Raw genomic sequence first — 42,700 nt, forward strand, 5'->3', positions numbered from 1 at the left:
CTTATAGTATCTTTGGGAAAAGTATATTTATAATTTGCATATTAATATGTTATAATTTAATTTCTAAAACTACCAAAAAAGGACTGCCAGTAATGGTGGTCTTTTTTATACTGGTGAGATTGTACTAGGTTGAGCAAAAAAATGGAACTGAAAAAGTTATTTCTAATGAGGATAGCCCTCTTATGATGAAGTTTAATTCAGTGAATCTGCAAGCAAACATAAAAGAAGGAAAAAATTACGATTTTACTTTACGTGGATATAGAATACCTATACTTTCATGGTTTCCAAATTTAGATGGTGCCGAACCACAAAATTAGCACTATTCTTTAATAAAAAATCCGACTCATTTTTTAATGAGTCGGATTTTTTATTAAAGAGCTATTTCGTATTAATTTGTGCCATCATTTAATATGCTATTTTTAAATGATTTCCAAATTTGATAACTAATTATCTAAATTTCTAAATTCTATACCGCACTATCAATTAAACAATTATTAGATATATCTTCTATCTAAAACATCGTATTATCATTAGCTGCTTCACTTGGAATCTCTTGAATTACATCCCAGTGTTCGACAATCTTTCCATCCTTGTTACGAAATATATCGACTATAGCAACTTCCCTTATCTTGAGAATTAGTACGAGAATGTACATGAAGAGCAACTGTATCCCCTTCAGCTACTACACGTTTAATCTCTGCAGAGGAATTAGGATTTTTAACAAAATCCTCCTTAAAGAAATCCATGAAGGCTTTTCGTCCATCAGCAACAAAAGGATTATGTTGCTTATAATCTTCGCTAACATATTTAGGGATAATATCGATATTATGTTTGTTAAAAACTTCATTATAGAAATCAACTACCATCTTTTTATTCTTTTCATTTTCTTTCACTTCTTTTGATACAGAAGCAACATTCTCGCTCTTTATTGCGTTCCCTTTGTTATTACCGGTGGAAGCTTGATATACCAAAGTCGAAACTACTCCTAAAATAAATACAGAAATAATTGTTATGATTAAACTTTTCTCTAATTTCATATATACCTACCTCTTCTACTTAAATAAGTTTTCTTCTATAAAAAGTTTGAAGAAGGAGAAACCTTCCCCAAAATGTAATGTCAGGGGTAATGTTAGGAATTTCATTTATCCTAGCCCCCCTATACAAGACATATTAGAAACGATTAGCTCTAACTTAATACCTCATTAACAGTTGCACTGTCCACAATTTGAATAAACTTCTTAACCTTATCGTTCTCATCAAACTTATAAAGATGACAAAAATCTGCTACAAATGACTTCCCTGTAGCTTTATATGTTCCACTATATTTTCCATACACAATAACAGTATTGTTATTAAAAGTATAAATTTCATCTTTAGCGCTATAGTCATCCCATTCCGTGCCAAGACGTTCATGTACGTTTTTCACTACTTCATCTGGACCTATATAAGTACCTGCATATGGAAACCCAGCAGCTTCTGTCCAAGATACATTTTCACTTAAATACGTTTTGAACGCATCCAATTTCCCTTCGCCAGTTAACACATACGTTTCATGTAATAGTTTTTGATATTTATTCATATCATTAACCCCAAGGCATTTCTTTTGTTACAACTTTTGCACTTAATTCTAATACACCTTTATTTGCATAGTCTGGATATGCTGCTTCAAGTTTTGCCACAAAATCTTTTGAAGTTCCACTTTCCTCAGAAGCTTGAACCGCAGTTCTTAGATAATCCATTGTCGCAGTAAGTGCTTGATTATTTAGAGATTTTTCGATTGATCCATGGCTTGGTACAATTATGTCAGCATGTAATGCTTGTAACACTTTCAAGTTCTCAATCCACGCCTCCATCGCCGCTTTTGAGCTAGTATCCGCTAAGAATACATGTATTTCGTTAAATACATCAATACCACCAATTAATACTTTCAGCTCTTTATTAAATAAGCTAGTTCTGTAATGATCTAAGCCTACTAGTTCAAATGTTAACCCCTGAAAGTCAATCGCTTTTTCTTTAAACACTTGAGGTAATACCACGTTACTTGGCGCATTTTCTCCAAGGGCGTCTTTCCAAACTTTTAATTTCCCTAAGACAGAATGAACGATATGTTCAACAGTAGACTCCGTAGCATACGCTATAGCTTCTGGGTAAACGGCTTTAATGCTCTCTAATCCAAAGTAGTAGTCTGGATCCCCATGAATAATAAAGATTTTATCTAGAGATAAGTTGTTTTTTTTCAAATACTCTACAATTTCTTTCGAATCAGATTGAGTAAATTTTGAGTTTATTAAAAATGCATGTCCTGCTTTCTCAACTAATGTTGCTGTGACCATAAAGCTTTTTTCGTCCGAACTAAACACCGTTAATTTCACATCTTTTTGATTTGTATCGATTGTTTTAAACATAGTATGTTATTCTCCTTTTGTTAAAGTTATTAACTAATTATCATATTTTTATCTTGTTTCGATAAAATCTCCCACTCCCATTCATCTGAAAGTGTAATAGTACTGGCGAATATTCCGGAGATGAATGTCAGGTGTCCTAAGATAACATGTTTGCTACTATATCCTAAATTTTCTTAATATAAATTTTTAAAACGCGCTTCAATTTTATCCGGCGTCATTACGCCACCACCAATAGGAATAATTTGATTATCCTTTTGTAAAAGTAAGGAAGGATAGCTATTAACACCAAGCTGTCGAACTTTATTGAAATCATTTTGGACATCTATTATTGTTTCTTGAGCGTTTAAACGTTCTAATACTTGTTCAGGGTCCAAACCATGCTCGATTGCAATTTTGCGATATGTTTCAGGATCACTCAGACTTTGGCCCTCATAATAAAACGCTTTTTGCATAGCCGAAGTGAATTCTAATAAACGGTCTGGCGCTAATGAGCGTAAAGCTGAAAAACCAATTGCAGCATCTTTCGAATTCATTTTAAAAGTCCCTTCCTCCACCAATTTTTGATATGAAGGACCAAATTCAGCACCTGTAAGTTGATTAATTCTTTTATTTCCTTCTTCTATATATGAGAAGTTTTTCATTGGTAAATTATCTAAAAATAACCCTCCACATAAAACCGTTAATGGCACTTCAGTGTGGTTTTTGTAAAATCCTTTAATACTTTCTGAAAAACCATAGCACCATCCACAATATGCATCCCATACATAAATAAGGTTATCTTGTTTCGTCTCCATTTAAATCTCCTACCTTTTTTTTATTATCCAGCTCAACTAAATTTTTGGTTTATATAAGTACATCTTTTTATACCTTGTTCTTTTTTAGATACCTTACTATATTTCCCCAAAACTAATATTTCCAAAGAAAGATCCACCAAGGTTTTTAACAAAAGATAACGTTGCACCTTATTGCCCCGTAACAGAAAATACTAAAGCTTAGAATATGCATTGATTTGAATGTGTTAGTAACTTTCTACACCGGGTGGCAACGTATGGACCACCATCCTTAATTAAATATATAAATCATATTTTTAGCAGATATTAGTTGTAACTAAATTGATTACATCTTTATGTAACTATTTTAGTTACAACTAATATAGAAGTCAATTCTTTTTTTCGAAAACATTAAATTTCTACATTAATCTACAACCAATCCCACTCTTTAAAAAAATATATCAACGATTATTCGATTATATCGATCGTAACTCCGAATATATCAACGTTTCGACACAACATATCGATTTACCGACAAATTTCGAGCGCGTTATCTCCTAAACTAACAACCAATCCCACATCACATTCACCTACAAAGAAAAAAAGCACCAGGTCCCCCTAGTGCTCTCCCTCTAAAACAAATGACAAGCCACCTGATGCCCCTTCGCAATCTCAACCATCTTCGGTACTTCCTGTGCGCATTTTTCAGTGGCGAATTTGCAGCGCGTTCTGAATTTGCAGCCGGATGGTGAGTTTAGTGGGCTTGGTACTTCTCCCTCTAGGATTATTCTTTCTTTCCCAGTGTTTGTTGGATCTGGTTCTGGCATAGATGAGAGTAGTGCTTGTGTGTATGGATGTGCCGGTTTTGTGTATAGGTCTTCGCTGTCGGCAATTTCTACTATGTTTCCTAAATACATGACTCCGATTCTATCTGAGATGTGCCTTACCATCGATAGGTCATGTGCGATGAATAAGTATGTGACTCCTGTTTCTTCTTGAATGTCTTGCAGCATGTTTACGACTTGTGCTTGGACTGAGACATCGAGTGCTGAGATTGGTTCGTCACATAGGATAAAGTCAGGTTTTACAGATAGTGCGCGCGCGATGCTAATGCGCTGGCGCTGGCCTCCACTAAATTCGTGCGGGTAGCGATATAAATGTTCTTCTTTTAAGCCTACCTTTTTCAGAAGGTCTAAAATGATTTCTTTTTGTTCTTCTTTTTCGTAGGAACCGTGAATGTTCATCGGTTCGCTAATAATTTGGAATACGTTCATTGCCGGGTTTAATGATGCGTATGGATCTTGGAAAATAATTTGCATTCGTTTTCTATATTCTTTTAGTTCACTTTCTTTTAAACTTGCGATATCTTTTCCGTCGAATAAAACGTTACCTGAAGTGACATCGTGTAAACGAATGATGCTTCTTCCTGTCGTTGATTTTCCGCAACCTGATTCTCCTACTAAACCGAATGTTTCACCTTTTTTAATGGTGAAGCTAAGGTCATCGACTGCTTTTAATTGCTCTGTTTTCCTGCCAAATAGTCCTTTTTTAATAGGAAAATACTTTTTTAAGTTCCGAACTTCAATTAAGTTTTCTTCATGCATGTGAATCACCTACTGTCTTATCGTTTAACCAGCACATGGAACGTCTTTCGTTTCCGATTTCAAAATATGGCGGACGTTCTTTTTCACAAATGTCCATCGCATGCGGGCAACGCTCTGCGAATGGGCAACCTTGTGGCGGGTTTAATAAGTTTGGTGTTACACCTTGAATAGGAGCGAGTCTTTCTTTTACACCGTTCGATATTTTTGGCAGAGAGTTTAATAGCCCTTTCGTATATGGATGATTCGGCGATTGGAAAATATCAAGTACAGGTCCTTCTTCCATAATAAGCCCGCCATACATAACGATGACGCGCGTACAGTTTTGCGCGACAATTCCTAAGTCATGCGTAATAAGAAGTAACGCCATATTCGTTTCGTTCTTTAAGTTTTTCATTAAATCTAGTATTTGTGCTTGTATCGTTACATCAAGTGCAGTCGTCGGCTCGTCCGCAATAAGAAGGTCAGGGTTGCAAGACATCGCCATTGCGATCATAACCCGCTGCTTCATACCACCGCTTAGTTCATGCGGATATTGTTTTACCCTTTCTTCTGGCGACGAAAGGCCGACTTGTTTTAACAAGTTAATCGCGATTTGCTCTGCTTCTTTCTTTTTCACTTTTTGATGACGTATAATTACTTCCGTCATTTGTTTCCCAATTTTCACGACTGGATTTAGCGCTGACATTGGGTCTTGAGAGATAAGTGAAATTTGATTTCCTCTAATAGAACGTAATTCTTTTTCAGATTTAGAAAGTATGTTTTCATTATGAAAAAGGATTTCCCCTTCTTTCACTTTTCCTGGTGACGTAACGAGAGACATAACAGACTTCGCCATTACACTCTTTCCGCTTCCAGATTCCCCAACGATACCGACTACTTCTCCTTTATTTAAGCGAAATGTAACGCCGCGAACCGCTTCAACTTCGCCACTTTCTATGAAAAAAGAAGTTTTTAAATTTTTCACTTCTAGTAGTTTTTCAGACACGCTTCTCACTCCTTTCACTTAACACTTTAGTTTTCATGTCCGGCTCCTTTTGGTGCGAAAGCTTTCTTCAACGCTTCACCAATTACGTTAAAACTAAGTACCGTTAAAAGGATAAGGAATCCTGGGAAGAGCGTTAAATACCAAGCTTCACCAATATATCCTTGCGCATTGTTTAGCATGCTGCCCCAAGAAGAATCTGGTTCTCTAATACCTAAACCTAAGAAACTAAGTGATGATTCCATTAAAATCGATGTCGCAATCGTTAATGTCGCGGCGATAATAATGGTTGATAAAATGTTAGGAATGATATGTCTTACAATAATCATAAGTGATTTTTGTCCTGATACTTTTGCGTATAAAACGTACTCACGCTCTTTTACAGATAACGTTTCTGCCCTTACAATGCGCGCGGTGTCCATCCATGTTAGTAATCCGATAATAAGAACTAACGTCGTAATTCCTGGTTTTAAATACGCATTTAATAGTAGCATTAAAAAGAATGATGGAATTGACATAAGTACTTCAACAACTCGCATTAAAAAGTTGTCTAACTTTCCTCCAAAATATCCGCTAATTGTTCCGACTGCGGTCCCGATTGTAATAGAAACAACCATCGCAAGGAAACCGACCGCAAGTGAAACTCGTCCGCCATATAACGCTCTCGTTAAGTAATCCCTTCCGTAATCATCCGTTCCGAAAGGATGACTCATACTTGGTTCTTGTAAGCGATCTGGAATTGACATTTTACTAGGATCGTACGGCGATACGAATGCGAAAATTGATGCGACCGTTAAAACCGCAAGTATAATAACTCCCATTGCAACAAACTTATTTTTCGTAAAGCTATGTTTTATCGTTTGAAATCTCCTATTATTCATTCCAAATCACCCCCTCATTCGAATGCGCGGATCTACTACGCCATATAAAATATCAGCAATTAAGTTACCGAGAATTAACATGAATGATGATAGTAATGTAATTGCCATGATAATCGGATAATCAAATCTAAAAATAGCATTTACCCCAAGTGAACCAAGACCCGGCCATGAGAATACTGTTTCCGTAATAAACGCTCCGCCTACTAAACTTGGAATCGATAATCCGAAAATTGTAATAATCGGTATTAATACATTTCGAAGTACGTGATTAAATAACACCGTTTTCTTTGAAGCGCCGTACGCATATTGAATTTGTACATATTCTTCTTCTAATTGCTGAATCGTACTTGAACGAATATATCTCATATAAACAGATACGTTTTGGAACGCTAACACCATGCAAGGTAAAATGCCGTGTTGCACAATATCCCAGACAGAATCTTTACCTACGGTGCGCATACCCATACTCGGAAGTAGGTTCAATTTTAAAGAGAATAAGTAGACTAATAGTAGTGCAAACCAGAAAACCGGCATAGAAATACCAACGTATGAAATAAAGTTTACAATGCGGTCAAAGAACGAATTCTTTTTCACACCTGTAAATAGTCCAAGTGGTATTGCGATTACGAATGAGACGAGTAAAGATGATCCCATTAATCCAATTGTTGCAGGTAATCTTTCTGTGATAAGTTCCAAAACAGGACGATGATTTTGAAGTGAGTAACCAAAGTTTCCTGTTAAAATATTTTTTAACCATAAAAAATACTGCACGTAAATTGGTTGATCTAGTCCTAAACTTTTACGAATACGCTCAACATCAATTGGACTCATGTTTGGCGTAACAAAGTTTCGAACCGGATCCCCCGGCGCTAGTTTTATTAATAGAAAAGAAATAATAGAAATAACAAATAAAAGCGGAATTGCATTTAAAAGCCTCTTCGCAATTACTTTATACACAAACTTCCCCCCTCAAGCTAAAGAAGCTGATTTCCACCAGCTTCTTTATTGTTTCTTATTTCACTTCATAAATCTTAGATAGATCTTCAAACATTGTGACAGGAATTGCTTTCGCTTCTTTTAATCCATCAAACTTTTTATCTACTGCAATAACTGCTTTCGGATACGCGATTGGTAGATAAGGTACGTCTTCTCTAGCTGTCTCTTGAATTTTATGGTATAGCTCTGCGCGTTTTGTTTTATCTGTTTCAACTGCAGCTTCTTCCCATAACTTATCGAAATCAGCGTTTTTATATCGTGCATAATTGTATTCAGCATTACTTAAGAATAAGCTCTTATATGAATCTGGCTCAGGTCCCATTATGTAACCACCAAATGTAATATCATATTCTTTATTCTCTTTATCTAAGCCTTTTTCACTTGCCGCACTAGCATCTAATGCATTTAGTTCAACTTCTAAGCCAACTTCTTTTAATTTTTGTTGTGTATATAACGCTAAGCTTTCCATAATTTTATTATTCGTTACATACATCACACGTACTTTTTCCTTATCTTTCACGCCAGCTTTTGCTAATAAATCTTTCGCTTCTTTTTTATCATACTTATAGTCTTTAATATCTTTCGCATAATACATAGCGTCTGGCGTTAAGATTGAATTTGCTGGTTCTGCAAATTCACCTGAAACGAATGCTGAGTTAATCATTTCTTTCTTATCTAACGCATGCGCAATTGCTTGGCGCACTTCTTTTTTCTTCATAAGATCAGTATTCATGTTATAAGATAAGTAGAATAGTCTACCTTCAGGGAATGTCACCATTGAGAAGTTCCCAGTGCTATCTAATTTCTTAAAGTCTTGCGGCTCAATCATCTTCATGTTGATTTGACCATTTTGCAGTGAAACATTTGCTGTATTACGGTCTTTTACAACTCGGTATACGATAGAGTCTAATTTAGCTTTCCCACCTACATAATCATCGAATCGATCTAATTCAACGTACTCATCTGATTTATATTCTTTAAACTTAAACGGACCTGACCCTACAGGTTGTAAGTTTTTCTTACTCTTCGCTAAATCTGCTTCCCCTTCAAATACATGTTTCGGAATTGGGAAGAAATCATTCATCACACCTTCGAAAGATGCGCTTACTTGTGGTAAAACGAATTGAGTTGTTAACTCATCTACCTTTTTCACCTCAAGCGGCTTTCCTTTAAAAATAAAGTTTTCACGACTTGAGCTATTTTGCTTCTCATCTAAAATAGATTGGAATGTAAATGCTATATCGTCTGATGTAATTTTCTTACCATCATGCCATTTCAAATTATCTTTTAACTTCAGTGTCCAAGTTAATTGATCTTCTGAAGGCGTAAAGCTCTCAGCAAGAACAAACTTTTTCTTACCGTCTTCCATATGATATAGCGGCGCATATAAAGCTTGCTGCACAGTTAATGACACACGATCATTCGCATAAAGCGGATTCATCGTATCTGGATTATCGCTAACACCAATCGTTAACGCCCCTCCGTCTTTCGGAGTCCCTGATTTACTAGTGCTCGCTTGCTTCGAATCTTTTTCCCCTGAACAAGCAGCTAATGCAATAAATAATAGTAGGACAAATGGTAATACAAACAACTTCTTCTTCATATTTCGACCCCTCTCGACTATTTACACCTATAAGAAAACTCGGAATTAATACCGAGTTTTCTTATAGGTTTTAAATTACCACTACCGGTATGTATTGTCAAACTTTTTCGCAAAGGTAGAAAGTTTGTAATCTATTAATGCATTCTTGCGATAAACTATATTTATGCGGAGGAGAAAATAAAAAGACCACGAATAAGTAGCCTCATAAAATGAGTTAAAAAACTATCAACTTACAGAAAATCCCTCTAAAATGATTGCTTTATATGATCGAAAATGTAGAATGAAATTAAAGACAAAAAACACATTTAGGAGGTTATCATGACATTTGATGAATTGAAAAAAAACAAACCAACAACCTCATGGGTTGAGTATGATGAAGATGGGGAATTTTTTACTGAAGAAAATATAAGTGCAACAAATACAGTTCTTGACACTTACATTAACAATTTACAGCGATTAGGAGAGAATCCAACCGAAGTCGAAGTAATGCAAGTTGTTAAAGAGGTAGTTATTAAATTAAATGAATTAAATATCGAACATGACCATTTTATCGAAACAATGGAAAGAGAAGATCTCTATGAATTTATCGATACAGCAGCACGAATAGCTGGCTTAGAATCCGAGGAAGATATAACAGAAGAATGGCGTGAATGGTAAAAAGTTGCATCTCTAATAATTAGAGGTGCAACTTTTTCATATACCAATTGAATGAATGATTTGATGTCCGCGCAGAATTCATATATTTCAACATAATATTAAAAGGCTTCAATTATAAATACTAGCACACCCATCCCAACAAAAAAGACCACCAAAAGGCAGTCTCAAAACTGAATCTTATTCCCTACTCCTTGCTCCACCGCTTTCTCATACAAATACTTCGCAACGATAATATCTACTACCGCTAAACCAACTGATTTGAAAATAGTAATCTCTTCATCATTTTCGCGGCCAGCTTTTTCTCCGCTTATAATTTGACCAAGTTCAGCGTGAATGGCGTTTGCTTTGAATAGACCTTCTTTTATCGGAACTTGAAGGTCTCCTGTTTCGTCTAGTGCTGCTTCTTTTGATTCGACTACTACTTTGTTTGCTTTAGCTATGGCATGTGAGGGTAGTTCTTGCATGCTCGGTCTGAATGAGCCGACGGCGTTTACGTGGACGCCTTTTTGTAGTGTTTCTGAGAAGACTGGTGTGGTTGCGTTCGTAGTTGTGACGATGATGTCTGCTTCATTTGGATCCCTGTAAACGTAAGCTGGTTTTCCAAATTTCTCTTGTATATGTTGCGCAAATGCATACGCTTTTTCTTCTGTTCGATTGTATAAAATGACTTTTTCGATATCTCTAACCGCAAATATTGCTTCGGCAATTCCTTTCGCTTGTTCGCCCGTGCCAATAATGCATAAAGTTTTTGCGTTATGACGAGCTAAATATTTTGTCGCTACTCCTGATAAGGCGCCCGTTCGGATCATCGTTAAGTACGATCCTTCTAGAAGTGCGAGCGGTTCTCCCGTTTGAAAGTCTGATAGCATCACAATCCCGTTGATCGTTTTCTTTCCTACCTGTTTATTTTGCGGGACTACCGTTACTATTTTTACTCCAAGTGCCTCAAGCCCTTCCGCTACTGAAGGCATAATTAATGCCGTATTTTTCTCGTTCCCAAATGGTAACGAACCTCTTATTGGTGTAATCGTTCTTTCTGCGGAAAATTCATTTAAAGCAAGCGCCGCGTATTCAATAACTTCATTCATATTTACTAAGTTTCTTTGTTCGTTCGCGCTTATAACTAGCATATCTTTCCACCCCCTCCCCTTATCCTAACAAAAATCCTCGATTCAAATCATCTCTCGGATCTACAACGAACTGATGAAATCCTGTAATAAAGGCATTCCCCGTTACTTTTGGAACGACAGCTTCATATGTATCTACTGCGGTTACGGATAATACTTCTCCCTGGAATTTCCCATCAGTAATGCATTCATGGATGAATACTTCTCCTTTTTGCAAGGTAGCTTTTTCAAAAAGAGTTGCGATTCTCGCGGAAGTTCCTGTACCGCAAGGAGAACGGTCTACTTGCCCATCAGCAAAAATCGTTACATTTCGTAGCGTAGCACCTTTGTCTTTCGGTTCATCTGAAAAGATAACGCCGTATATTCCTTTCAATCCTTCTTCAAGTGGATGTTTCACTTCCATTTTGCTCTCTATATAATGTTTAATTTTACCGCCCCACATTTGAATAGCAGATAAATCTTTGAAATCAACTTTCAAACCAAATTCTTTACAGTCTACAACAGCGTAAAATGCTCCTCCAAACGCGATATCTACTTGAAATTCATAGTTATCTATTTTAATAGGAACGTCCTTTTTGTATACAAAGGAAGGGACATTTTCAAATGATACAGATTCTACTTCACTCCCGTTATATTTTGCATACGCAATGACTTCCCCAGCCGGGCTATCAATAATGAACTTTTGTTTTTCCCCCTTCACTTCAAACATGCCTGTTTCAATTCCAACTGTAATAACAGCGATAATACCGTGACCACACATCGTACTCCATCCTTCATTGTGCATAAATAAAACACCAAAATCAGCGTGGGCACTTGCTGGCGGTGTAATGATACAACCGTACATTCCGTGATGCCCTCTCGGTTCATACATAAGAAATTCACGAAGGTAATCCAAATGTTCCATACAGTAGGCGCGTCTTTCCAGCTGCGTTTCTCCTTTTATTTCTGGCACTCCGCCCGTAATAATTCGAAGCGGCTCCCCAGCTACGTGTGCATCAATCGTTGTATATATTTTACTAACCTTCATTTCGATCTCTCCCCTATACGTTGATACTCTTTTCATTGCAAATATCATGCCAACGCATAGGGTATAAATTTGTATGCATTTTTTAGAAAAACATACACTACTGTCTATTTTTTTATACACTGTCCAGAGGCTATGTTATGGGGGCCCCCTTGATACAACCAGTCTTATTATTTTCAATGTAAAGTTACTTCGCCCCCCAACATATACTGTTCAAAAGCAAAAAGGAAGTGATCCCATGTATTACGGAACAAAGGGCTGGTACGTAGCTGAACTTAAAAAATTAGGCGTGCGCTATCATGAAGGTCGAAAACTAGAAAGTTACCGCGGACACATATTACGCAATTTACTCATCGCACAACAAGAAAAATTAAAAGAACAGTAATAGACTCCTATCACAATATCAACTTATCGCCACCTGCAAACTGCCAATCAATCACACATCAAACTACACTAAAAAGGTCACCCAAACGGGTGACCTTTCTCTTTCTATTCACAAACAAGAATTTGTCTAGTAAATGATCCTTTTCTTGTAATACAGCGATCTGTAATTTCAAATCCTGCTTCATGGATCATGTCGTCCATTGTCTCCATCGTTACAACGACTACCTTTTTAGCGATGCGGCGTGCACTTGAAAGAATGGAGAGCTGGTCTTCTGGTGTGGCATGCGTAAATAGGTCGTACGGCATATCGATAATGGCAACGTCGTAGTTCTCAGTAATTTCCTCGATTGGTCCTTTTGTGACTGTTCCTTCAAATCCGAAATGTGCGATATTTTTTCTTGTTCCAAGAACTACAAGTGGATTTATATCTCTACCAACGATGTTAATCCCCATAGAAAGTGCTTCTACTACTACTGTTCCAATACCGCAGCACGGGTCAATTGCTCGTACTCCCTCTGGATTTGGTACAGCGATATTTGCAACCGATCTCGCAACACGTGTGCTAAGTGATGTCGAATAACTATGCGGTTTTTTTATGTGATGATACCAAACTGGTTCGCTTTCTACATAGTGCCCGAAGTACCAGCGTCCTCCAAGAGGAACAATCCCGAATACACGCTCTGGATTACGAACATCCGCTTCTCCTTCAATATGCATGCCAAGGTCTCGTTCAATAAGACGTCTTTCTCCATATTCAATTTTATTTTCTCCAACGAGGTCATTGATTTTAACGAAGATAACTTTAAACGACGCCCCCGCTAAATCAATTTGTTCCACTTGTTTTAAAATGCTTTTTAAGTCGTCCCCTTCATACATAACCTCAACGCGCTCTTTCATAAACGCACTTCTACTCGGGTCAATTTTTACATCACTTTTTAAAATATTAACGTGCGACTCCATTCCAAAGAACGAGCGCATTTCCAAGTAACATAAAGCACGCTCCTCCTCACGAAATGCATACGTATATATACAGGCAGGTGTTTTACTATGATTATTCAATCTATTATCATCCTCTATCGTTTAAAATTGTTATGATTACAATTACTCAAATACTTTTTTGTATATAAAATTAAATGATATCATATGCCGGAAATAAAGAGAAACGTTAATAAATAAAAGAGACTGCCAATGGCAATCTCTTATTATTTATTAACGGAAAGAAGACACGTTGTTACCCATTTCTTCATAGTAATCTAAAATACCTTGATAAATAGCTTCCGCTGCATTTTGTCTTTGCGCTGGTGTAGCTATTTTATCTGCATCACTTTTATTATCTACAAATGCTAATTCTGCTAATACAGCTGGCATTGTATTTTCTCTAATTACGTATAAATCGCCTTTTTTCACACCACGATCTTTTGTTCCCAGTGCATCTACAAGACGCTCTTGAATTTTTTCTGCTAGTAAACGACTTTCTGATACGTTAGGATTTGTTCCTCTTGCTGTCGCTGATTCATAGTAGAATGTTTCTGTACCTTGTCCATTTTTCTCTTCCGTGCCATTACCATGAATACTTACAAAAATATCCCCATTATTTTTTTGAGCAAATTCTACACGTTTCTTTAAAGAATCAGAAGCACTTGTTCCTGGACGTGTATCATCTGTACGAGTGAATAACACAGTAAATGGTGTCTTTTTCTCAAATATTTTCTGTAATCGTAATGATACATCTAATACAGTTTCACTTTCTTTCTCATAATAACCTGGATTACCTGAATCTGCTCCACCATGACCTGGATCAATAATAATCGCTTTTCCTTCTAAGAAATTCCCTTGCTTCACTGGATTTAATTGATTTTTATTAACCCATTGGAAACCAGCGCCCATGCGGATACGAATCCAGCTGCCGTTCTCTTCAATAACAGTTACTTGCTGTGCGTTATGTGTTCCCATTACTTTTGATGAAGAAGAAGCTTCTGCATAAGTAGTGAATCCTTCATTAATAACTTCTGTTTTCTCTACTAAAGGTGTCCATTTATCACCGTTACTTGTTGCAATTTTGATCCATCCATCTCGTTCTTCTTTAATTTCAACCGTTTGTGGGTTATGCTGATTCGCACTAATCCCAGAACTTAATGATGGTGCGTGATATGTAATGAATTTTCTATCTATGTACATTTTCTTTGTTTCTACTGGACGATCACTATTCTTGCTAAATTTATCTGTTTGCGCAGTAAGCTGAGCTGCTTGTTCACGCGTAATAGAATCATTCGGTTTCCAGCCATTCTCTGTACCTAAAGAAAGTTTTAATTCTACTAAAATATTAACTTCTTCTTTACCCCAATGATTCTCTAAATCAGCGAATTTTGTAGGAACTGGTCCTGTTACTTTGCTTTTCAGATTATATGCTCTTACAAGCATAGCTGCCATTTCAGCACGGGTTACTTTTCCTTCAGGATCAAATACTCCTGGTTCTCGCCCTTTAATAATATTCTCTTTTTCCATGGCTGCAATAAATGAAGCTGCCCAATTATTTTTTGCATCATTATAAGACGGCTTTGCATTCGGATCTACTTTAGCACCAATTGCTGTTGCGATAATCTTTGCTGCCTGGGCACGTGTTAAATTTCCGTATGGCATAAAGTTACCATCTGGCATACCGTTAATTACATTTCTCTCTACTAAATAATAAATTGCGTCTTTCGACCACGCACTATCTGAAACATCAGGAAATTTCTTCGTTTCTGCTAAACTACTAATTGGATGTGCTAGTAAATTTGCTGCTAATAAACCTGCGGCTATTGCTTTGTACTTCATGAAAAATAAATCTCCTCTCAAAACTTCATATTCATACAATTTTTTTATTCAAGCTAACTAAAAAATATTAACTATTAATTAATTCCTTTCATAGTGTATAACATTATATATCTATAGTAAATACGTTTCCGGCCTTATAACAAAAATCGCATATATATAACTTATAATGAATGTATATAAAATAAAACTTTAATCAACCCACAAATAGCAGGATAAAAAAAACGATTAGGACATGTCTCCTAATCGCTTCGCCAAATAAAAAGCTGATTAAAAATATTATTTTTTATCAGCTCTCTATTATCTATGAAATTATTCTTCAATTAAATTAGACATTACATATGCATACACTAATGCTTCTGTATGCGCAATAGAACTTTCATGTGTACGTTCAAATGCGTGAGAAGAATCAATACCCGCTCCAATTAAAGCATGTTTCACATCAAATCCCGCGCGAATCGCAGCTGATGCATCAGATCCGTAGTATGGATAGATATCTACTTTATATTCAATATGATTCGTTTTCGCAAGCTCTACTAAATGTTTACGCAGTGCGTAATGATACGGGCCGCTAGAGTCTTTTGCACAAATAGATACTGTATATTCATCAGATGTTTGTCCATCACCTAACGCTCCCATATCAACTGCTAAGTATTCAACAGTTTCTTCTGGAATGTTAGAATTACCACCGTATCCAATCTCTTCATTATTAGAAATTAAGAAATGCGTCGTATATGGTAATGTTACGTTTTCATCTTGTAATCTTTTAATTAATTTTAATAAAATCGCAACACTTACTTTGTCATCTAAATGACGTGATTTTATGTATCCACTCTCTGTAATTTGAACGCGCGGATCAAATGAAACGAAGTCTCCTACTTCAATTCCTAATTCGCGTACTTCATCAGCTGAAAATACGCGCTCATCAATACGAACTTCAATATTTTTCTCATCGCGTTTTGCTTCACCTGCATCTTTATATACATGTACAGATGTTTGATGCATTAAAATCGTTCCTGTATACGTCTTGCCACTTGATGTTTCAATTTCGCAATATTCCCCTTCTACAGAGTTCCAGCGAAATCCACCAATCATAGAAAGACTCAGGCGACCATCAGGCTTAATTTCTTTCACCATCGCACCTAACGTATCAACGTGTGCCGTTAATAAGCGGTGCTGCGCATCATTCTTCCCTTTTACCGTTAAAATAAGAGCGCCTTTATTGTTACGCTTCGTTTCTACGTTCCACTCACTGACATAGTTTTCAATGAAATTAATAATTTTTGCTGTATTTCCAGATGGACTCGGAATAGAGACAAGCTCCTTAATCAGTTCCATCGTTTCTTTCGTATGATGTGCCATTGTCGTTTCCTCCTCATTTTCTCTACTATTCAGTATACAAAATTCGCCAGAAAACCTCTACTTATATAGCTTAATTTTCTAAATTGTAGTAAAATTCTTTTTAGTATACAAAAGGAGTCCTGAAATATGAATATATCAAAAAAATATATACACATTGCACTCATTTGGTTTTTAGCATCATTATTTTGTTTACAAATCTCTTATGCCATTCATACTACTACTTCTATTACAATCGGCTGGATATTAACAGCTATCTTCTTCATTATTAGCTTCATTGCAACAAAAAAGCATAGCGTTACTCATTAACGCTATGCTTTTCCTATAAAACTATTCTTCTGAAACGTCTAATAAATAAATACCTCTTTCAAATCCACCGCGCTCTACTTCTTTTTTCTTACGAAGGCGTTCCACATCTTCAATCGATGCACCTTCTGCACGTGCTAATGAAATGATAACTTCTAGCGCATCCGCAAGAGAATCTAGCGCATGTTCGCGTTCTTTCATAGAAGCAAATTCACGAATTTCTTCTGTTCCAATTTTCGCTAAAGCTTGTATGTATGCTTGACCTGTTAATTTTTGTGCTGTATACGTTTTTCCAGACATTAAAATCTTCTCTGGAACACGATCTCTTACTAACTTGTTATATGCTGACATCATTCATCCTCCTATATTTAATAACATCCGAGCTCTGCTTTATAGAAAAACCATTTTTTCTTCACGCACGCACTTAACATATCAATTCCTGATCCATGTGCTCTTACATGTGGAAAGAAATAGTGCTCTAAGTCTTCGTCCTTACCATATAGAGTTTGATACTCATCTGGAATCGCTTCTTTTTTCACATCTTTTTCTTTCGTCACCCCGTCAGAAAATGCAACACTTGGATGTCCCTCAAAAAACAACGCAGTCCGAACTGCCAAAGATGGTGTACTATGCAAAGCAGAATATGTAAGCAAAATAATAGTGATAACACCGATCATTTTCTTCATGTATTACTCCTTAAAAAAAGTGCTAACACAATTATACTAAAATGTGTTAGCACTTTCTCCCCTTTATCCCGAATTAACGAGCTAATAATCAGTGAGGAATGGACAAACTTTATTCCCCTTTAAATGCTGGTAAACGTTTCTCTAAAAACGCAGCAATTCCTTCCTTATGATCCGCTGTTTGTCTCATTGCATATTGACCACGCTTTTCTAATTGCAATGTTTGCTCTAAATTAGAGCGATTTACTTCACATAAAATTTGCTTCGTTTGAATCATTGCTTTAATCGGTTTTTGTGACCATTCATTAATTTTTTGCTTCACAGCCGTTTGGAAATCTTCGCCGATTACTTCATCAATTAAGCCGATATCAAGCGCTTCGCTCGCCGATAATTTCTTGCCTTCCCAAATAATTTGCTTCGTCATATTTTCACCGACGCGCTTTTGAAGGAAGAAATGACCGCCTCCATCTGGAATTAAAGCGATTCCAATAAAGTTCATCGCAATAACAGATGATATATCCGCCATTACATAATCAGCTGTTAACGCAATACTTAACCCAAGACCTGCAGTTGGTCCATGAATTGCACTAATAACAAGCTTTGGCATCGTATATAACGTCACGACAACTTCAGAAATAGTATTCATAATGCCATCAAACTTACTTTCATCATTACTTGAAAGCATCGATTTAATATCCCCACCCGCAGAAAAACCACGGCCGTTCCCGCATAACACAACGATATGCGCAGAACTTTCCGCTACTTCTTTCAACTTTTGTAATAACTCTTTTAATGTCGGCTCATCTAACGCATTTAACACCTCTGGGCGATTGACCATAACCGTTGCAACGTGGCCTTCATATTTCACAACGACAGATTCTGTTTTACTTGTTATTTCCATTATATATACCCCTCTTTTCTCCATAAAGATTATACTTATATAATTATAGAGAACCATTGAAAAATCCTTCTTTTTTCTCAATTTTCTGTCTAATAATCTCGCAATTTGTACATATACCGTATAAAACATACAATTCCGTTGAAAAATATAGAAATTAAAGTCGGTTTATCCATGCTTTTCATCTATTTACCATTACAATGAAATGGTGTATTCTTAAGTTTGATAAAAAAACAAATATTGAAATTCATTCGCCTTACTATGTAAAAAAGGCTTTATACCCATCTTTTGGGTGTTGTAATAAAGGAATGAAGAACTGGAGGAACATATGGTTAATAAGTTGAAACAAACGGATAACTACTTCCCACATTTCCTATTGCTATTCATTGTGTTTCAACCAATTTTAGATTTATTAACATCTTTTTCAATCTATATACTACACATGAGCGCAACAGTTGGAGTTGTAGTCCGTTTCGCCTTTATGCTTCTTGCATTAGGATACCTACTTCTTCATCACAAACAACAAGATGCGAAAAAGTACATCCTCTATTTATGTTTACTCGGAATCGCACTCGCAATCGGTCTTGTAAATAATATGATGGTTAAATCTCCATTTTCATTTGGAGAAGAAGTTAAATTCATTTTAAAGAGCATATATCCAATTGTGCTACTGTTTGGATATATTATCGCCTTTAAAGAGCTAAAAAATAAAGAGTATGTATTTCATAAAATCATTACATATTTCTTATATGCAACTTTAATTTTAAGCATCACAATGATTGTCGCAATGCAAACTGGAACGGATTTCCCAAGCTATCCTCATTCAAAAATCGGTTCAAGAGGTTGGTTCTTCGCTGGAAATGATTTAAGTTCTCTTTTCGCCATTATGTTCCCAATCATTGTCTTATATTCGATTCATAAAACAACTTCTTTCTCGAAAATATATTACTGGATTCCAACAATACTTGCGATGTATGCAAGTATTATGGTCGGAACGAAAGTCGGATATGGCGCAATTGTTATTACATTAGGCGTAGCACTTTTCTTCTCATTCATTGAATATATGATAAATCGTAAAAAAGAAGGAAAAGGATTCACACATATTGTAAATACCGTTGTTGCCGCAGTTATACTAGGAGGTTTAATTGCTCTTACACCGCATACTCCTATCGCAAAAAATATGGGCATTCACATGCAAATATACGAATACAAAAAATCAGTACAAGAAGAAAAAGATCGAAAAGAAGGAAAAGTAATTAAAGAAGATCCAGAAGATGCAAAAAAACATGCAAAAGGTGAACTTACAGATTCTGAAATGAAAAGTTTGATTTACAGTGATCGCGACAAATTCTTAAAAACATACAAACAGTACTATAAAGACGCACCGCTTTCACAAAAACTATTCGGAATGGGTTACGCTGGTAACTACACAGATAAAATTAAATTAATTGAAATGGACTTCCATGACCTATTTTTCGCCTTTGGAATTGTCGGTTTCCTTATTTACTTAATACCACTTCTATACTTTGGTATTAAATTATTCATCCGCATGATCACAAACTTTAAGAAAATCATGACCGTAAAGTATATGCTATTAGCGAGCACACTCATTCTATCACTTGGCATTGGCTTTATGTCTGGCCACGTATTAACAGCGCCAGCCGTTAGTATTTTCTTCATTGTTATTCTCGCTTATATCATTGTTGATTTTGAAATTGAATAAAAAAGAAGGTGCTACGAAATATTAGTAGCACCTTCTTTTTTATTTAATTAATGTTTTACGTACTCTAAGCTTTCTTTTGCGATATACGCTTCTGTTACAGTAGGGTTATCTGAAATAACTTTAACCCACGCTTTTCCATTTATTATTTCTTCACCAGTAACTGTGACAACTGCATTTGTATTTAAACGATACAGTCGCTCATTTGATATACTAGGATTCTTTTTCACTTCCACGTTATTCATCACACGTGCAAGTTTATACTTGTTGTATTCTTTTTTACCCAAATAAGAATCAAAACGGTTCATGTGCCCCGCTACTTTTTTACCCCAGTTCGCATCAGATGCATATTTTGCATTTAAACCAGCAGCTTTATCACCTGTATATGTTGCTGTATAACGCCAATGTCCTGGATTTAAATATCCTTCATTCATGTATAATTTTGCTGCATGTTCAATACAATCTTCTTTTGAATTAAATGCTTCCCCGTTACCATATGGACTATCGTCTGTTGCTTTTAAACCAAATAAATTATTTTTGTCTTTTGCAAGAGCGCTTGTTCCATAATAACTTTCATGAATTGCTAATGAATATAAGAATAATGCATTTACATTATACTTGCTTTCTACTTCTTTAAATTTCTTTCCTAAACCAATTAATGGAGAGTCTGGCTTAATCGATTTCACATAACTATCTAGTTGTTCAGCTGTATAATCTGTTTTCGAACGTAATGATAAATAATTGAAATATTGATAGAAAGTTTCGTCTCCAAATGTCTTTCCATCTACACTATACATTTGCTGTCCTTGCTTCATGAAAGAAGGTGCCACACCATATCTAAATTCTGTATATCCAGGTGAACTTGTATTATATGTATAATATTTATGGTATAAATATCCATCTGATTTCACATAATAAGACGACTGTTTCATTTCATTTGTAGGAATTAAAGTGATTTCATTCTTCTTCACATAACCTGTCAAACCAGAAAGTTGAACTTTCACACGATCTTCGCCAACTTCTAACACTTTCAATTCTGTTCCATACTGAATATACGTATATACTGTTGACAAATTCTCATCATAAATATTAATGATGTTTTGCCCAGTTATTCTTTTCGCACTTGCAAAACCATCTTTAATCCATAAAAATTCGTTCTCGTATTTTACCGCATTCATACCTTTATTTTGAGCAGCCGTAACCGCTTCTTTATACGTATTATAGCGCTCTACTTCTTGCTCTGTTCCGTTTTCTCTTACATTTGTCACAACATATTTCTTAGTTTCTACAGGATTGCTATTTCCGTTTTTTTCAATCGTCTGAAGCATACGATCCAACATAGCTGAAGCCATCCCTCTTGTAGCTGATAAATGTGGTCTAAATGTATTATCTTCTGGATACCCTTTAATAATTTGAGTAGCCACCATAACTTGCACATGCTCTTTATAGTTAATACTATCTTTATCAGTAAAGGTAAGCGGACTTACAGCTACTTTAATATTTTTATAGTCTAACGCTCGCTTTACCATTATCGACATTTCTTCACGTGTAATCACATCATTTGGTGAGAATGTCTCGTTCGTACGACCATTAATAATTTTCGCTCCATATGCTCTACTTACACCATCATATAAACCGTAAGTCTTCGGCACATCCTCAAAATTCGAATCAGCTTTCGGTAAATTTAAAGCCCTTGCTATGAATGTAGCAAACTCTGCTCTTGTTACTAATTTATCAGGCGCATATACATTGTCTCCATACCCCATTAAAACTCCTTTAGTAATAAGTGAGCGCATATGCGTCTCAAACATATGTCCTGTAATATCATCATTTGCCGCATAACTTGAAATAGGAGTTAAAAGTAATGATCCCGTTAATGCCACTGCTGTTATACCTTTTGAAAAAGTCTTCAAGGTTATCCTCCTCGTAATCTACGAATTTATTATCACAAATTTGATTATATAATACTCACAATCATTTTAGCATAATAAATAGGATTTAAAATAAAACGTTTTTTAATTAGAATTTTTATTACATTCAAAACAAAATAAAAGACACTTTACTTTCTTAATAAAGTGCCTTTTTCCATATGATCAATGAGTTTCTTTGTTGCCTGTTTGCCTTGCAACCGAAGCTCATCTATTGTCAATTGTAACTCTTGCTGCACAGTTCCTTGTTGCATTAATTGCTTTTTCGCAATTTCATATAAATATTCAGCACTCCATTCGCCATCCACACTTCCTATAACTGGCTGATTCACTTGACTTAAAAACGAATCAATTTTCGGATCGTATGAAATCCCGACCATTGGAGTTTTGGCTACAGCAGAAAAAACTAGTGCATGAAGACGCATGCCAATTAGTAATGAACATTGTGATAAAATGAATATTTTCTCGTCGATATCCATTTTATATGGAAGCATATACGTCTCTTCTCCCATTAAGTCTACTACTTCACGCGAAGCTTTTTGATCAAATGGCTCATGCATTGGAACAAATAGAATTTGGTATCCTTCTTGCTTTAATTTTTTTAATGCCGCAGCTAATTTTTTTATATAATCTTCTTTTGCATTCCAATAACGCACACTAACCGCGATTACTTTTCCATGTATCGAATGTTTTTGCAACCAATCCGATTGTTTTGTCCGTTTCCATGTTAAAACAGGGTCTGGAACAATTTCAATATCGTTTTTTATGCCAAGTCCTTTTAAATATAAAAACGAATCCTCATCTCGAACTGATACATAGGAAGCTTTTGACAAGTTCCATTTTACTAATAGACGATTATATCCTTTTGTAATTGGACCTATTCCTTGTGAATAAATATAATACGGCTTTTTTAATAATCGAGCGAGTCCCATAATACCCGTATAATATAGAATACTCTTCGTACTTGTCTGATCTTGAAGAAGGCTCCCGCCACCACTAATAACTCCATCACTGTTTTTGATCGCATGATAAACAGCTTTTATATCCCAGCGATCTACCGATTCTACACCATACATTTCCTTTGTATATTTAGAATCATTTGATAGTACTACTAGTTCTATATCCGGGTTCTCTTTACTTAACGATTCAATAATTGATTGTAGAATCGCCTCGTCTCCAACATTATAAAAACCATAATATCCTGATAAGACTAAACGCACCCTAAATCTCCTCCAAAACTAGGTAACCGTTTATTTCATCTAACATAAACTGGTACCCATTCCTTACCTAAACACTTAATACCCTACATAGTTTCCTCTTTATCAGCTCATATGAATTTTAATAAAAAATTAAATTTTTATATTTATCTTTTCAAAAATGGTATTTTTTTTATTGATATCCATTTTAATTTCAAAGCACATACACCATACAAAATGGTTGTAATGCTTAATGCTATACCACTGAATAATAACGTCATAATTCTTGAAGATGTAACATCTATCACATTAAATAGTTCATACAATCCTAGTCCTAAAATAGATGCTATTGCTAGCACACCAAAAAAACTTTTTAAATGAATAGAATAGGCAATATAGCTTCGAATATACAAATGATTTACAATACAAATCAATACGTAAGTAATGAATGTACTATACGCCGCTCCATCTATGCCAAACTTCTGCACGAACATTATGTTTAACACGACTTTCACACAACTCGCACCAATAACTATCCATGCAGCTTGTGCAGAACGGTTAATGCCCTGTAAAACACCTATTGATAATACCATAACCGCAGTAAAATACGAACTGCCAATCATAACTGTTAACATACTACTGCCTTTTACGTCTGTGAACAATCCGGCATTTAACGGTACTGTTAATGCCATCAACCATATTGTTAACGGCGCTGTCAAAACATGCGCTAGTCGATTTGTATTTTGAATTGTTATTTTCGCCAAATTTATATCTCTTTTGGCCAATGCGGAAGTTAAGAGTGGTATTAACGGAAATACAATTGCACTTGCAAAAATAACAATTATTTGCGTGAATGCAAAACCGCGACTGTATATTCCAAATTGTTCTTGAATTTCTGTTGATGATCCTTGTAATACATGCGGTATTGTAAGCGAGTCTACTAAATTTAAAAGTGGCATTGATAAAGCTCCGATAGCGATTGGGATCGATACCCTCAATATCTTTTTGCCGTTTTCTCTTAAATCTCGGAGTGAATAGGAATTGCTTTTATTGTAGTATGGACTTCTATTATATTTTATACGCAAATATATAAGCGAACTAATGACTCCAAGAAAAGAGCCAACCATCGCACCACTAGTAATAACAGTATTACTCTTATCCCATGATACTAGTATGTAAGCAATTATTAACATAAAAAACACACGTACAAATTGCTCAATGACCTGTGATACCCCTGTTGGTTTCATATCACCGAAACCTTGAAAATACCCTCTATAAACTGCCATGTATGGAGCAATGAGTAATGCTAATGAAGTAATAAGCAACGGCATTCTAGTTTCTTGTCCACCAAGCATATTTGCAATTTCAATAGAAAATAATACAATGACTAAACAGCCGAAAACGCCAAATGCTATTCCTATAATTGACGCTGATGTAAATAATTTCGCAATTTCCTTTTGCTTATTTTTTTCGTTCAACTCTGCAATTAGTTTCGAAATTGCAAGTGGAACTCCGGCTACCGATAATGTAAGAGCAATCATATATACAGGAAAAACAAGACGGAAAATACCGAGCACTTCATCTCCTGCAATATTTTGTAATGGAATTTGAAAAAAACTACCAAGCAATTTTGACAAAAAAGTTGTAATTGTTAAAATCGCTGCTCCTTTTACAAATGTTTTATTCATATTTTTTCTCTTTTCTTTTATACATATACTCTCAAACATATTGTTTTAAACGATAGGGATTCACTTTATCCCATTGGTTATCATAACAAATTTATTATAGGTTGAATACTTGGTTTTTTTTACAAAATAGAAAAGAGAACCAATTCACGCCTATCTCTTCACACTCTAACTTCTAATTCCTTCCATTATATGTACACATTATAACTGTTTTCTTTACTCAAAAAGAGCTCTTCTCTATCACTGCAGTACATATTACTAAAAACATTATAAGAATATCCCACAACTCTACATTATAATGTATGTAAAATTGTGAGATATTCTAATTACCATCTAAACACTTAAGATTTTCAATTGTTCTTTCTGTTCATCGCTTGCCATTACTATGATTGTTTTTTCAATACTCGGATGTACTTGCTCAAGCTTTACACTTGCTCCTACTTTATTTGATTGCTCAACAAAATTTAATAATGCCATAGCTCCTGATACATCCATATAACGCACATCTTTCATACGTAAAACAACCGGTGACTTCACATCTTGTAAAGTAGAGAAAATACGATCTACTGATAGGAAAGAGAGCGGTCCTTGAATTGTGTACGTTTCTTCTTTTTCTTTTACGATAGAAGCTTTGCGTTCTTTACATTTCACTATATATATGATGAACGAAAGAATAATACCGAATGCAACAGCAATCATTAAATCGAACTTCACCGTTACAATCATCGTTACGAGCATAACAACGACATCACCTTTAGGAGCGACATGCATCTTTTTCATGCTTCCCCAATCGAACATTCCAATACCAGTTAAAATTAAAATACCTGATAATACAGCAAGTGGAATATATTGTACGACCGAACCAAGACCCATAATAAAAATGAATAAGATAACACTATGCATACATGCCGAAAGTGCCGTTTTACCGCCACTTCTTATATTCACGATAGACCTTACAGTCGCACCTGCACCTGCTAATCCGCCAAACAATCCGCTCATCATATTACCGATACCTTGTCCAACGAGCTCTTTATTACTTTTATGACGTGTACCTGTCACATTATCCATTACGACCGATGTTAACAACGAGTCAATCGATCCTAATAAAGCAATACTAAGCGCTGGTAAAATAAGTGCTGCTATTCCTGTTCCACTTAAAGATGGAATATGAAGCGTAGGCATCGCTTCTGGAATGGTTCCAATCTTTTCAATTACTTTGTTTAATGAAAGATTTCCGATAATCGGTAAATTTACTGTAAGTCCTTCGAGTAGGGAAGAAAATAAAGGTAGCAAAGCTGTCACACCGACTAGTGCTACTAAACTAGACGGAATCGCCTTAATCCATTTACCAGAAACAATCATTACAATAATCGTTAACACAACAAGTAGAAAACTATTTTGTACGTGCTTTATTTCGCCTAAAATAATGATTAATGCAATACCATTCATAAATCCTGAAACGACAGGATACGGAATATATCGAACGTAAGAACCGAGCTTACATACACCGAATAAAATTTGAAATAACCCTGCCATCATAAAGGCAATAAAACTTGCCTCTAACCCGTGCGTCGCAATAACTCCTGTTGCGATAACGGTAATTGGTCCAGTTGGCCCCGTTACTTGCCCAGGTGTCCCGCCAAATAACGCTGCGAATAAACCTGCAAAAATCGCACCATACAATCCAACAAGCGCTCCCTCAGACGTTCCTGTCGCAGCAATACCAAATGCAATCGCAAGTGGTAACGCAACAATCGCAACAGTAAATCCTGCTAAACATTCCTTTGCTATTTTTTGAAACATAAAAAAACCACCTTTGTATAAAGTCCATGTTCCATTGTACACCTAAAAAGATACATTCGTTAGCTCACTTTTTACATTCTCGTGACGTAAACGTATTCAATGAAAAGTTTCCCCCTTATCTTTGGAAACAATTGCAACTATGCTATAATGAACAAATTAAATCTTTTACTATATACTTGGAGGCACTATGCTAACTTTTGAAGAAAAATTATCGATTATTGAATCTTTCCCAGAACTAGAAAGAAAGAACGTATCATTAAAACGTGTAAACTTCCACTTTGAAGAAAGTCGTTTAGATAAAAAGAACGTTGTATTTCATTTACACCCAAATGGAAATGGATTTGTGTATGCAAGCGGTATTAAAGGTTACAAAACGGATGATAAAGGTATGGTTAACATCCGTGAGTTTTCAGCAGAAGAGTTACGTTCAGTAATTGAGAAATCAATTGACCTTCTATCACAAGAAGAAGTAGTAGCACCTGTAGAACCTGCGAAAGAAGAAGAATGGCAGAACGAAGATGGTCATATTCTTACTCTTATTTCAGAGGATGACATGTGGAACGTGTACGCTGGTGTAAACTTAGACGGTACATTCAACTCTTATCCAGAAGCTGCGGAATACCTTGATGAAGAAGGGTTTTCACGTAAATAAAAATAGAAACCTATTTCATTGAACGACTTTTATAGTAATCAAAAAAGACACTTAAGGTGTCTTTTTTTGTTATATAAACTCCTTTCTCACACTAACTCTATTAATTTTCATAAAATGATTCAGAGGAGGTTTATATGAATACAACTGCTAAATTAATAAATTGGAAAGAACATGGCGATATGATTATTCTAGAATGTGAATTAAATGGAAAACGCTTCGAGATATCAACATATAAACAACGAATATATAATGCACACCTTTTATCAGCTGACGTTTATATTCGTTTAGATTCATCTGATAATATAATTGGAATAAATATCTATAAAAAGTAAGAAAAGCCCACTATTCCGTAAGCGGGCTTTATCTTTATTACAAAATGTTAGAGTATACTCTCTTTTTTTCATACAGTTTATGTAATTATACATATTCATTAAAAAATACACTAAATGAATATTACATGTAGTAAAATATAACTTGTGGGCACGTTCTATAAAGCAGATTCTTTTAAAAGGCGTAACATATCAATTATTATAGGGGATGTGGCGTCACTTCGATATTGATCTCAAATCTCTTGTCTTTTGTGAACTAACAATCTAGTGTATATAGACGATTCTGCTTTATAGTGTGTGTTTACACTCATAACAAAGGGGTAATGGTAATACGGATAGATTCCGATTCGTATGAAATGAAATGGTTCAAGTCGGAGAGAGGCACCTTAAGGTGTCTTTTCTTTTTGGACATTACATCCATTTTGTTTTTCCACCTTATTTCAAATGCGCTAATTAACCTTCACCAAGAAGAAATGAGAATTAAGTAAATATAAAGTGACTGATATTCACTTAATTCCCAACCTCTACAAAAGAACAGGACATTTAAGAATTAACAAAGATATTGTTTCTTCTGTTTAATCTCTTACAGAAAAAGAGACGAAAACCCCATAGATATGGGGTATCCTTCATTTTCTATTTTTTCGCACCTTTCAGTGACTCCCTCAGCACAAACTTCTGCAACTTCCCGCTCGCATTACGCGGAAGTTCATCTACAAATAAATAATGACGTGGACGCTTATAATCTGCTAATTCGTCACTTTCTTTGCAATACGTTTCTAAATCAGCTTCTGTTATTGTTTCATCTTTCTTCACAATAACTGCCACAACACGCTCTCCCCATAATTCATCTGGCTCACCAAGTACCGCCACATCTAATATACCGGGATGACTATGAAGGAAATCTTCAATTTCACGAGGGTAAATATTTACGCCACCGCTAATTACCATATCATCAACACGATCTGCAACGAATAAATAACCATCCTTATCAAAGTATCCTAAATCACCAGAATGATACCATCCTTTATACATCGATTTTTTATTTGCCTCTTCGCGATTATGATAGCCAGCCATCATAGTTGGGCCGCGTAAAATAATTTCTCCTACTTCATAAGGAGGTAATACATCATCTGGTTCTGCCGGTGCATCCTCGTTCGGTTTCACAATACGAACTTCATGACTAAAGCATGGTGTGCCTGCTGAACCAGCTTTCGTAATTTGATCCTCCTCTACGAGAAATGCCACAACTGGTCCCATTTCTGTCATTCCGTATATTTGAACAAGGTCAATATAAAGACGTTCTTTACATTCCTTCACTAACGCCGGTGCCATTGCCGCTCCGCCATATATACCGATTTTCATTGAAGTTACATCATACTGAGTTAAATCTTTTTGCAACAACATATTCCACATCGTCGGTGCTGCAAAGAACGTCGTAATCTTTTCTTCTTGAATCGTATGTAATACTGTGTCTGTATCAAAATGATGTAAAATAATATTCTTCCCACCAACTTGAATGCGTGGTATGATTCCGGCATTTAATTCACCACAGTGATATAAAGGCGCAACAACAAGCCCAACGCTATCTCTATTATATTTTAGGAAATACGTACAAATCATACTATGCTCAGCCATTTCACGATGACGATGTAACACGCCTTTCGGATGACCTGTCGTACCGCTCGTATAAAGCATAGAACAAAAATCCATTTCATCAATTTCGATATTTACTTTCTCAGAAGATGCTGCATTCACTTTTTCATGGTAGGAACTTGCATAGGAAGGTTTGTCGTTTTCTATAGACCAAAAAGATGTATTTGGAAAATCTCTTTCAATTATAGCAACAGTTGACTCAACTGCTTTTTCAAAGACAACGACTTTCGAGGATGCGTCCTGAAGAATATAAGATACTTCTTTCGCCTTTAAGCGAAAGTTAATCGGGTTAAAAATTGCACCAATCTTCGCACAAGCTAAGTAAACGTTTACAAATTCATGACAGTTATATAAGTAAACAGATACTGTATCTCCCTTTCTTACTCCGTCTTCTAATAAAGCGTGTGCCGTTTTATTTATTTGTTCATCCCACTGTTTATATGTCCAGCGAATATTTTTTTCAGGTTCCACTAACGCCTCTTTATTCGTATACTTACCAACAGATAAATCAAAAATTCTCCCTATCGTCATGTACATGCCAACAATTTCCCCCTTTTCTCTTTCATAAATCTATCATTTCGTCTATAAGTAGACATTGTCCTTCAATGTTTTGACTAATTTTTCTGATTATTATCGACATAGTTTTACATACGATACCACTAGACGGTAAATGAAATTATATCGGCGATTTTTCGAATATATCGACTTACCGACAAAAACTGACAAGATATAATCGGCCCCCGTTACTGCAGGATAAAAAGAGGTTGTTCCGACTCGGAACAACCTCTTTCTTCTTATGCGAATAGCTCTTCTAAAATTTTCAATTTATCTTCTGTATATTTTACGAAGCCATCGTTATATGATTTTGGATCTTTCGGATTCGCGAAGTGCGTAATTGCCCCCGTCTTCGGATGAACAAATTTACTTGATGCACCGCAACCAAGTCCGATAATTGATTGTACTTCTTCCATAATGACAATGTTGTAAATACTTTCTTGCGTCGGCATTGCATAACCAACGTTCTCTAAGTTACCTAAAATATTCTTTTGACGATATAGGTAATATGGTACGTAATTATGCTTTTGCGTCCACTCTTCTGCTTCGTGCATCATCGCTGTAATTTCTTCGCGACCTGCTACTTTATATTTACGTTTGTTTTGCGTCATTTCAGAAGCACGTTTAAATGATAACGTATGAACTGTTAATGATTCTGGCATTAACTTTTCTGTTTCATCTAACGTATGCTTGAAGATATCTAACCCTTCACCAGGAAGACCAATAATTAAGTCCATATTAATATTGTTCATTCCCATTTCACGAGCTAAATGGTATTTCTCAATTGTTTCTTCTACAGTATGATGACGTCCAATTGCTTTTAGTGTCTCTTGATGATATGACTGCGGATTAATACTAATACGGTCAATGTTCCATTTATTTAACACTTCTAGCTTTGCTGGCGTGATCGTATCTGGACGACCTGCCTCAACTGTTACTTCACGTACATTTTTCACGTCTGGGAACGCTTCGTACATTTCTTCATACAGCATATCCATCTCTTCTGCTGTAATACTTGTAGGTGTACCGCCGCCATAATAAATCGTCGTAACTTTCACACCTTTTTCTTTTAAAAACTTACCAATTTCACGAACTTCATAATGTAAACCACCTAAGAACGAATCAACAGACCCTTGGCGTCCATTAATCGCATAAGCCGGGAATGTACAGTATGCACATTTCGTTGGGCAAAACGGAATACCGATATAAATACTTACTTCTTCTTTCAAACGGTATAAATCCGGAACAACTGCTAATTGGCAATCAACAATACGCTGAAGAAGTTCAATTTTCTCTTCATGAATTAAATAACTTTCACGAAGTTCTTGATGCGCTTCTTCTTTTGACATACCATTTTGAAGCATTTTATGAAGAAGTTTCGTCGGACGTACTCCCGTTAAAATACCCCAGCTTTGTTCAAGTCCAGTTAACTGCTGAAGAACAGAAAGATATACATAAGAAACAACGTGCTTCACTTGCTTCATACGCTCTTTTTCATCTGTGAAAGCAGATAAATCTTTCGAGAATGTTTCTTCATACACATTTCCTGTGCTAACATCCGTTAATCGAGCGGATGCTTTCACATTATCCTCAATGTGTATATCAACGATCAGATTCGCTTCCTCTTGTTCAAATCCAATCGTACTATCTTCAAAAAATAAGCCGCCAATATTTTGTAGCGGACGTAAAAAACGATCATCTTGTAACGTTTTAATTGAAATTAACACATTATCACCTTTTCATTTGCAAACTCTCTTTAGTTTACTTGAAGGGCGTTTACAGGTCAATACAGAAGGTTTTACCTGTTTCTCTTACATTTTTTCAAATAATTCTTTTTATGAATATCGCTCATGTATATAGACATCATGATTTTCTCTTGTTAAAATTTATTAGTACAAAAAATCGTTACATAGCGAAAATACAATATATAAAGGAGGAATGTTAACACTAGATTTTATAATCTAATGTGTTAAAAAAAATATGAAAAAGAAATTTTATAGTGTATTAACTCTCTCTCTTGCATTACAAACTGTTCTTGCACCTACTTATTCATTTGCAGAGAGTGCTGAAAAATCCGCCGAAGTATATACGGAGGATCAAGTTTTTAAAAGTATTAAGGAGCATGTTAATGAGCATAGTACTCATGAAGAAGATATCGAGGTTACTGGCCAATTCCTACTATACACTTCAAAAAAACATTCATTATATACCGCGAATGATTTAAAAAACAAATCGAATATCGAGATTACAGAACAAGTCGTAACGGCGACAAAGAAAAAAGGAAATGCTTACTACATAACGACGCCAACTGGCGCTGGATGGATAGATAACAATGATAATAGCTTAGAAGTTCAAGAGATTCATAAACTATCTAACCAAAAATTAATCGTAAAAGAAGAAGCTTCCATACATGCCCTTCCGTTCCAATCGTTTAAAGAAGAAGGGAAACTAGAGCCACAAGTCATTACTCCTACTGAACAAGCTGGAAATTGGTTTAAAGTCCAAATAAACGAAACAGCAAAATGGATTTATGCACCTTCTGCTACATTTGAAGGTACAAAAGCTTCATTACTAAAAAACAGTCGTACTGCTAAAAATAGTTTATTGAGAGCTCCGGAAGCTCTACAAACAAACAATATTTATGGCGTTACATTTAAAGAAATGATTGTCCCAAAAGGAAATGACGATATTCGCCCTGGCTACCCGATGGTACCTAAATATATTACGATTCACGAAACGGCTAATACAGCGAAAGGTGCTAATGCTCTAAATCATGCAAAATTCTTAGATAACCAAGCACGCGGAACAGCTGATCGCGCCGCATCTTGGCATTTCACAGTAGATGATAAAGAAATTTATCAACATCTTCCGGTAAATGAAGTTGGATGGCATGCTGGAAATAAAACTGGAAACTATGAATCTATCGGAATTGAAATTGCCGTTAATCAAGATGGAAACTATGAAAAAGCGGTAGAAAATGCCCGTAAATTGGCAGCTTATTTAATGAACGACTTAAATATTTCTCTAGATAAGGTCCAAAAACATCAATTTTGGTCAGGAAAAAACTGCCCTGCGTTTATGATTCAACGCGGACAATGGAATGCTTTCTTAAAAGGAACTGAAACATACTATAAGGAAAACCAAAAAAATCCCGTAACTGATGACATTACAGGTGGATGGTATGAACAAGACATTCGTCAATTAGCAGCTAGAGGCATTATGCAAGGAGAAGGGAACGGCAAGTACTTCCCAGAACGTCTTGTAACGCGTGCTGAATTTGCTACATTAATTACTCGTGCTTTACAATTACCAAGTGGAAATGCTAAGTTCACAGACTTAGAACAAGTACACCCATCTTTAAGAGACGGTATTAATCGTGCAGCAAGCGCAGGTATAATCCGCGGACGTGGTGATAATACATTTGATCCAAATACTACAATTACACGCGAAGAAGCTGTTATTATGATCGATCGTTCTCTAAAACACGCTGGTATTTTTGCAAAACAAGTTGAACTACCATTCGTAGACCAAAACTTAATTTACGCTAAAGAAGAAGTACAAAGAGTGTATGGATATGGAATTGTAAAAGGTAATGAATTTAATCAATTCGTACCAAAAGGACCATCACAACGTGCACACGCAGCTGCATTTATAAACAGAATGCTTAACGTAATTGAAGCTTAAAATATTTATCATTCCATATAGATATTTTCATTTTATCTGTATTCACTTAAAAAGGCATCAGAGATTATATATCTCTGATGCCTTTTATACATCTTTTAACTATTTTTAGCCATGAATCTTAAACGTATTCCTAGTAGCAGAAGCATAAAACCGATGAATGGAACGTAATTCGTATTGTGTCCTGTAGCTGGAAGTTGTTGATTATTAGAAGAACCTTGTCCTTTTTCTGGTAAATTAGGTTTTTCTACTCCCTCACCTGGCTTTTCTGTTCCTTCACCTGGTTTTTCTGTTCCTTCACCTGGTTTTTCTGTTCCTTCACCTGGTTTTTCTGTTCCTTCACCTGGTTTTTCCGGCCCTTTTTCTGTATCTTTTTTATTTGTAATTTGAAGCTTTACAACTTCAATTTTTTCATTAGAAATCGTAAATTTCATTTCCTTATCGGATAAAGTATATCCTTCTGGCGCTTGGATTTCTTTTAAAGTGTAATCTCCTGGTTCTAACTTCTTAGAAGTCGCTTTACCGCTCTTATTTGCTGTTAATGTATCGATTTTTGTTCCGTCTTTCCAAATTTCAAACACTGCGCCTGCTAATATTTTATTTGTATTATTAGCATCTACCTTTGTAATTTCTAATTGACCTGTAATTTCTTCTTTCATTTTTTCATTCATAACTTCTTGTTTTACTACTTCATTTGCTACAACATTTACGTCTACTGTTACTTCTAGCGCTTTATAACCTTCCGGCGCTTTCGTTTCTTCTAACGTATACTTTCCTGGCACTAAGCTTTCGAATTTCACAACGCCGTCTTTATTCGTTGTTTTCGCTTCTCCAACTACTTGACCAGCTTCGTTCTTTAATTTAAATTCTGCACCTGCTAGAACTTTTCCACTCTCTGCATCCTTTTTGATTACTTGTAAGCTTCCTAGTTCTTTTGCGTTTTCTATTTGTACTTCTACTACTTTGTTTGCTTCCACAACGACTTCAATTTCTTCTTTTAACAACTTATATCCTTGTGGTGCTTTCGTTTCTTTTAATGTGTATGTTCCTGGCTCTAATTTCTGAGAAATTACTTTACCAGTTTTATCTGTTCGTAACGTATCTACTTTTTTACCATCCTTATACACTTCGAATTCTGCATCTGATAATACTTTCGCTTTATCTTCTGCATCTACTTTCATAATTTCAAATTGACCTGTTACTTTTTCATTCATAACCTCTTGTTTTACTACTTCATTTGCTACAACATTTACTTCTACTGTTACTTCTAACGCCTTATAACCTTCCGGCGCTTTCGTTTCTTCTAACGTATACTTTCCTGGCACTAAGCTTTCGAATTTCACAACGCCGTCTTTATTCGTTGTTTTCGCTTCTCCAACTACTTGACCAGCTTCGTTCTTTAATTTAAATTCTGCACCTGCTAGAACTTTTCCACTCTCTGCATCCTTTTTGATTACTTGTAAGCTTCCTAGTTCTTTTGCGTTTTCTATTTGTACTTCTACTACTTTGTTTGCTTCCACAACGACTTCAATTTCTTCTTTTAACAACTTATATCCTTGTGGTGCTTTCGTTTCTTTTAATGTGTATGTTCCTGGTTCTAATTTCTGAGAAATTACTTTACCAGTTTTATCTGTTCGTAACGTATCTACTTTCTTGCTGTCTTTATACACTTCGAATTCTGCGTCTGATAATACTTTCGTTTTATCTTCCGCATCTACTTTCACGATTTCGAATTGACCCGTTACTTTTTCATTCGTAACTTCTTGTTTTACTACTTCGTTCGCTACAACGTTCACTTCTACTGTCACTTCTAGCGCTTTATAGCCTTCTGGCGCTTTTGTTTCCTCTAACGTGTACTTTCCTGGCACTACGTTTTCGAATTTCACAACACCGTCTTTATTCGTTGTTTTCGCTTCTCCAACTACTTGACCAGCTTCATTTTTCAGTTTAAATTCTGCACCTGCTAGAACTCTTCCACTCTCTGCATCCTTTTTGATTACTTGTAAGCTTCCTAGTTCTTTTGCATTTTCTACTTGTACTTCTACTACTTTGTCCGCTTCCACAACGACTTCAATTTCTTCTTTTAACAACTTATATCCTTGTGGTGCTTTCGTTTCTTTTAATGTGTACTTTCCTGGTTCTAATTTCTGAGAAACTACTTTACCAGTTTTATCTGTTCGTAACGTATCTACTTTTTTACCATCTTTATATACTTCGAATTCTGCGTCTGATAATACTTTCGTTTTATCTTCCGCATCTACTTTCACGATTTCAAATTGACCTGTTACTTTTTCGGGGATCTTTTTATTCACCACATCTACAGTCAATACTTTATTAGCCTCTACATCAACAGAAACTGAACTAGATGATAATTCATATCCTTTCGGTGCTTCTACTTCTTTTAATGTATAGCTTCCAACTGGAAGTCGTTTCGATAAGGCTTCACCTTTATCATCTGTAACAATTGTTTCCACAACTTTCCCATCTTTATCGATAACATCAAATTTTGCACCTGGCAGAAGTTGACCAGATTCACTATCTTTTTTCAATAATTTAAATTGGCCATTCTCTACTTTTTTCGTATTCTTCATAACAAGTTCAATTACGTTTGTATTATCAATTGTTACTTTGACTGGTGTATCAACTTTTATATATCCTTCTGGTGCATTTATTTCTTTTACAAAATAGTCACCAAGTGGTAAATCTTTAACTTCCGCAATACCCTTTTCGTTTGTTGTAACAGTAGCCACAACGTTATTATCTTTGTCTATAACATCAAATTTTGCGTCTTTTAAAACAATGTTTTTATCATTTTCATCAACTTTTTTAATTTGTAAATTTCCTTTTTCGGCTGCTGGTTTATTCCACTTTGGCCAGTTAAATTTAAAGTTATGAACCTCAAAACCATCTCTTTGGTGTAATCCTCCAACATAGGCTTGTCCATTAATAGAACCACCTTTTGTTTCTACAACTGCATTAGGTGCAAACACACTACCTACTACACCATAACCTTTAGTTGTTATCTTTGTAGCATTAGGAAATACCCAAATTACCTTACTAGCTAACTCAGTAAAAGATGAATTAGGGTCATATGCTTGAGATGTATTAATTAAATCCGTCGCCATCCCAGTATTTCTTGTATCATACAAAATTGCACCGCCACCAAAGCTCACTTCTTCTGCATCTGAATAAATAACAATAAAGTCTTTATTCTCTACATTCGGAAGAAAAACGTCTTTTACATCAAATGCTTTCTTTCCCGTCTGGCCTGAAGAGACGTAAATATTAGGGTTGTTTACATCTTCACCGATTCCAAAGCTCATATTAGGTTTTGGCTTATCAGTGTGTAGTTTACTTGCATCCCCAATTACACCATCAACGTCTTTTCTAAATTCTTTAAACTTAGCATCAATCTCCGCTTGCTCTTTATAAGAGATACGGTCATATGACGTTTTCATTGCGCCATCTGGGTCACCGTCTTTTTTCATCGCCACTGTTCCATCTTGAATAATTACTTGTCCTGCTCCCGCTTTCGTAAATTGACCGCCTAGTAATAATGATGGATATCCTTCATCTACCCAAGTTGCTCCAGCTAAGTTATTTGCTCCAGTTGCAGCCGCTACGACTGTATAACTTGATGCGTTCATATTTTTCTGAACAGCCATCGCACCTTCAATATCCGCACTCGTTGCACTATGATCTCCAAAAATGATGGCGTTGTAATAAGATACATCACCTAAACCTTTTAACTCTGTTGTAGCTGCCTCTGCTTTAAATGGTAAATGGATTAAAAAATTCATACATATTAGTAATACAACTATTAAACTACTACTTAACTTTTTAATTTTTTGATTAAATGATTTCCTCAAGAAATTCATTCCCCCTTTTAAACTTCCTAAAATCACAAAAAGAAGCACATTTCATATGTACCAGGTCTTACTCACATTAACTTAAAATAATCCATTTAAATACAACAAAGGAACGCTACAACTACTTAATAAAATTACTACAATTCATTTTTGAAATAATACGTGAACTAAACTGTCATGCGGAAATGCTTTTACGTATGGGAGCCCAATAAAATTAATCTGAAGAATATTTCATGTGGTGTAACTATTTTGACAACATCATTCACTTTACATTAGTTTTCTAAAGGATTCAAGTGAATTGTATGAATCCCATACACAATTCACAATTTAAAGCGTTTTCATTCATTTTAATAAGCTCAACAAAAAAAACGTAGCCAAAAAGCTACGTTTTTCTTTCATCGTTTCGGTGTATTTTTATGATTCTTCAAAAACGGAAGCGGGAATTGCTTACGGAAATGCTCTTTAATCATGTACTCTACACCGTTCTCACTATTTGAACGTGTAATCCAATCTGCTGCTTGCTTTAACTCTACAGGTGCGTTCCCCATCGCTACACCAAGTCCCACGTTTTCAATAACCTCTAAATCTTCCATACTATCTCCAATCGCAACCATTTCATTTAGCGAAATATTTAAATGCTCTCCAAGCAATTGTAATCCGCGTAACTTTGATACATTTTGCGGCAAGATTTCTATTCGTTTTGAATCACATTCAACATACTCTACATCTTGGAATGCTTTTCTTAATGTGTTCAGCCCTCTTTCTTTTTCACCCTTAGTTTGGAAAAGAACATCAATTTTTGGCGCCGCTACCGGATGGTCACGAAGCGCGTCACCTAACGAATCTACAAATTGAACTGGATAAAATAACGGATCTGCGCTTGATAATACAGTGCGCGCAATTAAGTTTGGTGTATTTCTCTCACGATTTCCTATCGAAAACCGTTCATGAGAAATACGTACGTTACAATCAAAGTGCTCTAACACTTGCACAATGTTAAAAGTCTTCTCTTCAGATAATCTTCTTTGAACGTACGGCTTATCTAACGTTGCTGAAACGAAAGCACCACCATGTGTCACTAATATAGAATCTAATTTTAACGCCTTTGCTACTTTATGAGCGGATTGAAAATTACGGCTCGTAAATAACGTAACGTATACATCTTTTCTTTTCACAAATTCAATTGTTTCTCTTAATCCTTTTGCAATTTTTCCATTGTTGTATAGTAGTGTCCCATCTATATTAAGAGCTAGTAAGCGATAAATCATGTCGCACTCCCCCTCTTCGCTGTTGTACTCTATCCATAATTTATGAAATACACCCGATAAATAGAACGAGTTAGAATTACTACTGAAAATTTGGTTTACTATATACATATACACTTAGTAAAGGAGATAGTACAATGCAGGCACCTCCTTCCTTTTATGAAGGCGATACGTTAGAAGTAGCAAAAAAATTACTCGGGCAAAAACTCGTTCATATTGTAGACGGAATAAAGCGAAGCGGAATCATTGTAGAAGTAGAAGCATATAAAGGCCCAGATGATAAGGCCGCACATAGTTACGGCGGCAGACGGACAGACCGCACAGAAGTCATGTTTGGCGCACCAGGGCATGCTTACGTATATTTAATTTACGGTATGTATCATTGTTTTAACGTTATTACAGCACCAGTTGGCACCCCGCAAGGTGTTCTCATTCGAGCCCTTGAGCCGGTAAATGGAATAGAAGAAATAAAACTAGCACGCTACAACAAAACAGACATTACAAAAGCGCAGTACAAAAATTTAACAAACGGTCCTGGCAAACTATGCCGTGCCCTCGGAATTACTTTAGAAGAACGAGGCTTATCATTACAAAGTGACACATTACATATTGAACTCGTCCCAAAAGATGAACACATATCATCACAATATAAAATAGCAGCAGGACCTCGTATTAATATCGACTATGCAGAAGAAGCTGTACATTATCCGTGGCGTTTTTATTATGAGGGGCATCCGTTTGTTTCAAAGAAGTAAGCATATGTTAAAGGGAGAGATTATGAGAGGCAAACCTGAACTAAAAATAGAATCAGAAAAAGTATATGAAACGAAGAAAAACCCAAATGGAATGTTTGTAGCAAGAATACTACAAATTCCGAAAGAAGAAGATAAACTAGACTTTGTCCTTATTTTACAAAATAAAAAAACGAAAAATATTATTTATAACAAAGTTTTAGTAACAACAGATAACGACTATTATTCTTTCCGACTCGCTCGTGGGAATATTAAATGGTCATCCTTATATACTGTTACAGTATGGGATGGGCTTGGACATCAATTAGTAGAAGTATCAGCCTTAACACTGGTAAAGAGAACTATTCTATTTCTGATGAGCATTGTTCCGCATATCGGGAGTAACTCAAAATAAAAGAGAAGCCGAATCGGCTTCTCTTTTACTCTGCACCTTCCGCAGTTGCAATATTATCCTCTAAGTTTTCTCTTGATAATTCAGCCGCCATAAAATCAGCTGTTTCTGGAAGTGCTAAATGCATATGAGCTTTTTGACAAATTTGGATCGTACAGTTTTCTATAACATAGTCGAAAACATGTCCACCCCCGCTTCTTTCATCATCAATATAATGTAAGTGGAATCCAGCTACACCAATACCTTGCGCATAATCTGGTGTCCAAAATCCAGCAAGCGTACCTTCTGTATTTTCAAATGAAAAGATTGGTTGTGATTTCGTCACTTCAACGAGCGGTGTATACGGTTTTTCTTGTCTTGGAACAGTTCTCGTTCTTACTTCACGGAACGTACCGTCCATTCGAATACCGTAAAATAAGTTTTTACTTGGCATTAATTCATGTAATAATGCTTCAACTTCTTCACGATTCATCGGACGCTCTACCGTATAACTCATTTCTTTTTCAAAAAACGTTACAGTCGCAAATGGTGTTGTTTCTTCTGGTTCTACTTTTTCTGCTGAACCGTCTGAACGTAAATGATAAAATTCATTATCAAATGCAATCATTTCACCATCTAATTGATCAAATGTGCCGATGCCAAAATCACCATGTTTTTTCAAATCTTCAAAGCTAATCACACCATCATATATACCATCTAATAGCGCAAGCATTGTAGATGTTTGATATACTTCATTACTCGTTTTCGTTTTTTTTGCATCAATATCAATTAATTGCGCAACAGTCATCTCAAATCTGCCTCCATTAGTTTAATTGGTTTGGTAATAATTTTTCGCTTAATTTAATATTGTCACGATAGTCAATTGGAATATCAATAATGACAGGACCATCTGCTGCTAATGCTTCTTTTAATACCCCTTCTAATTCATCAGGCGTGTTAACACGAAGACCTAACGCCCCGAAACTTTCCGCATATTTCACAAGATCAACATCGCCAAACTCTGTAGCTGATGTTCTGCCGTATTTCATCATTTGTTGGAATGCAACCATATCATATGTGCCGTCTCTCCAAACAAGATGGACGATTGGAGAATTTAAACGTACCGCCGTTTCTAACTCCATCGCTGAGAATAAGAAACCACCGTCACCTGATACGGAAACTACTTTTTTACCTGGTTCTACTAAAGTAGCTGCGATTGCCCAAGGAAGTGCAACACCTAACGTTTGCATGCCGTTACTAAATAATAATCTACGTGGTTCATAAGAACGGAAACATCTCGCCATCCAAATAGAATGGGAACCGATGTCACATGTAACAGTTGTATCGTCACTAATTAAAGAACGAAGTGTACGAATCACTTGAAGTGGGTGCGTAACACCCTCCGAAGCACGGTTCGGAACTTCTGCTTGTTCTGATAATTTTGCGCGTAATCGTTCTAACACCGCTTCTGATTTCGTACTTAATACAAGTTTCGGTAATTTCTCCGCGATGCTATTTACCGTTAAGGCAATATCACCAATTAATTCACGCTCTGGTTGGTAATCATGGTCGATATCTGCTTGATGGTCGTCAAGATGAATAATCGTTCTGTCGCCAAGTTTATTCCAAAACTTTGGATCATACTCGATTGGATCATAACCGATAGAAATCACAAGGTCTGCTTCTTCTAGTAAAATATCACCTGGTTGGTTACGGAATAATCCAACGCGGCCGAAGAAATGATCTTCTAACTCACGTGAAATCGCACCAGCTGCTTGATATGTTTCAACGACAGGAAGTTCTGTATCCGCAATTAATTTACGAACAGCTTTCGTCACTTCATTTGTGCTCGCTCTCATACCGAGTAAAATAACTGGTAATTTCGCTGATTTTATTTTTTCTACTACATATGTAATATCATTTGTGGGAGCGATTCCAAGCTGTGGCTTAGAAAGCGCACCGATAGACTCTACAGTTGTTTCCGCAGTCATAACGTCTTGCGGAAGACTTACTAAAGTAGCTCCCGGATTTGTGGAAGTCGCACTTCGAAATGCATTACTAAGTGCTTCTGGCACATTATCAGGATGCTCTACTTCTACGCTATATTTTGTGATTGGTTCGAATAGTGCAGCATTATCCATAGATTGATGCGTACGTTTTAATCGATCCGTACGCGGTACTGCACCAGCTAAAGCAACAACGGGATCACTCTCCGCATTCGCAGTAACAAGACCTGTCGCTAAATTTGATGTCCCTGGTCCTGAAGTTACAAGACATACGCCCGGTTTCCCTGTTAATCTACCAATAGCAGCTGCCATAAATGCTGCATTTTGTTCATGACGACAAACGATTAACTCTGGTCCTCTTTCTTGCAATACATCAAATACAGAGTCAATCTTTGCTCCTGGAATACCGAAAACATGTGTAACACCTTGTTTAATTAAACAATCAACAACAAGATCTGCTCCTTTTGTTTTTGTCTTCACGTCGTTTGCTTTTACACCTGTACTCAAAACTAATCATCCCTTTATTTCATAATGTGTGTAATAAAGATTTTAATTTCACCTAGTTAATTAAGCTGGTGAAGTATCATTTATCATTATATTACAAATGCATTATTTTTCCAACAATATGAATTCGACATTATTTTGACAAGATTTAAAGAATACGCTTACAACCTTTTGTTTATCTTAAAATAACATTTTTATATCTCTTCTAAAAATGTACAAAAATACTTCCATCCATTCAC

34 protein-coding genes and 2 pseudogenes are annotated in these 42,700 nt (G+C 35.8%); 9 read left to right on the top strand and 27 right to left on the bottom strand.

All coding sequences use genetic code 11. The features are described from left to right. Positions 1-511 precede the first annotated feature (511 nt). The 9 genes and pseudogenes from ACO6VI_RS25885 to ACO6VI_RS25925 all read right to left on the bottom strand — a co-directional run bounded on the left by ACO6VI_RS25885 (position 512) and on the right by ACO6VI_RS25925 (position 9,241). Positions 512-1,037, bottom strand: a pseudogene (locus ACO6VI_RS25885) (ester cyclase). 149 nt (positions 1,038-1,186) lie between these two features. Further along, positions 1,187-1,579: a nuclear transport factor 2 family protein gene (locus ACO6VI_RS25890; RefSeq protein WP_001046367.1), complete on the bottom strand. Its 393-nt coding sequence runs from the start codon at positions 1,577-1,579 to the stop codon at positions 1,187-1,189. Between the two features lie 4 nt (positions 1,580-1,583). Then, entirely contained in the window at positions 1,584-2,405 is an 822-nt protein-coding gene (locus ACO6VI_RS25895) for a hypothetical protein (protein ID WP_000477272.1), read from the bottom strand. Between the two features lie 173 nt (positions 2,406-2,578). Then, positions 2,579-3,199 (bottom strand): DsbA family protein, encoded by a 621-nt coding sequence (locus ACO6VI_RS25900; RefSeq protein ID WP_000448622.1) that lies wholly within the window; start codon positions 3,197-3,199, stop codon positions 2,579-2,581. Between the two features lie 608 nt (positions 3,200-3,807). Further along, positions 3,808-4,779 (bottom strand): ABC transporter ATP-binding protein, encoded by a 972-nt coding sequence (locus tag ACO6VI_RS25905; RefSeq protein ID WP_000544136.1) that lies wholly within the window; start codon positions 4,777-4,779, stop codon positions 3,808-3,810. Continuing rightward, entirely contained in the window at positions 4,772-5,764 is a 993-nt protein-coding gene (locus tag ACO6VI_RS25910) for an ABC transporter ATP-binding protein (RefSeq protein WP_023521279.1), read from the bottom strand. Before ACO6VI_RS25910 ends, ACO6VI_RS25905 begins: the two co-directional genes overlap by 8 nt. A gap of 26 nt (positions 5,765-5,790) precedes the next feature. Continuing rightward, positions 5,791-6,642, bottom strand: a complete 852-nt coding sequence (locus tag ACO6VI_RS25915) for an ABC transporter permease (protein WP_001065285.1) — start codon at positions 6,640-6,642, stop codon at positions 5,791-5,793. Positions 6,643-6,648: 6 nt separating this feature from the next. Continuing rightward, the gene (locus ACO6VI_RS25920; RefSeq protein WP_000278778.1) at positions 6,649-7,599 is read right to left on the bottom strand and encodes an ABC transporter permease; all 951 of its coding nucleotides are present in this window, start codon (positions 7,597-7,599) and stop codon (positions 6,649-6,651) included. A 55-nt stretch (positions 7,600-7,654) separates the two neighbouring features. Beyond that, complete coding sequence (locus tag ACO6VI_RS25925) at positions 7,655-9,241, bottom strand: ABC transporter substrate-binding protein (RefSeq protein ID WP_098834262.1); 1,587 nt, start codon at positions 9,239-9,241, stop codon at positions 7,655-7,657. A 318-nt stretch (positions 9,242-9,559) separates the two neighbouring features. Here ACO6VI_RS25925 and ACO6VI_RS25930 point away from each other — a divergent pair, with 318 nt between their 5' ends. Beyond that, the gene (locus ACO6VI_RS25930; RefSeq protein ID WP_000141782.1) at positions 9,560-9,898 is read left to right on the top strand and encodes a hypothetical protein; all 339 of its coding nucleotides are present in this window, start codon (positions 9,560-9,562) and stop codon (positions 9,896-9,898) included. A 164-nt stretch (positions 9,899-10,062) separates the two neighbouring features. On the opposite strand, the gene ACO6VI_RS25935 is transcribed toward ACO6VI_RS25930, so the two are convergent. Together ACO6VI_RS25935 and ACO6VI_RS25940 are read right to left on the bottom strand one after the other, a co-directional pair. Continuing rightward, complete coding sequence (locus ACO6VI_RS25935; RefSeq protein ID WP_098818791.1) at positions 10,063-11,028, bottom strand: ornithine cyclodeaminase family protein; 966 nt, start codon at positions 11,026-11,028, stop codon at positions 10,063-10,065. A 19-nt stretch (positions 11,029-11,047) separates the two neighbouring features. Continuing rightward, positions 11,048-12,052: a proline racemase family protein gene (locus ACO6VI_RS25940; protein ID WP_000868674.1), complete on the bottom strand. Its 1,005-nt coding sequence runs from the start codon at positions 12,050-12,052 to the stop codon at positions 11,048-11,050. A gap of 106 nt (positions 12,053-12,158) precedes the next feature. Here ACO6VI_RS25940 and ACO6VI_RS25945 point away from each other — a divergent pair, with 106 nt between their 5' ends. After that, positions 12,159-12,434: a YflJ family protein gene (locus ACO6VI_RS25945; RefSeq protein WP_115609907.1), complete on the top strand. Its 276-nt coding sequence runs from the start codon at positions 12,159-12,161 to the stop codon at positions 12,432-12,434. 104 nt (positions 12,435-12,538) lie between these two features. On the opposite strand, the gene ACO6VI_RS25950 is transcribed toward ACO6VI_RS25945, so the two are convergent. The 3 genes from ACO6VI_RS25950 to ACO6VI_RS25960 all read right to left on the bottom strand — a co-directional run bounded on the left by ACO6VI_RS25950 (position 12,539) and on the right by ACO6VI_RS25960 (position 16,609). After that, complete coding sequence (locus tag ACO6VI_RS25950; protein ID WP_001059324.1) at positions 12,539-13,492, bottom strand: TRM11 family SAM-dependent methyltransferase; 954 nt, start codon at positions 13,490-13,492, stop codon at positions 12,539-12,541. Between the two features lie 150 nt (positions 13,493-13,642). Further along, positions 13,643-15,250, bottom strand: coding sequence for an N-acetylmuramoyl-L-alanine amidase (locus ACO6VI_RS25955; RefSeq protein WP_000875328.1), 1,608 nt, complete (start codon positions 15,248-15,250; stop codon positions 13,643-13,645). Between the two features lie 309 nt (positions 15,251-15,559). Then, positions 15,560-16,609 (bottom strand): M42 family metallopeptidase, encoded by a 1,050-nt coding sequence (locus ACO6VI_RS25960; protein WP_000930086.1) that lies wholly within the window; start codon positions 16,607-16,609, stop codon positions 15,560-15,562. A 126-nt stretch (positions 16,610-16,735) separates the two neighbouring features. Between ACO6VI_RS25960 and ACO6VI_RS25965 the strand changes: the two genes are divergently transcribed. Then, a complete protein-coding gene (locus tag ACO6VI_RS25965; RefSeq protein WP_001027083.1) occupies positions 16,736-16,915 on the top strand; it encodes a hypothetical protein in 180 nt (59 codons plus the stop codon). A gap of 21 nt (positions 16,916-16,936) precedes the next feature. Here the strand turns inward: ACO6VI_RS25965 and ACO6VI_RS25970 are convergent, their stop codons facing one another. The 3 genes from ACO6VI_RS25970 to ACO6VI_RS25980 form a co-directional block, all read right to left on the bottom strand. Continuing rightward, complete coding sequence (locus ACO6VI_RS25970) at positions 16,937-17,263, bottom strand: nucleoside triphosphate pyrophosphohydrolase (RefSeq protein WP_001277348.1); 327 nt, start codon at positions 17,261-17,263, stop codon at positions 16,937-16,939. 17 nt (positions 17,264-17,280) lie between these two features. Next, entirely contained in the window at positions 17,281-17,598 is a 318-nt protein-coding gene (locus ACO6VI_RS25975; RefSeq protein WP_000738198.1) for a hypothetical protein, read from the bottom strand. A gap of 109 nt (positions 17,599-17,707) precedes the next feature. Beyond that, positions 17,708-18,520, bottom strand: coding sequence for an enoyl-CoA hydratase (locus ACO6VI_RS25980; protein ID WP_003269647.1), 813 nt, complete (start codon positions 18,518-18,520; stop codon positions 17,708-17,710). A gap of 301 nt (positions 18,521-18,821) precedes the next feature. Between ACO6VI_RS25980 and ACO6VI_RS25985 the strand changes: the two genes are divergently transcribed. Continuing rightward, the gene (locus tag ACO6VI_RS25985) at positions 18,822-20,216 is read left to right on the top strand and encodes an O-antigen ligase family protein (protein WP_000247522.1); all 1,395 of its coding nucleotides are present in this window, start codon (positions 18,822-18,824) and stop codon (positions 20,214-20,216) included. Between the two features lie 47 nt (positions 20,217-20,263). On the opposite strand, the gene ACO6VI_RS25990 is transcribed toward ACO6VI_RS25985, so the two are convergent. The 4 genes from ACO6VI_RS25990 to ACO6VI_RS26005 form a co-directional block, all read right to left on the bottom strand. Then, positions 20,264-22,126: an S-layer homology domain-containing protein gene (locus ACO6VI_RS25990; RefSeq protein WP_000847495.1), complete on the bottom strand. Its 1,863-nt coding sequence runs from the start codon at positions 22,124-22,126 to the stop codon at positions 20,264-20,266. A gap of 146 nt (positions 22,127-22,272) precedes the next feature. Continuing rightward, positions 22,273-23,361 carry a polysaccharide pyruvyl transferase CsaB gene (gene csaB, locus ACO6VI_RS25995; protein ID WP_001241597.1) on the bottom strand — a complete coding sequence of 363 codons (1,089 nt, stop codon included), beginning with the start codon at positions 23,359-23,361 and terminating at the stop codon, positions 22,273-22,275. Between the two features lie 143 nt (positions 23,362-23,504). Continuing rightward, positions 23,505-25,025 carry a putative polysaccharide biosynthesis protein gene (locus ACO6VI_RS26000; protein WP_098834265.1) on the bottom strand — a complete coding sequence of 507 codons (1,521 nt, stop codon included), beginning with the start codon at positions 25,023-25,025 and terminating at the stop codon, positions 23,505-23,507. A 330-nt stretch (positions 25,026-25,355) separates the two neighbouring features. Beyond that, positions 25,356-26,825 (bottom strand): SulP family inorganic anion transporter, encoded by a 1,470-nt coding sequence (locus ACO6VI_RS26005; protein ID WP_000486667.1) that lies wholly within the window; start codon positions 26,823-26,825, stop codon positions 25,356-25,358. 187 nt (positions 26,826-27,012) lie between these two features. Between ACO6VI_RS26005 and ACO6VI_RS26010 the strand changes: the two genes are divergently transcribed. Continuing rightward, positions 27,013-27,477 carry a hypothetical protein gene (locus ACO6VI_RS26010; RefSeq protein WP_000954998.1) on the top strand — a complete coding sequence of 155 codons (465 nt, stop codon included), beginning with the start codon at positions 27,013-27,015 and terminating at the stop codon, positions 27,475-27,477. A 134-nt stretch (positions 27,478-27,611) separates the two neighbouring features. Then, the gene (locus ACO6VI_RS26015; RefSeq protein ID WP_001098258.1) at positions 27,612-27,809 is read left to right on the top strand and encodes a hypothetical protein; all 198 of its coding nucleotides are present in this window, start codon (positions 27,612-27,614) and stop codon (positions 27,807-27,809) included. 630 nt (positions 27,810-28,439) lie between these two features. Here the strand turns inward: ACO6VI_RS26015 and ACO6VI_RS26020 are convergent. Both ACO6VI_RS26020 and ACO6VI_RS26025 read right to left on the bottom strand, forming a co-directional pair. Then, positions 28,440-29,996 (bottom strand): fatty acid--CoA ligase, encoded by a 1,557-nt coding sequence (locus ACO6VI_RS26020; RefSeq protein WP_422424382.1) that lies wholly within the window; start codon positions 29,994-29,996, stop codon positions 28,440-28,442. A 257-nt stretch (positions 29,997-30,253) separates the two neighbouring features. Further along, positions 30,254-31,741, bottom strand: coding sequence for a coproporphyrinogen III oxidase (locus ACO6VI_RS26025; RefSeq protein WP_000908776.1), 1,488 nt, complete (start codon positions 31,739-31,741; stop codon positions 30,254-30,256). Positions 31,742-31,994: 253 nt separating this feature from the next. Here ACO6VI_RS26025 and ACO6VI_RS26030 point away from each other — a divergent pair, with 253 nt between their 5' ends. Then, a complete protein-coding gene (locus ACO6VI_RS26030) occupies positions 31,995-33,698 on the top strand; it encodes an S-layer homology domain-containing protein (protein WP_063546573.1) in 1,704 nt (567 codons plus the stop codon). 95 nt (positions 33,699-33,793) lie between these two features. On the opposite strand, the gene ACO6VI_RS26035 is transcribed toward ACO6VI_RS26030, so the two are convergent. After that, on the bottom strand, positions 33,794-37,564 hold the full coding sequence (locus tag ACO6VI_RS26035) for an MSCRAMM family protein (RefSeq protein ID WP_422424415.1): 3,771 nt from the start codon (positions 37,562-37,564) through the stop codon (positions 33,794-33,796). Positions 37,565-37,959: 395 nt separating this feature from the next. Further along, the gene (locus ACO6VI_RS26040; protein WP_000640430.1) at positions 37,960-38,832 is read right to left on the bottom strand and encodes a Cof-type HAD-IIB family hydrolase; all 873 of its coding nucleotides are present in this window, start codon (positions 38,830-38,832) and stop codon (positions 37,960-37,962) included. A gap of 134 nt (positions 38,833-38,966) precedes the next feature. Between ACO6VI_RS26040 and ACO6VI_RS26045 the strand changes: the two genes are divergently transcribed. Together ACO6VI_RS26045 and ACO6VI_RS26050 are read left to right on the top strand one after the other, a co-directional pair. Then, positions 38,967-39,584, top strand: a complete 618-nt coding sequence (locus ACO6VI_RS26045; protein ID WP_001148798.1) for a DNA-3-methyladenine glycosylase — start codon at positions 38,967-38,969, stop codon at positions 39,582-39,584. Positions 39,585-39,606: 22 nt separating this feature from the next. After that, positions 39,607-39,965: pseudogene (locus ACO6VI_RS26050) on the top strand (hypothetical protein). A gap of 35 nt (positions 39,966-40,000) precedes the next feature. On the opposite strand, the gene alsD reads toward ACO6VI_RS26050, so the two are convergent. Beyond that, positions 40,001-40,759 carry an alpha-acetolactate decarboxylase gene (gene alsD, locus ACO6VI_RS26055; protein ID WP_000215024.1) on the bottom strand — a complete coding sequence of 253 codons (759 nt, stop codon included), beginning with the start codon at positions 40,757-40,759 and terminating at the stop codon, positions 40,001-40,003. A 16-nt stretch (positions 40,760-40,775) separates the two neighbouring features. Continuing rightward, positions 40,776-42,464, bottom strand: a complete 1,689-nt coding sequence (alsS, locus tag ACO6VI_RS26060; RefSeq protein ID WP_023521267.1) for an acetolactate synthase AlsS — start codon at positions 42,462-42,464, stop codon at positions 40,776-40,778. Positions 42,465-42,700: the final 236 nt, after the last annotated feature.

The organism is Bacillus sp. PSXD-155 (genome assembly GCF_049310765.1).
Classification (GTDB): domain Bacteria; phylum Bacillota; class Bacilli; order Bacillales; family Bacillaceae_G; genus Bacillus_A; species Bacillus_A cereus.

What these genes read in the sequence shown, in the direction of transcription:
- ACO6VI_RS25890 (WP_001046367.1), bottom strand. Translation starts at nt 1,579, where the DNA reads ATGAATAAATATCAAAAACTATTACATGAAACGTATGTGTTAACTGGC.
- ACO6VI_RS25895 (WP_000477272.1), bottom strand. Translation starts at nt 2,405, where the DNA reads ATGTTTAAAACAATCGATACAAATCAAAAAGATGTGAAATTAACGGTG.
- ACO6VI_RS25900 (WP_000448622.1), bottom strand. Translation starts at nt 3,199, where the DNA reads ATGGAGACGAAACAAGATAACCTTATTTATGTATGGGATGCATATTGT.
- ACO6VI_RS25905 (WP_000544136.1), bottom strand. Translation starts at nt 4,779, where the DNA reads ATGCATGAAGAAAACTTAATTGAAGTTCGGAACTTAAAAAAGTATTTT.
- ACO6VI_RS25915 (WP_001065285.1), bottom strand. Translation starts at nt 6,642, where the DNA reads ATGAATAATAGGAGATTTCAAACGATAAAACATAGCTTTACGAAAAAT.
- ACO6VI_RS25925 (WP_098834262.1), bottom strand. Translation starts at nt 9,241, where the DNA reads ATGAAGAAGAAGTTGTTTGTATTACCATTTGTCCTACTATTATTTATT.
- ACO6VI_RS25930 (WP_000141782.1), top strand. Translation starts at nt 9,560, where the DNA reads ATGACATTTGATGAATTGAAAAAAAACAAACCAACAACCTCATGGGTT.
- ACO6VI_RS25935 (WP_098818791.1), bottom strand. Translation starts at nt 11,028, where the DNA reads ATGCTAGTTATAAGCGCGAACGAACAAAGAAACTTAGTAAATATGAAT.
- ACO6VI_RS25940 (WP_000868674.1), bottom strand. Translation starts at nt 12,052, where the DNA reads ATGAAGGTTAGTAAAATATATACAACGATTGATGCACACGTAGCTGGG.
- ACO6VI_RS25955 (WP_000875328.1), bottom strand. Translation starts at nt 15,250, where the DNA reads ATGAAGTACAAAGCAATAGCCGCAGGTTTATTAGCAGCAAATTTACTA.
- ACO6VI_RS25960 (WP_000930086.1), bottom strand. Translation starts at nt 16,609, where the DNA reads ATGGCACATCATACGAAAGAAACGATGGAACTGATTAAGGAGCTTGTC.
- ACO6VI_RS25965 (WP_001027083.1), top strand. Translation starts at nt 16,736, where the DNA reads ATGAATATATCAAAAAAATATATACACATTGCACTCATTTGGTTTTTA.
- ACO6VI_RS25970 (WP_001277348.1), bottom strand. Translation starts at nt 17,263, where the DNA reads ATGTCAGCATATAACAAGTTAGTAAGAGATCGTGTTCCAGAGAAGATT.
- ACO6VI_RS25975 (WP_000738198.1), bottom strand. Translation starts at nt 17,598, where the DNA reads ATGAAGAAAATGATCGGTGTTATCACTATTATTTTGCTTACATATTCT.
- ACO6VI_RS25980 (WP_003269647.1), bottom strand. Translation starts at nt 18,520, where the DNA reads ATGGAGAAAAGAGGGGTATATATAATGGAAATAACAAGTAAAACAGAA.
- ACO6VI_RS25985 (WP_000247522.1), top strand. Translation starts at nt 18,822, where the DNA reads ATGGTTAATAAGTTGAAACAAACGGATAACTACTTCCCACATTTCCTA.
- ACO6VI_RS26000 (WP_098834265.1), bottom strand. Translation starts at nt 25,025, where the DNA reads ATGAATAAAACATTTGTAAAAGGAGCAGCGATTTTAACAATTACAACT.
- ACO6VI_RS26005 (WP_000486667.1), bottom strand. Translation starts at nt 26,825, where the DNA reads ATGTTTCAAAAAATAGCAAAGGAATGTTTAGCAGGATTTACTGTTGCG.
- ACO6VI_RS26010 (WP_000954998.1), top strand. Translation starts at nt 27,013, where the DNA reads ATGCTAACTTTTGAAGAAAAATTATCGATTATTGAATCTTTCCCAGAA.
- ACO6VI_RS26015 (WP_001098258.1), top strand. Translation starts at nt 27,612, where the DNA reads ATGAATACAACTGCTAAATTAATAAATTGGAAAGAACATGGCGATATG.
- ACO6VI_RS26020 (WP_422424382.1), bottom strand. Translation starts at nt 29,996, where the DNA reads ATGTACATGACGATAGGGAGAATTTTTGATTTATCTGTTGGTAAGTAT.
- ACO6VI_RS26030 (WP_063546573.1), top strand. Translation starts at nt 31,995, where the DNA reads ATGAAAAAGAAATTTTATAGTGTATTAACTCTCTCTCTTGCATTACAA.
- ACO6VI_RS26040 (WP_000640430.1), bottom strand. Translation starts at nt 38,832, where the DNA reads ATGATTTATCGCTTACTAGCTCTTAATATAGATGGGACACTACTATAC.
- ACO6VI_RS26045 (WP_001148798.1), top strand. Translation starts at nt 38,967, where the DNA reads ATGCAGGCACCTCCTTCCTTTTATGAAGGCGATACGTTAGAAGTAGCA.
- alsD (WP_000215024.1), bottom strand. Translation starts at nt 40,759, where the DNA reads ATGACTGTTGCGCAATTAATTGATATTGATGCAAAAAAAACGAAAACG.